At 67.2% G+C, this 56,548-nt stretch carries 51 protein-coding genes and 1 tRNA gene (1 of these 52 cut by a window edge); 27 read left to right on the top strand and 25 right to left on the bottom strand.

Annotated features, from left to right (window positions below):
* From rpoB to KF796_00200, 13 genes are all read left to right on the top strand, one after another.
* Positions 1-1,913 carry the 3' end of a DNA-directed RNA polymerase subunit beta gene (gene rpoB, locus KF796_00260; protein ID MBX3585048.1) on the top strand. The gene continues 2,200 nt to the left of window position 1, outside the view, so only the last 1,913 of its 4,113 coding nucleotides appear in the window; its start codon lies beyond the left edge, outside the window; its stop codon occupies positions 1,911-1,913.
* 19 nt (positions 1,914-1,932) lie between these two features.
* Positions 1,933-6,156 carry a DNA-directed RNA polymerase subunit beta' gene (gene rpoC, locus KF796_00255; protein MBX3585047.1) on the top strand — a complete coding sequence of 1,408 codons (4,224 nt, stop codon included), beginning with the start codon at positions 1,933-1,935 and terminating at the stop codon, positions 6,154-6,156.
* 113 nt (positions 6,157-6,269) lie between these two features.
* Positions 6,270-6,830, top strand: coding sequence for a LemA family protein (locus KF796_00250; protein MBX3585046.1), 561 nt, complete (start codon positions 6,270-6,272; stop codon positions 6,828-6,830).
* 5 nt (positions 6,831-6,835) lie between these two features.
* Positions 6,836-7,177, top strand: coding sequence for a cytochrome C (locus KF796_00245; protein MBX3585045.1), 342 nt, complete (start codon positions 6,836-6,838; stop codon positions 7,175-7,177).
* A gap of 10 nt (positions 7,178-7,187) precedes the next feature.
* Entirely contained in the window at positions 7,188-8,462 is a 1,275-nt protein-coding gene (locus KF796_00240) for an FAD-dependent oxidoreductase (protein ID MBX3585044.1), read from the top strand.
* Positions 8,462-9,811 carry a 16S rRNA (cytosine(967)-C(5))-methyltransferase RsmB gene (gene rsmB, locus KF796_00235; protein ID MBX3585043.1) on the top strand — a complete coding sequence of 450 codons (1,350 nt, stop codon included), beginning with the start codon at positions 8,462-8,464 and terminating at the stop codon, positions 9,809-9,811. The genes KF796_00240 and rsmB overlap by 1 nt, the downstream gene beginning before the upstream one ends.
* 85 nt (positions 9,812-9,896) lie before the next feature.
* Positions 9,897-10,400 carry a DUF4390 domain-containing protein gene (locus KF796_00230; GenBank protein MBX3585042.1) on the top strand — a complete coding sequence of 168 codons (504 nt, stop codon included), beginning with the start codon at positions 9,897-9,899 and terminating at the stop codon, positions 10,398-10,400.
* Between the two features lie 89 nt (positions 10,401-10,489).
* Positions 10,490-12,676, top strand: coding sequence for a HAMP domain-containing protein (locus tag KF796_00225; protein ID MBX3585041.1), 2,187 nt, complete (start codon positions 10,490-10,492; stop codon positions 12,674-12,676).
* 41 nt (positions 12,677-12,717) lie between these two features.
* Positions 12,718-13,401 (top strand): response regulator, encoded by a 684-nt coding sequence (locus KF796_00220; GenBank protein MBX3585040.1) that lies wholly within the window; start codon positions 12,718-12,720, stop codon positions 13,399-13,401.
* A gap of 18 nt (positions 13,402-13,419) precedes the next feature.
* Positions 13,420-13,495, top strand: a tRNA-Phe gene (locus KF796_00215).
* Positions 13,496-13,754: 259 nt separating this feature from the next.
* Positions 13,755-15,806 carry a hypothetical protein gene (locus KF796_00210; protein ID MBX3585039.1) on the top strand — a complete coding sequence of 684 codons (2,052 nt, stop codon included), beginning with the start codon at positions 13,755-13,757 and terminating at the stop codon, positions 15,804-15,806.
* A 105-nt stretch (positions 15,807-15,911) separates the two neighbouring features.
* Complete coding sequence (locus KF796_00205) at positions 15,912-16,160, top strand: hypothetical protein (protein MBX3585038.1); 249 nt, start codon at positions 15,912-15,914, stop codon at positions 16,158-16,160.
* Between the two features lie 3 nt (positions 16,161-16,163).
* Entirely contained in the window at positions 16,164-16,328 is a 165-nt protein-coding gene (locus KF796_00200; protein MBX3585037.1) for a hypothetical protein, read from the top strand.
* Between the two features lie 5 nt (positions 16,329-16,333).
* Here KF796_00200 and KF796_00195 read toward each other — a convergent pair whose 3' ends face one another.
* From KF796_00195 to gspG, 12 genes are read right to left on the bottom strand one after another with little or no spacing between them, the layout of a single operon-like run.
* Complete coding sequence (locus KF796_00195; protein ID MBX3585036.1) at positions 16,334-17,206, bottom strand: universal stress protein; 873 nt, start codon at positions 17,204-17,206, stop codon at positions 16,334-16,336.
* 13 nt (positions 17,207-17,219) lie between these two features.
* Positions 17,220-18,695, bottom strand: coding sequence for a SulP family inorganic anion transporter (locus KF796_00190; protein ID MBX3585035.1), 1,476 nt, complete (start codon positions 18,693-18,695; stop codon positions 17,220-17,222).
* Between the two features lie 60 nt (positions 18,696-18,755).
* Positions 18,756-20,144 carry a Flp pilus assembly complex ATPase component TadA gene (gene tadA, locus KF796_00185; protein MBX3585034.1) on the bottom strand — a complete coding sequence of 463 codons (1,389 nt, stop codon included), beginning with the start codon at positions 20,142-20,144 and terminating at the stop codon, positions 18,756-18,758.
* A 3-nt stretch (positions 20,145-20,147) separates the two neighbouring features.
* Positions 20,148-22,253: a type II secretion system secretin GspD gene (gspD, locus tag KF796_00180; protein MBX3585033.1), complete on the bottom strand. Its 2,106-nt coding sequence runs from the start codon at positions 22,251-22,253 to the stop codon at positions 20,148-20,150.
* 4 nt (positions 22,254-22,257) lie between these two features.
* Positions 22,258-23,196 (bottom strand): type II secretion system protein N, encoded by a 939-nt coding sequence (locus KF796_00175; GenBank protein ID MBX3585032.1) that lies wholly within the window; start codon positions 23,194-23,196, stop codon positions 22,258-22,260.
* Positions 23,082-23,564: a type II secretion system protein M gene (locus tag KF796_00170; protein ID MBX3585031.1), complete on the bottom strand. Its 483-nt coding sequence runs from the start codon at positions 23,562-23,564 to the stop codon at positions 23,082-23,084. Before KF796_00170 ends, KF796_00175 begins: the two co-directional genes overlap by 115 nt.
* The gene (locus KF796_00165) at positions 23,561-24,760 is read right to left on the bottom strand and encodes a general secretion pathway protein GspL (protein MBX3585030.1); all 1,200 of its coding nucleotides are present in this window, start codon (positions 24,758-24,760) and stop codon (positions 23,561-23,563) included. The genes KF796_00170 and KF796_00165 overlap by 4 nt, the downstream gene beginning before the upstream one ends.
* A gap of 45 nt (positions 24,761-24,805) precedes the next feature.
* Entirely contained in the window at positions 24,806-25,807 is a 1,002-nt protein-coding gene (gene gspK, locus KF796_00160; GenBank protein MBX3585029.1) for a type II secretion system minor pseudopilin GspK, read from the bottom strand.
* Complete coding sequence (locus tag KF796_00155) at positions 25,804-26,496, bottom strand: prepilin-type N-terminal cleavage/methylation domain-containing protein (GenBank protein ID MBX3585028.1); 693 nt, start codon at positions 26,494-26,496, stop codon at positions 25,804-25,806. The genes gspK and KF796_00155 overlap by 4 nt, the downstream gene beginning before the upstream one ends.
* Entirely contained in the window at positions 26,496-26,894 is a 399-nt protein-coding gene (gspI, locus tag KF796_00150; protein ID MBX3585027.1) for a type II secretion system minor pseudopilin GspI, read from the bottom strand. Before gspI ends, KF796_00155 begins: the two co-directional genes overlap by 1 nt.
* Entirely contained in the window at positions 26,891-27,382 is a 492-nt protein-coding gene (locus KF796_00145) for a prepilin-type N-terminal cleavage/methylation domain-containing protein (protein ID MBX3585026.1), read from the bottom strand. Before KF796_00145 ends, gspI begins: the two co-directional genes overlap by 4 nt.
* Positions 27,357-27,806, bottom strand: a complete 450-nt coding sequence (gene gspG, locus KF796_00140; protein ID MBX3585025.1) for a type II secretion system major pseudopilin GspG — start codon at positions 27,804-27,806, stop codon at positions 27,357-27,359. The genes KF796_00145 and gspG overlap by 26 nt, the downstream gene beginning before the upstream one ends.
* Before the next feature lie 45 nt (positions 27,807-27,851).
* Here gspG and KF796_00135 point away from each other — a divergent pair, with 45 nt between their 5' ends.
* A complete protein-coding gene (locus KF796_00135; protein ID MBX3585024.1) occupies positions 27,852-28,298 on the top strand; it encodes a general secretion pathway protein C in 447 nt (148 codons plus the stop codon).
* Here KF796_00135 and KF796_00130 read toward each other — a convergent pair.
* Genes KF796_00130 through ilvA form a run of 4 tightly spaced genes read right to left on the bottom strand, consistent with a single transcriptional unit; the run spans position 28,267 to position 32,228 of the window.
* Positions 28,267-28,848, bottom strand: coding sequence for a histidine phosphatase family protein (locus tag KF796_00130; GenBank protein MBX3585023.1), 582 nt, complete (start codon positions 28,846-28,848; stop codon positions 28,267-28,269). The genes KF796_00135 and KF796_00130 overlap by 32 nt on opposite strands.
* Positions 28,849-28,852: 4 nt before the next feature.
* Positions 28,853-29,650 carry an adenosylcobinamide-GDP ribazoletransferase gene (locus KF796_00125; GenBank protein ID MBX3585022.1) on the bottom strand — a complete coding sequence of 266 codons (798 nt, stop codon included), beginning with the start codon at positions 29,648-29,650 and terminating at the stop codon, positions 28,853-28,855.
* A 34-nt stretch (positions 29,651-29,684) separates the two neighbouring features.
* Entirely contained in the window at positions 29,685-30,635 is a 951-nt protein-coding gene (locus KF796_00120) for a DegV family protein (protein ID MBX3585021.1), read from the bottom strand.
* A gap of 48 nt (positions 30,636-30,683) precedes the next feature.
* The gene (ilvA, locus tag KF796_00115; protein MBX3585020.1) at positions 30,684-32,228 is read right to left on the bottom strand and encodes a threonine ammonia-lyase, biosynthetic; all 1,545 of its coding nucleotides are present in this window, start codon (positions 32,226-32,228) and stop codon (positions 30,684-30,686) included.
* A gap of 242 nt (positions 32,229-32,470) precedes the next feature.
* Here ilvA and KF796_00110 point away from each other — a divergent pair, with 242 nt between their 5' ends.
* On the top strand, positions 32,471-32,920 hold the full coding sequence (locus tag KF796_00110; protein MBX3585019.1) for an OsmC family protein: 450 nt from the start codon (positions 32,471-32,473) through the stop codon (positions 32,918-32,920).
* 44 nt (positions 32,921-32,964) lie between these two features.
* Here the strand turns inward: KF796_00110 and coq7 are convergent, their stop codons facing one another.
* Positions 32,965-33,582, bottom strand: a complete 618-nt coding sequence (coq7, locus tag KF796_00105) for a 2-polyprenyl-3-methyl-6-methoxy-1,4-benzoquinone monooxygenase (protein ID MBX3585018.1) — start codon at positions 33,580-33,582, stop codon at positions 32,965-32,967.
* A 319-nt stretch (positions 33,583-33,901) separates the two neighbouring features.
* Between coq7 and KF796_00100 the strand changes: the two genes are divergently transcribed.
* From KF796_00100 to KF796_00070, 7 genes are all read left to right on the top strand, one after another.
* The gene (locus KF796_00100; GenBank protein ID MBX3585017.1) at positions 33,902-34,966 is read left to right on the top strand and encodes a porin; all 1,065 of its coding nucleotides are present in this window, start codon (positions 33,902-33,904) and stop codon (positions 34,964-34,966) included.
* Positions 34,967-35,184: 218 nt separating this feature from the next.
* A complete protein-coding gene (locus KF796_00095; GenBank protein MBX3585016.1) occupies positions 35,185-36,165 on the top strand; it encodes an ABC transporter permease in 981 nt (326 codons plus the stop codon).
* A complete protein-coding gene (locus tag KF796_00090) occupies positions 36,165-37,391 on the top strand; it encodes an amidohydrolase (protein ID MBX3585015.1) in 1,227 nt (408 codons plus the stop codon). The genes KF796_00095 and KF796_00090 overlap by 1 nt, the downstream gene beginning before the upstream one ends.
* Positions 37,392-37,451: 60 nt before the next feature.
* Positions 37,452-39,035, top strand: a complete 1,584-nt coding sequence (locus KF796_00085; protein MBX3585014.1) for an ABC transporter substrate-binding protein — start codon at positions 37,452-37,454, stop codon at positions 39,033-39,035.
* 72 nt (positions 39,036-39,107) lie between these two features.
* Entirely contained in the window at positions 39,108-40,025 is a 918-nt protein-coding gene (locus KF796_00080; protein MBX3585013.1) for an ABC transporter permease, read from the top strand.
* 6 nt (positions 40,026-40,031) lie between these two features.
* Complete coding sequence (locus tag KF796_00075) at positions 40,032-41,003, top strand: ABC transporter ATP-binding protein (GenBank protein MBX3585012.1); 972 nt, start codon at positions 40,032-40,034, stop codon at positions 41,001-41,003.
* Complete coding sequence (locus tag KF796_00070; protein MBX3585011.1) at positions 41,000-42,013, top strand: dipeptide ABC transporter ATP-binding protein; 1,014 nt, start codon at positions 41,000-41,002, stop codon at positions 42,011-42,013. Before KF796_00075 ends, KF796_00070 begins: the two co-directional genes overlap by 4 nt.
* Before the next feature lie 55 nt (positions 42,014-42,068).
* On the opposite strand, the gene KF796_00065 is transcribed toward KF796_00070, so the two are convergent.
* Both KF796_00065 and zwf read right to left on the bottom strand, forming a co-directional pair.
* Positions 42,069-42,917 carry an SIS domain-containing protein gene (locus KF796_00065; protein MBX3585010.1) on the bottom strand — a complete coding sequence of 283 codons (849 nt, stop codon included), beginning with the start codon at positions 42,915-42,917 and terminating at the stop codon, positions 42,069-42,071.
* Positions 42,911-44,377, bottom strand: coding sequence for a glucose-6-phosphate dehydrogenase (zwf, locus tag KF796_00060; protein MBX3585009.1), 1,467 nt, complete (start codon positions 44,375-44,377; stop codon positions 42,911-42,913). The genes KF796_00065 and zwf overlap by 7 nt, the downstream gene beginning before the upstream one ends.
* Positions 44,378-44,505: 128 nt before the next feature.
* On the opposite strand from zwf, the gene tal reads away from it, so the two are divergent.
* The 3 genes from tal to KF796_00045 all read left to right on the top strand — a co-directional run bounded on the left by tal (position 44,506) and on the right by KF796_00045 (position 47,416).
* Complete coding sequence (gene tal, locus KF796_00055; protein ID MBX3585008.1) at positions 44,506-45,453, top strand: transaldolase; 948 nt, start codon at positions 44,506-44,508, stop codon at positions 45,451-45,453.
* A gap of 11 nt (positions 45,454-45,464) precedes the next feature.
* Positions 45,465-47,030, top strand: coding sequence for a glucose-6-phosphate isomerase (gene pgi, locus KF796_00050; GenBank protein MBX3585007.1), 1,566 nt, complete (start codon positions 45,465-45,467; stop codon positions 47,028-47,030).
* A gap of 74 nt (positions 47,031-47,104) precedes the next feature.
* Positions 47,105-47,416 carry a DUF805 domain-containing protein gene (locus tag KF796_00045; GenBank protein ID MBX3585006.1) on the top strand — a complete coding sequence of 104 codons (312 nt, stop codon included), beginning with the start codon at positions 47,105-47,107 and terminating at the stop codon, positions 47,414-47,416.
* A 74-nt stretch (positions 47,417-47,490) separates the two neighbouring features.
* Here KF796_00045 and groL read toward each other — a convergent pair whose 3' ends face one another.
* The 3 genes from groL to KF796_00030 form a co-directional block, all read right to left on the bottom strand.
* Positions 47,491-49,146 (bottom strand): chaperonin GroEL, encoded by a 1,656-nt coding sequence (gene groL / locus KF796_00040; GenBank protein MBX3585005.1) that lies wholly within the window; start codon positions 49,144-49,146, stop codon positions 47,491-47,493.
* A gap of 83 nt (positions 49,147-49,229) precedes the next feature.
* Positions 49,230-49,523 carry a co-chaperone GroES gene (locus KF796_00035; protein MBX3585004.1) on the bottom strand — a complete coding sequence of 98 codons (294 nt, stop codon included), beginning with the start codon at positions 49,521-49,523 and terminating at the stop codon, positions 49,230-49,232.
* A gap of 205 nt (positions 49,524-49,728) precedes the next feature.
* The gene (locus KF796_00030; protein ID MBX3585003.1) at positions 49,729-51,024 is read right to left on the bottom strand and encodes a hypothetical protein; all 1,296 of its coding nucleotides are present in this window, start codon (positions 51,022-51,024) and stop codon (positions 49,729-49,731) included.
* Positions 51,025-51,068: 44 nt separating this feature from the next.
* Here KF796_00030 and queC point away from each other — a divergent pair, with 44 nt between their 5' ends.
* Entirely contained in the window at positions 51,069-51,782 is a 714-nt protein-coding gene (queC, locus tag KF796_00025) for a 7-cyano-7-deazaguanine synthase QueC (protein MBX3585002.1), read from the top strand.
* Here the strand turns inward: queC and KF796_00020 are convergent.
* From KF796_00020 to gspF, 3 genes are all read right to left on the bottom strand, one after another.
* Complete coding sequence (locus KF796_00020; protein ID MBX3585001.1) at positions 51,760-53,547, bottom strand: ABC transporter ATP-binding protein/permease; 1,788 nt, start codon at positions 53,545-53,547, stop codon at positions 51,760-51,762. The two genes, queC and KF796_00020, sit on opposite strands and share 23 nt — an antisense overlap.
* A 66-nt stretch (positions 53,548-53,613) precedes the next feature.
* Positions 53,614-54,516 carry a 5'-nucleotidase gene (locus KF796_00015; GenBank protein MBX3585000.1) on the bottom strand — a complete coding sequence of 301 codons (903 nt, stop codon included), beginning with the start codon at positions 54,514-54,516 and terminating at the stop codon, positions 53,614-53,616.
* A complete protein-coding gene (gene gspF / locus KF796_00010) occupies positions 54,517-55,743 on the bottom strand; it encodes a type II secretion system inner membrane protein GspF (GenBank protein MBX3584999.1) in 1,227 nt (408 codons plus the stop codon).
* Positions 55,744-56,089: 346 nt separating this feature from the next.
* Between gspF and KF796_00005 the strand changes: the two genes are divergently transcribed.
* On the top strand, positions 56,090-56,548 hold a 459-nt coding region (locus KF796_00005; GenBank protein ID MBX3584998.1), incomplete at its 3' end, for a DUF11 domain-containing protein.

Here is a 56,548-nt window from a genome sequence, read left to right as displayed (position 1 = left end):
ACGTGGACGCCACCCGCATCGTGGTGCGCGTGAACGATGCCGAAGCGCAGGCCGGTGAAGTGGGTGTGGACATCTACAACCTGATCAAGTACCAGCGTTCCAACCAGAACACCAACATCCACCAGCGCCCGATCGTCAAGCGCGGCGACCAGATCGCCAGGGGCGATGTGATCGCTGACGGCGCCTCGACCGACATCGGCGAGCTGGCGCTGGGCCAGAACATGCTGGTGGCCTTCATGCCCTGGAACGGCTACAACTTCGAAGACTCGATCCTGATCTCCGAGCGCGTGGTGGCCGACGACCGCTACACCTCGATCCACATCGAGGAGCTGGTGGTCATGGCCCGCGACACCAAGCTGGGTGCCGAGGAAATCACGCGCGACATCCCCAATCTGTCGGAGCAGCAGCTCAACCGGCTGGACGAGTCGGGCATCATCTACGTGGGCGCCGAAGTGCAGCCCGGCGACACGCTGGTCGGCAAGGTCACGCCCAAGGGCGAGACCACGCTCACGCCTGAAGAGAAGCTGCTGCGCGCGATCTTCGGCGAGAAGGCCTCCGACGTGAAGGACACCTCGCTGCGCGTGGACCAGGGCTCACAAGGCACCGTGATCGACGTGCAGGTGTTCACCCGCGAAGGCATCACGCGCGACAAGCGCGCCCAGCAGATCATCGACGACGAGCTCAAACGCTTCCGCCTCGACCTGAACGACCAGCTGCGCATTGTCGAAGCCGACGCGTTCGACCGGATCGAGAAGCTGCTCAATGGCAAGGTCGCCAACGGTGGCCCGCAGAAGCTGGCCAAGGGCACCAAGATCGACAAGGCCTACCTGGCCTCGGTGGAGAAATTCCACTGGTTCGACATCCGCCCCGCCGATGACGACGTGGCCTCGCAGCTCGAGTCCATCAAGAACTCGATCGAACAGCAGCGTCACAGCTTCGACCTGGCCTTCGAGGAAAAGCGCAAGAAGCTCACGCAGGGCGACGAGCTGCCCGCTGGCGTGCTCAAGATGGTCAAGGTCTACCTGGCCGTCAAGCGCCGCCTGCAGCCCGGCGACAAGATGGCCGGCCGCCACGGCAACAAGGGCGTGGTGTCCAAGATCGTTCCGGTCGAGGACATGCCCTACATGGCCGATGGCACGCCGTGCGACATCGTGCTCAACCCGCTGGGCGTGCCTTCGCGCATGAACGTGGGCCAGGTGCTGGAAGTGCACCTGGGCTGGGCCGCCAAGGGCATTGGCCAGCGCATCGGTGACATGCTGCAGGCCGAAGCCAAGGTGGCCGAGCTGCGCAAGTTCATGGACGAGCTGTACAACAGCTCGGGCCGCAAGGAAGACCTGGCCAAGCTGTCCGACGCCGATGTGCTGGAGATGGCCGGCAACCTGTCCAAGGGTGTTCCGTTCGCCACGCCGGTGTTCGATGGCGCCTCGGAAGAGGAAATCCGCGCCATGCTGAAGCTGGCGTTCCCCGACGACATCGTCAAGGCCAAGGGCCTGACGGCCACGCGCACCCAGGCCCACCTGTACGACGGGCGCACCGGTGATGCCTTCGAGCGCCCGACCACGGTCGGCTACATGCACGTGCTCAAGCTGCACCACCTGGTGGACGACAAGATGCACGCCCGCTCGACCGGCCCGTACTCGCTGGTCACGCAGCAGCCGCTGGGCGGCAAGGCCCAGTTCGGCGGCCAGCGCTTCGGCGAGATGGAAGTCTGGGCGCTCGAGGCCTACGGCGCCGCCTACGTGCTGCAGGAAATGCTCACGGTGAAGTCCGACGACGTGCAGGGCCGCACCAAGGTGTACGAGTCCATCGTCAAGGGTGAGCACTCGATCGAGGCCGGCATGCCGGAATCGTTCAACGTGCTGGTCAAGGAAATTCGTTCGCTCGGTATCGACATCGAGCTCGAGCGCTCTTAATTTGAAGGGATAGAGTCACATGAAATCACTACTCGACCTGTTCAAGCAATTCACACCCGACGAGCATTTCGATGCGATCCGCATCGGCATGGCGTCGCCCGAAAAGATCCGCTCGTGGTCCTTCGGCGAGGTGAAGAAGCCCGAGACCATCAACTACCGCACCTTCAAGCCCGAGCGCGACGGCCTGTTCTGCGCCAAGATCTTCGGGCCCATCAAGGACTACGAATGCCTGTGCGGCAAGTACAAGCGCCTGAAGCACCGCGGCGTGATCTGCGAGAAGTGCGGCGTTGAAGTCACGCAGACCAAGGTGCGCCGCGAGCGCATGGGCCACATCGACCTGGCCGCGCCCTGCGCCCACATCTGGTTCCTGAAGTCCCTGCCGTCGCGCCTGGGCCTGGTGCTGGACATGACGCTGCGCGACATCGAGCGCGTGCTGTACTTTGAAGCCTACGTGGTGACCGACCCCGGCATGACCCCGCTGAAGAAATTCGGCATCATGTCCGAGGACGACTACGACGCCAAGCGCAAGGAATACGGCGACGAATTCATCGCCAAGATGGGCGCCGAAGGCATCAAGGACCTGCTCGAAGGCATCGACATCGACGACTCGATCGAGAAGCTGCGCGGCGACCTGACCGGCTCCGAAGTCAAGGTCAAGAAGAACGCCAAGCGCCTGAAGGTGCTTGAAGCTTTCAAGAAGTCCGGCATCAAGCCCCAGTGGATGGTGATGGACGTGCTGCCCGTGCTGCCGCCGGACCTGCGTCCGCTGGTGCCGCTGGACGGCGGCCGCTTCGCGACCTCGGACCTGAACGACCTGTACCGCCGCGTCATCAACCGCAACAGCCGCCTGCGCCGCCTGCTGGAGCTCAAGGCACCCGAGATCATTGCGCGCAACGAAAAGCGCATGCTCCAGGAAGCCGTGGACAGCCTGCTGGACAACGGCCGCCGTGGCAAGGCCATGACGGGCGCCAACAAGCGCGCCCTGAAGTCGCTGGCCGACATGATCAAGGGCAAGAGCGGCCGCTTCCGCCAGAACTTGCTGGGCAAGCGGGTGGACTACTCCGGCCGTTCGGTGATCACCGTGGGCCCGACGCTCAAGCTGCACCAGTGCGGCCTACCCAAGCTGATGGCCCTGGAGCTGTTCAAGCCCTTCATCTTCTCGCGCCTGGAAGCCATGGGCATCGCGACCACGATCAAGGCCGCGAAGAAGGAAGTCGAATCCGGCACCCCGGTGGTCTGGGACATCCTGGAAGAGGTCATCAAGGAACACCCGGTCATGCTGAACCGGGCGCCCACGCTGCACCGCCTGGGCATCCAGGCCTTCGAGCCCATCCTGATCGAAGGCAAGGCCATCCAGCTGCACCCGCTGGTCTGCGCCGCCTTCAACGCCGACTTCGACGGCGACCAGATGGCCGTGCACGTGCCGCTGTCGGTGGAAGCGCAGATGGAAGCCCGCACGCTGATGCTGGCTTCCAACAACATCCTGTTCCCCGCCTCCGGCGAGCCGTCGATCGTGCCGTCGCAGGACGTGGTGCTGGGTCTGTACTACGCGACGCGTGACCGCATCAACGGCAAGGGCGAAGGGCTGATCTTCTCGGACATCGGTGAAGTCCAGCGCGCCTTCGACGCCGGCGAGGTCGACCTGACGGCCCGCGTCACGGTGCGCCTGACCGAATGGTCCAAGGACAAGGAGACGGGCGAGTTCACGCCGTCGACCAAGCTGGTCGAGACCACGGCCGGCCGCGCGCTGCTGTCCGAGATCCTGCCCAAGGGCCTGCCCTTCAGCAACATCAACAAGGCGCTGAAGAAGAAGGAAATCTCCAAGCTCATCAACGTCTCGTTCCGCAAGTGCGGCCTCAAGGAGACCGTGGTCTTCGCTGACAAGCTGCTGCAGAACGGCTTCCGCCTGGCGACCAAGGCCGGCATCTCGATCTGCATCGACGACATGCTGGTGCCGCCGCAAAAGGCGGAGATCATTGGCCGCGCCGAAAAGGAGGTCAAGGAGATCCAGCAGCAGTACGTGTCGGGTCTGGTGACCTCGGGCGAGCGCTACAACAAGGTGGTGGACATCTGGGGCAAGGCCGGTGACGAAGTCTCCAAGGTCATGATGGCCCAGCTGGCCAAGGAAAAGACCATCGATCGCCACGGCAAGGAAGTGGACCAGGAGTCGTTCAACTCCATCTACATGATGGCCGACTCCGGCGCCCGCGGTTCGGCAGCGCAGATCCGCCAGCTGGCCGGCATGCGCGGCCTGATGGCCAAGCCCGACGGCTCCATCATCGAGACGCCCATCACGGCCAACTTCCGTGAAGGCCTGAACGTGCTGCAGTACTTCATCTCCACCCACGGCGCCCGAAAGGGCCTGGCGGACACGGCGCTGAAGACGGCCAACTCGGGCTACCTCACGCGCCGCCTGGTGGACGTGACGCAGGATCTGGTCGTGATCGAGCAGGATTGCAACACGCATGACGGCTCGATGATGCGCGCCATCGTTGAAGGCGGCGAGGTGATCGAATCGCTGCGCGACCGCATCCTGGGCCGCACCGCGGCTGACGATGTGCTGCACCCCGAGACCCGCGCCGTGCTGGTCAAGGCCGGTGACATGCTCGACGAGGACCTGATCGAGGAACTCGAGACGGTGGGCGTGGACGAAGTCAAGGTCCGCACCGCGCTGACCTGCGCCACGCGCTTCGGCATCTGCGCCAAGTGCTATGGCCGTGACCTGGGCCGCGGCGGCCTGATCAATATCGGCGAGGCGGTTGGTGTGATCGCCGCGCAGTCGATCGGCGAGCCCGGCACGCAGCTGACCATGCGGACCTTCCACATCGGTGGCGCCGCCTCGCGCGCCGCCATCGCCTCCAGCGTGGAAGCCAAGTCCAACGGCGTGATCGGCTTCAACGCCACGATGCGCTACGTGACCAACAGCAAGGGCGAACTGGTGGTGATCGCCCGTTCCGGCGAGATCGTCATCCATGACGAGCATGGCCGCGAGCGCGAGCGCCACAAGGTGCCTTATGGCGCGACGCTGACGGTCAAGGCCGACCAGCAGGTCAAGGCCGGCCATGTGCTGGCCAACTGGGACCCGCTGACGCGCCCCATCATCACCGAGTTCGCCGGCCAGACAAAGTTCGAGAACGTCGAAGAAGGCATGACCGTGGCCAAGCAGGTGGACGAGGTCACCGGCCTGTCCACGCTGGTGGTGATCGACCCCAAGCGCCGCGGCGCCGCCAAGGTCATCCGCCCGCAGGTCAAGCTGATCGATGCCACCGGCAACGAAGTGAAGATCCCCGGCACCGACCACTCGGTGACCATCGGCTTCCAGGTGGGCGCGCTGATCCAGGTGCGTGACGGCCAGGACGTGGGCCCCGGCGAAGTGCTGGCCCGCATCCCGATCGAAGGCCAGAAGACCCGCGACATCACCGGCGGTCTGCCGCGGGTGGCCGAGCTGTTCGAGGCGCGTTCGCCCAAGGACAAGGGCCTGCTCGCCGAGATGACCGGCACGGTGTCGTTCGGCAAGGAAACCAAGGGCAAGATCCGGCTGCAGATCACCGACCCCGAAGGCAAGGTCTGGGAAGACCTCGTGCCCAAGGAAAAGAACATCCTGGTGCACGAAGGCCAGGTGGTCAACAAGGGTGAGTCCGTGGTCGACGGTCCGGCCGATCCGCAGGACATCCTGCGCCTGCTGGGCTCCGAGGAACTGGCGCGCTACATCGTGGACGAAGTGCAGGACGTGTACCGCCTGCAGGGCGTGAAGATCAACGACAAGCACATCGAGGTGATCGTTCGCCAGATGCTGCGCCGTGTCGTGGTCGAGAACCCCGGCGAGTCCGGCTACATCGGCGGCGAGCAGGTCGAGCGGTCCGAAATGCTCGACACCAACGACGCCCTGCGCAAGGACGACAAGCTCCCGGCGACGTTCAGCAACCTGTTGCTGGGCATCACCAAGGCCTCGCTGTCCACCGACTCGTTCATCTCCGCGGCTTCCTTCCAGGAAACCACGCGCGTGCTGACCGAAGCCGCCATCATGGGCAAGCGCGACGAGCTGCGTGGCCTGAAGGAAAACGTCATCGTCGGCCGCCTGATCCCCGCGGGCACCGGCCTGGCCTACCACCAGGCGCGCAAGGTCAAGGACGCGATGGACGAGGCCGAGCGCCGCGCCATTGCCGAGGCTGAAGCCGCTGACCTGGCCACCGCCACCGAGGCCGCTCCGGCCGAAGGCGGCGAGGCACCGGCCGCCGACTGACCGCTGCTAGCAAACTGATAGCGCCTCATGCCCTTTCACCGGGGGCATGAGGCGCTTTTTCTTTATAGTCGGCCCATGACCCCTGTCTTTTGCCTGGCCCGTGGAGAGCACCGATGACGGTGTCCCTGGTGCTGTGGTGCGGCGCTGCGCTCCTGCTGTTCTGGTCGGTGGGTGCCTACAACCGGCTGGTGCGCCTGCGCGCCGAAGCCAATGCCGCCTTTGCCGTGCTGGACGAGCACTGGACCCGCCAGATCGAGCTGGTGCATGCCAGCCTGCCCGACACCATGCGGCCGTCGCAGCTCACCCAGCCCGGCGACCTGATGGACGACCTGACCCAGCTGTGGGCCGGCCTGCGCGGCGCCGCCAGCCAGTTTGCCGCGTCGCTCGCGGCCTTGCGGCCGCACCCGCTGGACGCGGGCGCGGGCGCGGCCCTGGCCGCCGCCCAGGACGTGCTCGTCATGGCCTGGCAACGGGTTGAGGCCGAGGCCCACGACCTGGCGGGCGCCCCCGTGCCCGAGACCGTGACCGCGCGCTGGCAGGCCCTGATGCATGAAACCGCCAAGGCCCAGGCCCGCTTCAATGACGCCGTGACGCGCTACAACTTCGCCATTGCCCAGTTCCCGGCCGTGCTGCTGGCCTGGCTGTTCAGCTTCAAACCGGCCAGCACGCTGTGAACCCGATGGAACCTGTTTCCCCAAACATCTGGCGCCTGCTGGCCGCGCACCTGCTGGTGCTGGCCGGTGGCTTCGCGGGCCCGGCTGCGGCGCAAACGGCCGCCGAGTTGCAGCTTCGCGGCCTGGCGGCCACCTGCGCCGCCTGCCATGGCACGCAGGGGAGGGTGGCCGAAGGCTCCCGCCTGCCCGGCCTCGCGGGGCTGCCGGCCGAGGTGATGGTCCAGCAGCTGCGGGCGTTCCGCGACGGCACCCGGCCGGCCACCGTGATGCACCAGCTCAGCAAGGGCTACAGCGATGCGCAGATCACGCAGATCGCCGGCTACTTTGCCCGCCAGCCCGCGCGCTGAGGAACGCCCCATGCAAAGACGCACCCTGTTGTCATCCGCCGCTGCCCTGGGTCTGCTCGGGCTGGGCGCCTGCGCCGCCCGCCCGCCCGCCGCGCGGGCCCGGGTGGTGGTCATTGGCGGCGGCTATGGCGGCGCCACGGCCGCCAAGTACGTGCGCCTGCTGTCCGACTACCGCATGGACGTGACCCTGGTCGAGCCCGACCCGGCCTTTGTCTCCTGCCCGATGTCCAACCTCGTGCTGGGTGGCAGCAAGGGCATGGCCGACATCACCACGCCCTACACCGGACTCAGCCGGCACCACGGCGTGAACGTGGTCCGCGACCGGGCGAGCGCGGTGGACACGGTGCGGCGCCGGGTCACGCTGGACGGCGGCGCGGTCCTTCCCTATGACAAGCTGGTGGTGTCGCCCGGCGTCGAACTGCAATACGCCAAGGTGGCCGGCCTGCCGCAGGCGCAGGCGGCGGGCCGCATCCTGCAGGCCTGGAGCGCGGGCCCCGAAACGGCTGCGCTGCGCCGCCAGCTCGAGGCCATGCCCGATGGTGGCGTGTTCGCCATCACCATCCCCGAGGCGCCTTACCGCTGCCCGCCCGGCCCCTACGAACGGGCCTGCCAGGTGGCGTGGTACTTCAAGCAGGCCAAGCCGCGCAGCAAGGTGCTGGTCCTGGACGCCAACCCCGACATCACCTCCAAGGGGGCCTTGTTCCGCCGGGCCTGGGCCGAGCTGTACCCGGGCATGGTCGAATACCGCCCCCAGCACAACGCCGTGGCCGTGGATGCCGCCACGGGCGTGATGGGTTTTGACGTGCAGGACGACGTGCGCGCCGACGTGATCAATGCGCTGCCGCCCATGCGCGCCGGCCTGATCGCGGTGCAGGCCGGGCTCAACAACATGGCCGACCAGCGCTGGTGCGGCGTGGACTACCAGACCTTCGAGTCCACCGCCGCGCCCGACGTGCATGTGCTGGGCGACGCCATCCAGGTGGCGCCAGCCATGCCCAAGAGCGGCCACATGGCCAACAGCCAGGGCAAGGTGGCCGCCGCCGCCATCGTGGCCCGGCTGTCGGGCTGGGAGGTGAACCCGGCCCCCATGCTCAGCAACACCTGCTACAGCTTTGTCGATGACCAGCGCGCGGTGCACGTGGCCAGCGTGCATGCCTACGACGCCGCGCAAAAGACCTTCCTGCCCGTGCACGATGCCGGGGGCCTGAGCGCGGCGCCCAGTGAACTCGAAGGCGTGTACGCCATGGACTGGGCGCGCAACATCTGGGCCGACACCCTGGGCTGATGCGCATGAACGCCGCGCCCATTCCGCTGTGGCGGCAACTCCAGGCCACGGCCGGCGTGCTGGCGGCCGTGCGCGCGGGCCAGTCGGGCACGGCCGCGCTGGCGGCGGTGGACGCGGGCCTGCGCCCCGGGGTGCAGGCCCTGGCCTTCCAGGTGCTGCGCCAGCTGGGCCGGGCCGACGCGCTGCGCCGCCAGCTGGCCCGGCGCGCGCCGCCGCCCGCGGCCGATGCGCTGCTGGGCACGGCGCTGGCACTGGCCTGGGACGCGGCGCAGGCCCCCTACGAGGTGTTCACCCTGGTCAACCAGACGGTGGAGGCCGCCAAGCAGGGCGTGGGCACCCGGGCCCAGGCGGGCTTCATCAATGCCTGCCTGCGGCGCTTCCTGCGCGAGCGTGACGCCCTGGTGGCCGCCACCGACCCGGACCCCGTGGCCCAGTGGAACCACCCGCGCTGGTGGATCGACCGTGTGCGCAAGGACCACCCCACGCAGTGGCAGGCCATTTTGCGGGCCAACAACACGCCCGCGCCCATGACACTGCGTGTTAATCAGCGAAAAGTGGCTGGAGTCCAATACCAGCGGTCACTGGCAGCTATGAATTTAGTAGCAGAGCGGGCCGGTGAGCAGGGCCTGGTGCTGGCGCGTGCGCGGCCGGTCCAGGAGTTGCCGGGTTTTGCGGACGGCTTTTTCTCGGTGCAGGATGCGGCGGCCCAGCAGGCTGCGCCCCTGCTGCTGGGCGGGCTGCAGGCCGGCGCGCGCCCGCGCATCCTCGACGCCTGCGCCGCGCCGGGCGGCAAGACCGCGCACCTGCTGGAGCTGGCCGATGCCGATGTGACCGCGCTGGACATCGACCCCGCGCGCTGCGAGCGCATCCATGACACCCTGCAGCGCCTGGGCCTGCAGGCCCGCGTGCTGGCGGCCGATGCCGCCCGGCCCGCGGACTGGTGGGACGGCGAGCTGTTTGACGCCATCCTGCTGGACGCGCCCTGCACTGCCTCGGGCATCGTGCGGCGCCATCCCGACGTGCGCTGGCTGCGCCGCGAGAGCGATGTGGCGCAGCTCGCCGCCATCCAGGCGCGGCTGCTCAAGACGCTGTGGCCGCTGCTCAAACCCGGGGGCCGCCTGCTGTACTGCACCTGCTCGGTGTTCCGCGAGGAGGGCGATGTGCAGATTCAAACGTTTGTTGCACACAACACCGAGGCCTTATTGCTGCCATCGCCCGGCCATTTAATGCCCCAAACCGGGGCAAACGCCAACTCCGTCCCGGACAATCTGCAGAGTGACCACGACGGCTTTTTTTACGCACTGCTGGAAAAACGCATGCCGCCTCGTCAGGCTCAGCCAGGGTCTTGAGCGGGCTGCGCGCCTGGCCCTGGCGGGGCTGTTGCTCGCGTCGGCCGGGCTGGCGCGGGCCGACGTGCCGACCGAAATCTCGCAGATGCGGCTGGAGCGCACCGAAGACGGCGTGTTTCTCTCGGCCAGCGTCAAGTTCGAGCTGCCCGCGGTGGTGCAGGACGCGCTGCTCAAGGGCATCTCGATGTACTTCGTGGCCGAGGCCGAGGTCTTCCGCGACCGCTGGTACTGGTACGACAAGAAGCTGTCCACCACCGTGCGGCACATGCGCCTGTCGTACCAGCCGCTCACCCGCCGCTGGCGGCTGCATGTGGCGCCCGGCGCCATCAGCAACTCGGGCCTGGGGGTCACGCTGGGCCAGAACTTCGACTCGCTCGAAGAGGCGCTGGCCGTGATCCAGCGGGTCTCGCGCTGGAAGATCGCCGACGCGGCCGACATCGAACCCGAGTCGCGCCACAACGTCGACTTCCGGTTCCGGCTGGATGTGTCGCAGCTGCCGCGGCCGTTCCAGATCGGCGCCGTGGGCCAGCCCGACTGGCGCATTGCCGCCAGCCGCAACCAGCGGCTCACGGTCGAGAGCGTGCCGTGAGCGAGCCCTCGGTCGACGAGGCCGCCAGCCGGTTCTCGCTGCACAACTCGCGCGCCGTGCGCTGGGCCGTGGGCATTGGCGTGGCCGCCATGGCGCTGATCGGCGTGATGCTGATCTTCCTGCTCACCCTGGCCACCAACAACCGCGAGCTCTACGAGCGCAACTACGGGCGGCTGCTGGTCATCAACGTGATCGTGGCGGCCGTGCTGCTGGTGGTCATCCTCTGGGTCGTGGCGCGCCTGCTGCTGCGGCTGCGCCGCGGCAAGTTCGGCAGCCGGCTGCTGGTCAAGCTCGCGGCCATCTTTGCGCTGGTGGGCTTTGCGCCGGGGGTGCTGATCTACGTGGTCTCTTACCAGTTCGTCTCGCGCTCGATCGAGAGCTGGTTTGACGTCAAGGTCGAAGGCGCGCTGGACGCCGGCCTGAGCCTGGGCCGCGCCACGCTCGACACCCTGGCCAACGAGCTGGCCAACAAGACCCGCGCCGCGACCAGCCAGCTCACCGATGTGCCCGACGCCGCGGCCGGCGTGGTGCTGGAGCGCCTGCGCGACCAGTTTGGCGCCACCGATGTGGTGCTGTGGACCCACACCGGCCAGCTGATCGCCAGCGCCGGCCAGTCGCGCTTCATCATCAACCCCGAACGCCCGCCACCCCAGCAGCTGCGCAACGCCCGCGCCCAGCGCGCCGTGGCGGTCATCGAAGGCCTGGACGACCCGGGCCTGAGCTCGGTCGCCAATGCCCGCATCAAGGCGCTGGCCGTGGTGGCGCCCACCAGCCTGGGCCTGCTCGAGGAGCCGCGCTTCCTGCAGGTCACGCAAAGCCTGCCGCCCACGCTGGTGGCCAATGCCATTGCCGTGCAGGAGGCCAACCGCGAGTACCAGGAGCGGGCGCTGGCCCGCGGCGGCTTGCGCCGCATGTACATCGGCACGCTCACGCTCAGCCTGTTCCTGGCCGTGTTTGGCGCCGTGCTGATCGCCGTGCTGCTGGGCAACCAGCTGGCGCGCCCGCTGCTGGTGCTGGCCGCCGGCGTGCGCGAGGTGGCCGCGGGCGACCTCAGCCCCAAGCTGGCGCTGCAGGGCAAGGACGAGCTGGGCGGGCTCACCCGCTCGTTTGCCGACATGACCCAGCAGCTGGCCGATGCCCGCGCCGCGGTGGACAAGAGCATGAACCAGGTCAGCGCCGCGCGTGCCAACCTGCAGACCATCCTGGACAACCTCACCGCCGGCGTCATCGTGCTCGATGCGCGAGGCGTGATCCAGACGGCCAACCCCGGCGCCACCCGCATCCTGCGGCTGCCGCTGGCGGCTTACGAAGGCGCGGCCCTGGCCAGCGTGCCGGGGCTGGAGGCCTTTGCCGCCAGCGTGCAAAAGCAGTTCGAGGAATACCTGCGCGAGCGCCAGGAACACGGGCTGGACCACTGGCAGCAGTCGTTTGAGCTGGGCGGCGAGCCCACGGGCGGCCAGCCCGCCAACGTCATCACCCTGGTGGCCCGCGGCGCCGAGATGCCGTCGTCGGCCACCGGCAAGTCGGCCTGGCTGCTGGTGTTTGACGACATTTCAGAAATCGTCTCGGCCCAGCGCGCCCAGGCCTGGGGCGAGGTGGCGCGCCGCCTGGCCCATGAGATCAAGAACCCGCTCACGCCCATCCAGCTGTCGGCCGAGCGGCTGGAAATGAAGCTCACCGGCAAGGTGGCCGAACCCGAGCAGGCCATGCTGACCAAATCGGTCAAGACCATCGTCGACCAGGTTGACGCCATGAAGCGGCTGGTCAATGAATTCCGCGACTACGCGCGCCTGCCCGCGGCCGAGCTCAAGCCGGTGGACCTCAACGCCCTGGTGGCCGACGTGCTCAACCTGTACCAGGACGAAAACGGCCAGGCCGGCACCGTGCCCGTGCTGCTGGAACTGGACCCTGCCTGCCCCAAGGTACTGGGCGATGCGCAGCAGCTGCGCCAGGTCATCCACAACCTGCTGCAGAACGCGCAGGACGCCACCGAGGGCTGCGCCGTGCGTGAGGTCACGCTCAAGACCCGCTGGAACGACACCACGCGCCGGGTGCGCCTGCTGGTGCAGGACAGTGGCACCGGCTTCCCCGAACACATCCTCAAACGCGCCTTCGAACCCTATGTGACCACCAAGGCCAAGGGCACCGGCCTGGGCCTGGCCGTGGTGAAAAAAATCGCCGACGAACATGGCGCGCGCATCGACCTGTCCAACCGGGTTTTGGACGGCGCGATACAGGGCGCGCAAGTATCGCTATCATTCGCAGTTGCGGCTTAACAACACCGCTCCCAAGAACCCTACAGGACAGCGCATCTACGATGGCAAACATACTGGTGGTGGACGACGAACTGGGCATCCGTGACCTGCTCTCGGAAATCCTGAACGACGAAGGCCACAACGTCGAACTCGCAGAAAACGCCGCGCAGGCCCGCGCCGCGCGCTCGCGGGCGCGGCCCGACCTGGTGCTGCTGGACATCTGGATGCCCGACACCGACGGCGTCACGCTGCTCAAGGAATGGTCCACCACCGGCCTGCTCAGCATGCCCGTGATCATGATGAGCGGCCACGCCACCATTGACACCGCGGTGGAGGCCACCAAGATCGGCGCCCAGTCGTTCCTGGAAAAACCCATCACGCTGCAAAAGCTGCTCAAGGCCGTGGAGGCCGGGCTGGCCCGCGTGGGCGGCCGCAAGCCCGCGCTGGCGCCGTCGTCGTCCATGGCGGCCACCGAACTCACCGTGGAAGCCGCCATGACCGGTGGCCAGAGCCTGCCGCCCGTGGTCGAGATGGGCCCGCAGGGCCGCCAGCTGTTCGAACTGGACAAACCGCTGCGCGACGCGCGCGACGAATTTGAAAAGTCGTACTTTGAATTCCACCTGGCCAAGGAAGGCGGCTCCATGACCCGCGTGGCTGAAAAGACCGGCCTGGAGCGCACCCACCTGTACCGCAAGCTCAAACAACTGGGCGTGGACCTCTCGCGCGGCAAACGCAGCGCGGCCTGATGTATAATCGCTGGCTCTGGCCCGGTAGCTCAGTTGGTAGAGCAGCGGATTGAAAATCCGCGTGTCGGTGGTTCGATTCCGCCCCAGGCCACCAGAATTGAAAGCCCCTGATCTGTAATGGACCAGGGGCTTTTTCACGGGCCGTCCCCGTTTCATGCCAGACATGGACTTTCAAGCCAAAAGGGCCTGTAGTCCAAACCAGTCGGCCACTCTCAGCTATGAAATAAATAGCAAACCGTCCCCTCCCGGCCGCCCGGTCTATCATTCCCCCCAAAGCAGGTTTGCACAACAACGAGGGGTCATCCATGACGGGGTCGAGGATCGGCGCGTGGCGGCTGCGGCCGAGCATTGTGATGTTGTTCATCGTCATGGTGGTGCCGGTGTTCGCGGCGTCGCTGTGGGTGGGTTATGTGTCCAACGACCGCATGGCGCGCGACACGGCGCAGCGCGCGGTGGAGCGGGCCCGGCTCGAGACCATCAGCCAGACCGAGGCGCTGCTCAACCCCATGGCCTCGCTGGTGCGCGTGGCGGCGCGCGTGGGCGCGGCGCAGCCGGGCTTTTACCGCGACGCGCAGGCCCTGCCGTCCATGCTCGAGATGGTGGCGCAGAGCCCCAACATCTCCAGCGTCTATGTGGGCTTTGCCGATGGCTCCTACCGCATGGCACTGCGCGTGCCCGGGCAGTTCAAGGTGTTCAACGAGGCGCCCCCGGCCGGCACGCGCCTGGCCACACGCTGGATTGACCGCCGCGCCAGCGGCACGCCGCAAGACCGCTACACCTTTCTCAATGACACCCGCTCGGTGCTGGGCGAGGCGGGCGCCGCCGCGGTGTACGACCCGCGCGCGCGGCCCTGGTTCCGCGACGCGGTGGAGCACAAGGGCCTGGTCATCTCCAACCCCTACATCTACGCCACCACGGGCCTGCCGGGCGTCACGGTGGCCATGCCGTTCTACACGGGCGACACGCTGGTGGGCGTGGTGGCGATCGACATCCTGCTCGACAGCCTCTCGCAGTACCTCAAGACGCGGCCTGCGAGCCCCCATTCCATCTCCCTGGTGGTGGACAACGAGGGCCTGGTGGTGGCCCACCCCGACACGCAGCAGGCGCTCAAGCGCGACGGCGCCACGCTCACGCGCGTGCGGCTGAACGAGCTGGCCGACCCGCGGCCCGCGCTGGCCGTGGCCATGCGCATCAGCAAGCAGCGCGACCAGTTCACCTTCTCGCAGGGCGGCGAGGAATATGTGGCCATGTTCTCGCCGTTTCCGCGAGAGTTTGGCAAGGCCTGGCAGGTGGTGATCGTGGCGCCGCTCGATGACTTCGTGGGCGAGTGGAAGGCCAACAACCGCAAGCTGCTGCTGTATGGCCTGATCGCCATCGCGCTGCAGGTGCTGGCCATCTACCTGCTGTCGCGGCGCATCGCGCGGCCGCTGGAGCTGCTGGCCGACCAGGTGGTGGAGGTGCAGAACTTCCAGCCGCCGCACACCCAGCCGGTGCGCTCGCCCATCAAGGAGATCAGCTCGCTGGCCGATGCGGTCAACACGCTGCAGGGCGCCATTGCGGCGTTCTCGGCCTTTGTGCCGCGCGGGCTGGTGCGCCAGCTGATCGACTCGGGCCACCGGATCGAGCTGGGCGGGCGCAGCCGCTTTCTCACCATCATGTTCACCGACCTGGAGTCGTTCTCGACCTGGGCCGAGGCCACACCCGCGCAGCAGCTGCTGGAGCGCGTGTCGGCCTACTTTGAGGCGGTCACGCGCGCGGTCAACACCGAGCAAGGCACCATCGACAAGTTCATCGGTGACGGTGTCATGGCCTTCTGGGGCGCGCCCGCGCTGCTGGAGGACCATGCCTACCTCGCCTGCGTGGCCGCGCTGCGCGCCCAGCGCCGCATGGCCGAGCTCAACACCCAGTGGGAGGCGCAGGGCCTGAACCCGCTGCATGTGCGCATCGGCATCCACAGCGACGCGGTGCTGGTGGGCAACATGGGCTCGAGCGAGCGCATGAGCTACACGGTGATGGGCGACGGCGTCAACCTCGCAGCGCGGCTCGAGGGCGTCAACAAGGAGTTCGGCACCGGCATCTGCGTCAGCCACGCGGTGTTCCGCGAGGCAGGCGAGCGGCTGTGGCTGCGCCGCATTGGCGTGGTCACGGTCAAGGGGCGGCGCCAGGACATGCAGGTCTATGAGTTGCTGGGCATCCGCGGCGGCGACCCCGAGCTGGAGGCGCCGGCCGGCGTGCAGCGCCTGTGCCTGCTGACCGACCAGGCCTACGACGCGTTTGAACGTGGCGAATGGCGCGCCGCCGAGGACCAGTTCCGCGCCATCGTCGAGGCCTACCCCGAGGACCGGCTGGCCCGCGTGATGGTGCTGCGCTGCCACCAGGCGGCCAACCCCGGCGCGCCCGACTAGGAATCATCCCGCGGCTTGTCAGTACAGACTGACGCCCATGCGGGGCCTTGGCCGAACGCCATGGCGCCTGCATCGGCGCAGCATGGGGCATGAAGGAGTTCCATCATGCCCATTGACACCTCACCCCACGGCAAGGAAATCTTGCACAAGCCCTCTGAAAAACCGTTCCCCCGGCCTGGCGACGATGGTGACCACGCTCATCCCAAGGCGCCGGACCCGGCGGAAACACGGGCACGCCCCCCGCTGCCCACCGAAGCGCAGGTCATGGCCGCCGACCTCGAGGACGAAGACGCCGATCCGGTGGTGGATTCGGGCCCGGGCATCGCCGATGGCCCCAACACCCGCAAGCCCTGACGCATGGCGACCGACCCCAACCTGCCACCACCGCAGCCGGTGCCGCCGCTGACAACGCCGCCGCAGCCCAACGACCCGCAACCCACACCGCCGCCGGTGGAGAAGGAACGCGGGCCCGTGGTCCCGGTGAAGCTGCCGGGTCAACCCGGCGCACCTGAACGGGTCTGAGCGCGTCAGCGCAGCAGCAGTGTGCTCACGCAGGCCGCGCGCAGCAGCGCCCGCGTGGGGTCGCGCTGCAGCAGGCGCCGCCAGGGCGGGCGCGCGTGGGCGCCCAGCACCAGCAGGTCGGCGTGGTGGGTCTTCAGCGCCTGGGCCACGGTGGCGGCCGCATCGCCGGGCACCAGCGCGGCGGACAGTTCCAGCCCGGCTGCCACCAGGCTGGCCTGGGCCGAGGCCAGTTCGCGCGGCGCGTCGGGCCGGGCGGGCCCCGTCATCAGCAGATGGATCTGAAGGCCCTTGAACAGGGGGCTTGCCGCCACCTGCGCCACCAGCTTGGGGGCCATCTGCCCGTCGTCCAGCGCCAGCAGCACGCGCGTCGGCGCTCGGAAGTCGTCAGTGGCCCAGAGCACAGGGGCTTTCAGCGCCTTCAGCGCAAAGTCGCCGTGGTGTCCCGGCGGCTGCCCGGGTGCACCGCCCGGCGTGCCGTGCTGGCCCACGCGGCCCAGCACGATCAGCTGCGCCGCGCCTTCCAGCTCGAGCAAGGTGGCGCCGAGCGTGCCGTGGCGTTGCCGCACGTCGGGCGCCTCCACTCCGGCGGCCTGGGCCCTTTCGCGCAGGCGGTTCAGGAACAGGCGGCCCTGCTCGCGGGCCGTGCGTGACTGTTGCGCATCCTTGTCGCTGAGCTGGGCCAGCAGCGCCTGTTGCGCATCAACGCCGATGGCGCCGCTGTGATCGTCGCCGGTGGCCACTTCGGGGTGGCGCTCCAGCACGTGCAGCAGTTCCAGCGGCGCGGCCAGGCGGGTGGCGACCCAGGCGGCCGCATCCGTCACGCAGTCCGCCAGCGGGCCGGGGGCCACGCAGGCCAGCACTTTCTTGTCGGTGGTCATGGTTGGTGCTCCCTCAGTGGCCCATCAGCTGTTCGACGGCCTCGGGTTTGTCGTGCACGGCAAAGCGGTCCACCATGGTGGCGCTGGCCTGGTTCAGGCCGATCACCTCCACATCGGTGCCCTCGCGGCGGAACTTGACGACCACCTTGTCCAGCGCGCTCACGGCCGTGATGTCCCAGAAATGCGCGCGGCTCACGTCAATGCGCACCTTCTCGATCACTTCCTTGAAATCGAACGAGGCCACAAAGCGCTCGGCCGAGGCAAAGAACACCTGTCCGATGACCAGGTAGGAGCGCACCCGCCCCTCGTCTTCGGAGCGCGCGCCCACGTGCAGCACCATGCCCACCTTGTGTGCAAAGAAAAAGCCCGAGAGCAGCACGCCCACCAGCACGCCGCGCGCCAGGTCATGCGTGGCCACCACCACGGCCACCGTGGCCAGCATCACCACGCTGGAGCTCCTGGGGTGGTCGCGCAGGTTGCGGATCGAGGCCCAGTTGAAGGTGCCGATGGACACCATGATCATCACCGCCACCAGCGCCGCCATGGGGATGCGGGCCACCCAGTTGCCGGCAAACACCACCATCAGCAGCAGCAACACGCCCGCGGCCAGGGTGGACAGCCGCCCACGCCCGCCCGACTTCACGTTGATGACCGACTGGCCGATCATGGCGCAGCCGGCCATGCCGCCCAGCAGGCCCGAGGCGATGTTGGCCACGCCCTGGCCCACGGCCTCGCGGTTCTTGTTGCTGGGCGTGTCGGTCAGCTCGTCCACGATGGAGGCCGTCATCATCGACTCCAGCAGGCCCACCACGGCCAGCGTGGCCGAGAACGGAAAGATGATGCCCAGGGTGTGCAGGTTCCATGGCACCTCGGGCAGCAGGAACACGGGCAGGCTGTCGGGCAGCTGGCCCATGTCGCCCACGGTGCGCACGTCCAGCCCCAGCGCCAGTGACACGGCGGTCAGCACCACGATGGTGACCAGCGGCGAGGGCACGGCGCGCGTGATGTACGGAAACAGGTAAATGATGGCCAGGCCCGCCGCCACCATGGCATAGACCTGCCAGCCCACATTCGTCAGCTCGGGCAGCTGCGCCATGAAGATCAGGATGGCCAGCGCGTTGACAAAGCCGGTGATCACCGAGCGCGACACAAAGCGCATGAGCGCGCCCAGGCGCAGCGCACCGGCCACGATCTGCAACACCCCCGTGAGCAGCGTGGCGGCCAGCAGGTACTGCAGGCCATGGTCCTTGACCAGGGTCACCATCACCAGCGCCATGGCGCCGGTGGCGGCCGAGATCATGCCGGGCCGCCCGCCGGTGAAGGCGATCACGGTGGCGATGCAGAACGAGGCATAGAGCCCGATCTTGGGGTCCACGCCCGCGATGATGGAAAACGCAATGGCCTCGGGGATCAGGGCCAGCGCCACCACCAGGCCGGCGAGCAGGTCATTGCGGACGTTGGAAAACCATTCCTGGCGCAGCGTATTCATGGGGACTTTCGGTGAGGCCTGCCGGGCTGCGGCAGGGTGCGCCCGCGGGCGCGGCGGGGGCTACTCGCGCGTCACGCGCAGCAGTTCTTCCCGCGAGGTAATGCCTTCGCGCACCAGACGTTCGCCGTCTTCGCGCATCAGCGTCATGCCGGTCTGCAGCGCCGCGGCGCGGATGTCGGCTTCGGAGGCCTGGCTGTGGATCTGGGCGCGGATCGCGTCGTTGGTCAGCAGCATTTCAAAGACGCCGGTGCGGCCCTGGTAGCCGGTCTGGCCGCAGACATCGCAGCCCGCGCCCTGGCAATGCACGCACAGCTTGCGCACCAGCCGCTGCGCCAGCACGCCCAGCAGTGACGAACTCAGCAGGAACGGCTCCACGCCCATGTCGGTCAGCCGGGTCACGGCGCTGGCCGCATCGTTGGTGTGCAGCGTGGCCAGCACCAGGTGGCCGGTGAGCGAGGCCTGGATGGCGATCTGCGCGGTTTCATAGTCGCGGATTTCGCCGATCATGATCACGTCCGGGTCCTGCCGCAGGATGGCGCGCAGCGCCTTGGCAAAGGTCAGGTCGATCTTGGCGTGCACCTGGGTCTGGCCGATGCCGTGCAGCTCGTACTCGATCGGGTCCTCGACCGTCATGATGTTGCTCTGCGTGGCGTCCAGCCGCTGCAGCGCCGCGTACAGCGTGGTGGTCTTGCCCGAGCCCGTGGGCCCGGTCACGAGGATGATGCCGTGCGGCTGGTTGATCAGGTTGAGGAAGCGCGCCAGCACATCGCCCTGCATGCCGATGGACTCCAGGCTCAGCTTGCTCTCGCTCTTGTCCAGCAGGCGCAGCACGGCGCGCTCGCCATGGGCGCTGGGCAGGGTGCTCACGCGCACGTCCACCGCCCGGGTGCCGATGCGCAGGCTGATGCGGCCGTCCTGCGGCAGGCGCTTTTCGGAAATGTCCAGCTCGGCCATGATCTTCAGGCGCGAGATCAGCGCGGCGTGCAGTGCGCGGTTGGGCTGCACCACCTCGCGCAGCGTGCCATCCACGCGGAAGCGCACGCTCGAGGTGCGCTCGTAGGGCTCGATGTGGATGTCGCTGGCGCCGTCGCGCGCGGCCTGCGTGAGCAGGGCGTTGAGCATGCGGATGATGGGCGCGTCGTCGCTGGTCTCCAGCAGGTCTTCCACCGCGGGCAGCTCCTGCATCATGCGCGACAGGTCGGCGTCGTTCTGCACCTCGCTGACCACGGTGGCCGCGCTCGATTCGCCCTTGGCATAGGCGGCGCTGATGCGCTGGGCCAGCGCGCCGGCCTCCAGCTGCTGCACGGCGCGCACCGGGTACTTGCGCATGACCTCGCTCCAGGCGCTGCGCGGCGGCTCGCCGGCGTGCCACAGCGTGAGGTCCTGGCCGTCGTCCTCCAGCAGCAGCTGGCTGGTGCGTGCAAAGGCGTAGGGCAGCGGGTAGCGCATGGTTCAGGGGGCGACCGGTCGTGCGGGCGTGCCCACCAGGGGGTTGACTACCACGGGCGGTGTCTTCACCGGCAGCGGCGGCAGCACGGGGGCCTCGTTGACGGGCACCACCTTGCTCGGCACGGGTTGGGCGGCTTCCTGCTTGAGGCGCATCAGGTCGTAGCGGTCCAGCGACAGCGTTTCGCTTTGCTGCGAGTCGCGCACCACCACGGGCCGCAGGAACACCATGAGGTTGGTCTTCTTGCGGCTGCGCGCCTCGCTCTTGAACAGGTTGCCGAACAGCGGCACGTCGCCCAGGCCTGGCACCTTCTCCTGGTTGCCCGAGTACTCGTCTTGCAAGAGCCCGCCCAGCACCACGATGGAGCCGTCCTCGACCAGCACGTTGGACTCGATCGAGCGCTTGTTGGTGATCAGGCCGGTGGCCGAGTTGATGCTGGAGGCCTGCACGCTGGAGACTTCCTGGAAGATCTGCAGCTTGACGGTGCCGTTCTCGCTGATCTGGGGCTTCACGCGCAGCGTGATGCCCACGTCCTTGCGCTCCACCGTCTGGAACGGGTTGACCGAGCCGCTGCTGGAGTTGTTGTTGGTGTACTGGCCGGTGACGAAGGGCACGTTCTGGCCGATCACGATCTTGGCCTCCTCGTTGTCCAGCGTCAGCAGGTTGGGCGTGGACAGGATGTTGCCGTCGCCGTTGGCTTCCAGAAAGCGCGCCAGGAAGCCCAGCACGTAGACACCGTTGGTGTTGCGCGCGATGCCGAAGTTGCCGCCGGTGGACGGCAGCACCGTGCCGCTGGCCGCCTGGGTGGCCAGCGAGATGATGTTCTGCCCGCCAATGCTGAAGTTGGTGCCCAGCAGGCCGATGTTCTTGTCGCCGTTCTTGCCCAGCGCGCCCTGCCACTGGATGCCGAACTCGGCCGCCTTGTCGGCATTGACCTCGGCGATCAGGCTTTCCACATAGACCTGCGCGCGGCGCTGGTCGAGCCGGTCGATCACGGCGCGCAATTGCCGGTACTGCGGCTCGGGCGCGGTGATGATCAGCGAGTTGGTGGCCGGGTCGGCCTGGATCTGCCCGCCGGTGGACGGCTGGGCCGAGGCCTGGATCGGCGAGGTGGCGGCGTTGGCCGTTGAATTGGCCGTGGCCACCTGGGTGATGGGCGATGAGCTCCCCGTGACCGCCCCCGCGCCCGCGCTGCTGCCGGCATTGGCCGACAGCGCGGCGCGCAGCGTCACCGCGAGCTTGGCCGCATCGGCGTTCTTGAGGTAGACCACGTAGATGTTGCCCGCGGCGCTTTGCGAGGTGGGCTGGTCCAGCCGCTCGACCAGCGAGCGCACCAGGTTCAGCCGGGCCGGGTTGGCGGCGCGCACCACCAGCGTGTTGCTGCGCGGCTCGGCCACCACGGTGGTCTTGTACGAGGTGTCGGCCTGGCCCGCGGCCGGCGTGCCGGTGGTGCCGCCGGCCTCGATCAGCCGTGCCACCAGCGGCGCCAGGTCGGACGCCAGCGCGTGCTTGAGCGGCAGGATTTCCACATCCGTGGCGTTGGAGACGTCCAGCGCCGCAATGATGCGGCCCAGGCGCTGCAGGTTGTCGGCGTAGTCGGTGATCACCAGCGAGTTGTTGCCGGGGTTCACGTTGATGGTGTTGTTGGGGCTGATCAGGGGCCGCAGGATGGGCACCAGGTTGTTCGCCGTCTCGTAGTTCAGCCGGAAGATCTGCGTGACGATCTGGCTGCCGCCACTGGTCACGGTGCCGGTCTGCACCGCGCCGCCCTGCAGCTTGGCGTCGGCCTCGGGCACCACCTTGTACAGGCCGCCGGACTCCACCACCGTGTAGCCGGACAGGCGCAGGGTGGCCAGGAACTGGTTGTAGGCGGCCGATGCCGACACCGGCTTTTCGGTGTTCAGGTTCATCGTGCCCTTGACCCGCGGGTCCACCACGATGCTGCGCCCGGTGATGGCCGCCATGGTGCGGGCCACGGCTTCAATCTCGGCGTTGGCAAAGTTCAGGGTGATCGGCTCGCCCGGCTTTTGGGCGTGCAACAGGCCTGGAGTGCCCGCCAGGCCGACACAAACCGCTATGGAAAGAGTAGCAAAACGGGATTTCAGCTTCATGGGGCTAGCCAATGGTGATGAGGGAGCGCGGGCCGCTGCGCCGCCCGATGATGTTCAGCAGGTTGGACAACGCGGCTTCGCGGTCGGGTGCCGCGCTCGCCGTGCCCTTGAAACGCAGCCGGGAGCCGACCCACTGGCCGCTGCCGCTGAGCTCGAGGGCGCCTTCCAGCGTGTCCAGTTGAAGCGTTGACACAGACCCTCCGTTGAGCGTGATGCGGTAGCTGCCCATGGGCCGCAGCGTGGACAGCCGAGAGGAGATGCGCGCGGCGTCGAGTTCGGCCCGTCCGGCCAGCGCCAGTCGCCCTTCGGCCCATTCTACTGAAAGGCCCCGCGTGCTCAGGCCCAGCTCGCCCTCCAGCTGCAGTGTGTTCCAGGGGGTTCCCAGGCCGGTCAGCAGGGCCGCCGGCCACTGCGAGCGGCCATCTTCCATGCGCAACGTGGCGCCGCGCAGGTGCAGGGCCACGCCCAGCGCCAGCGGGGCGGGAGTGCAGCAGTCGGCCGCGAGCCGGGCTGACAGGCCACCGAGCGCGGGCCGCAGCCGCCAGTTGACGCGGCCGGGCAGGGCCGAGGCATCGTTGCTGCCTTCGCCGCCGGTCAGGATCAGCCGGGCCGAACCGTCCCACACGGTGCCGCGCGGTTCGGCCAGGACCAGCCGGCCCTCGCTGGCGCGGTGCACCGCGCCCGCCAGCCAGCTGGCCGGGGCAAACAGCAGCAGTGCCAGCGCCAGCCCCAGCAGCGCGCCGCCCAGCGCCCAGCCCCAGGGGGGGGAAGGGCTGGCGGCAGCGGTGTGCAGGGAAGGGCGGCGGGCCACGGCGTGCGGGGTCCAGCTCAGCGCGCGGGCAGCGACAGCACCAGGGAGCCGTCCCACAGCCCCGCGGCATTGCGGGTGAGCCGGGCTTCGGTGGGCAGCGCCCGGGCGTTGACGCGGGCCTGGGTCAGCCATTGGGCCAGCGCTTCGGGCGGGGCAGCGGTGAGCGTGACGGTGACGCGGTCGCCGGCGATGGTGTAGCGCGCGGTGCTGCCCAGCCGCTGGCGGATGGTGAGTTCGAGCGCGCGCAGGGCTTCGTCGTGGCCCTGCTGCGGCTGGGACTGCAGTGCCTGGGCCTGGGCCTGCAGGGCGCGCATTTGCTGCAACTGGCGGTCCAGGTCGCGGTGCTGTGCGGGCGCGGCGCGCAGGGTGGCCAGCGCGGGCGCCACGCCGACCCACCAGAACAGTGCCAGGCCGACCACGGCGGCGGCCAGCAGCAGCATGGTCTTCTCGCGCTCGGCCAGCGTGGCCCAGCGGGCGCGCAGCTGTTGCATGGGGCTCATCGCGCGATCTCCTGGGTCAGCAGCAGGCCGTCGCCCTCGCCGCGCACGGTGTAGCCGCGCGCGGCCAGGCTGGGCTCGAGATTGCGCAGGGCTTCGGCGTTCAGGTTCAGCCCCTTGAGGCGGACCTGGTTGGCCGTGAATTCAATGGCCGTCGGGGCCGCATTGGCCGGTGCCGCGGCCGAAAAGGCCGCCAGCGTGGCCTCCAGGTCACGGCCCGAGGCCGCGCCGGTGGCCTGGCGCAGCAGCGCCACCTCGCGCTCCATCTGGATCGGGGCGTCCACCACCACCCGCACCTGGGGGAAGGTGCTGGTCAAGGTGGTGCGCACGGCGTCGCGCTTGGCGGCCAGTGCCTGGCGCTCTTTCCAGGCCCAGGCATTGAGCCCGCCCAGGTGCGCCAGCACCAGCAGCACCGCGCCCCAGCGCGCGGCGCGCCACTGGGGCGCGCGCAGCCATTCGGCCCAGCCGCTGGACAGGCGTTTCATGGCCCGGCTGCGGCCGGAGCTGGCCAGGTCGAACTGCGCCATGTCCCAGGGCGATTGCGCGGCCCGCACATGGCGCTGGGCGGCCTGCTCCAGCGTCACTTGCCGCTGCAGCACCTGTTCGGCCAGCGCGGCCACACCGGGCTCGGCCAGTACCTGCTCAGTCTCGGGCAGCGCGGGCAGGCCGGTGGCCGAAAGCGGCCAGACAGCCACGCCGTTGCCGTCGGCGATCACCAGCTCGGCCTGCTCGGGGTCGCCCAGCGCGTGCAGGGTGGCTGGCTCGCCGGGCGCCAGCTCGGGCACGATGCGCGACACCGGGCGTTGCGCGGCCTCCAGCGCCTGCACCGTGTCACGCAGCCAGGCGCGGTTGCAGGTGGCGACCCACACGGGCGCGCCGGGTTTGGCCTGGGGCTGCAAGGCAAAGTGCAGGGTGTCGGGCTCGTCAAGCAGCCGGTCTTCGAGCATGCCTTCGAGCACCGAGCGCAAGCGCGGCGAGCTGGCCGTGGTGCCGCGCGGCAATTCGATCTGGTGCCACGACAGCGCCCGCAGCGGGACCACCGCCACCACTTCGGCGCCGGCGCCACCGGGGCGCGGCAACAGGGCGGCGGGGGCGCTGGCGTGCGTGCCCACGGTTTGCCCATCGGGCGACAGCACGTAGACGTACTCGGTGGCCGGGCCAACCGGCTGCAGGGGGAGGGAGACGATCAGCGTGCTCATGGACAAGGCGATTGTAGGGAGGTCACCAGGCGGCGGGGCGCGTCTTCAGCGCTGGGGCGCGGTGCTGGCCGCGAGCGCGGCGGGGTCCAGCACACCGCGCTCGCGCCACAGCACCTTCACATCCAGGCCGTCGCGCTGCAGCACCGAGCGCTCTTCGACCACGGTCTGGTCCAGCCGCAGCCGGCCCCGCACTTCAAAAAAGCGCGAGGCCACGCTGTGGTGGCCTTCGCCCAGGCTGTTGTCCTGCAGGCCCAGCAGCTTGGCGGCGTCGGCCGTGCTGCGAAAGTGCGAACGGTCGCGCTCCACCACCAGGCGCTGGGCATCGGCCAGGCTCAGGCCCGGGGTGCTGGCGCTGATGACTTCCGGGCTGGCGGTGTTGAGGTTGACCGGCGTGGTGGCGGGCAGCAGCGTCACATAGGGCAGCAGCACCGACGCCGTGTGCGGCGACAGCCCCAGCCAGGTGAGCTGCTCCACGCGCTGCGGCAGCAGGGGCGCCAGCCCGCCCGAGCGGTTGTCGCTGCTGGTGTCGGCGGCAAAACGCAGGTTTTCGGCGAGCCGGTCGAGTTCGGCCGGCGGCAGGCCCAGCAGCTCGAACAGCTTGGCAAAGCTGCGCAGCCCGGATTCCGAGACCTTGCCCGACTCCACCAGGTTCATCACGTTGAGCTGCGACTGCAGGTCGATGATCTGGCCCGAGAGGAAGGCGTCCTGGGTGTCGGTGCTGCTGTCCTCCACGGTGGCGGCGCCGTCCTGTGCGGCCAGAAAGGTCGACAGCCGCGCCTCCTGAAGCGGCACGGCCCAGGGCTCGGCCAGGTGGTCGGCGCCGCCGGAACGGGCGTCCTCGCGCAGGATCAGCCGGGCCCAGTCCATGGCGCCGGTCAGCACCCAGGCCGATTGCACGCGCGAGCGCTCGGCGATCTCCACCTCCACCGAGCGCCACTGCTGCCACAGCGCCGCGGCCGCAAAGGTCGCCACCAGTGTCACGGTCAGCATGGCCGCGAGCAGCGCGGCGCCGCGGCTGCGTGCGGCGGGGCCGTGCACGGGCGTCATGACTTGCCTCCGCTCACCGTGGGGCGGACCCAGTCGCGCGTGAGCTTGCCGGTCAGTGCCTGGCCCGGCGGCAGCGTCAGCACCAGGCGCACGCCATCCGGGATGTTGGCGGCGCCGTTGGCCGCGGCGGCGGGGTTGGCGGCCATGCCGGGGGCGATGCCGGCGCTGGCCGTGGCGTCACTGGACAGCGGGTTGGTCCAGGCGTCGGCGCGGTAGTAAAAGATCTGCCATTCGTCCAGCGGCGTGATCGCCACTTCGCGCTGCTTGGCCTCGTCACCCGGGTTCTGGGCCCACAGCGCGGCCTGTTTCCAGGCCTCGAGCAGGGCGCCGCGTGAGGTCAGGGGCGGCGACTGCCAGCGCAGCCACTGGCCCCGCCCGTCGATCAGGCGCCGCGCCCAGGCCACTACCAGCACGCCGTCGCTGGCGGCGGTGCTGCTGCGCCGGGTCAGCCGCAGCACCCGGCCGTTCCAGTCGAGCGCGCTGAGCTGCGGCGTCTGCACGATGCCGTCGAGGTCGGCCGCCCACTGCGCCAGGCCCACCTGCAGCGCCAGCACCTCGTCGGCCCGCGCCTCGGTCTGCGTGCGTGCGCGCACCATGCCGTCCAGCCCGCGCCAGCTCATGATGGCCAGCAGCGCCATGATGGCGATCGCCACCAGCAGCTCGATCAGGGTGAAGCCGCGCGGACGCATCAGTAGCGTCCCACCACGGTGGACAGGCGCTGCACCGGGTAGCTTTCGTCAAACACCTGGGCGTCGACGCGGCGGAAACTCGGGTTGGGCGTGGGCCGCACCGTGAGCTTCACGGTGAACGCGCGGCCGGCCTGCTCGCAGGCCAGCATGTTGTCACCGACCCCGGGCATCTGGCGCGACAGCCGGACCTTGACCAGTTCGTTCTCGGCGCAGATCTGGGCCAGTAGCACGTCGGACTGGCGCAATGCGTTGTTGGTGAGTGCTGTGGTGGCCTGCAGGCCCGCGATCAGCGCGATGGCAACGATGCCCAGCGCGACCAGCACCTCGATCAGCGTGAAGCCCCGGGGCTGCCCGCGGACAACGAGGCGCGGCGTGGCTGTGGCACGGGCCCGGGTCATGGCGTCGTGGACTGGACAGTGAAGGGCCGAAGGCCGTCGGTGGCCAGGCGCAGCGAACGCGCGGGGTTGCTGATCGAGGCCAGCTCCACGCTCTGGCGCCCGATGATGGGCTCGGGGCCCAGCACCACCAGCGCTGTGCCGCGCACCTGGGTGTCGGCGCTCAGCCATTGATCCGGCAGGGCCTGGGGCGGCACGCCTTCAAAGCGGAAGCCGCCGTCAGACGTGGTGTGCCAGCGCACCGCGATGCCGCTGGCGCGCGACTGGGCTCGCGCCGACTCGAACAGCGCGGCCAGCCGCTGGCCTTCGCGCTCCAGCTGGGTGTCGGACGAATCACGGATGGCCAACGTGACGCCTGCGGTGGCCAGCGCCATGATGCTGAGCACCACCAGCAGTTCGAGCAGCGTGAAGCCGCGCAGCCTGTGGGGCCTGTTGGCAGGCCTGTTGATGGGCCTGTTGATGGGCCTATTGCCAGCTGCCGATGTCCGCATTTTTGCCCTCGCCGCCGGCCTGGCCGTCGGCGCCGAACGACATCACGTCGATCTCGCCTTTGACGCCGGGGTTGAGGTACTGGTAGGGCCGGCCCCAGGGGTCGTTGGGCAGCTTTTCGAGGTACGGCTTCCAGTTGGGCGGGATCGCGCCGGCCGTGGGCTTGGTGACCAGCGCCTGCAGGCCCTGCTCGCCCGAGGGATAGCGCTGGTTGTCCAGCTTGTAGAGCTTGAGCGCCTGCATCAGGTTGTTGACGTCGGTGCGCGCGGCCGTGGCGCGCGCGTCCTCGGCGCGGTCCAGCACGTTGGGCACGATCAGCGCGGCCAGCACGCCGATGATGACCAGCACCACCATGAGCTCGATGAGGGTGAAGCCGGCCTGCAGGCGCCGGGCGCCGCGGCGCAGGAATGCGGGGAAGGATTTCATGTCAGGGGATGCCTTGGGTCGATTCGCTTCAATGATAATCGCCTCATGTTGACCAACCCCTCCAGCCGCTGGTGGCCGCGCACGGGCGCGTTTGCGCTGTGGGCGCTGGCCGCGGCGAGCGCCGCGTTCTGGGGCCTGAAGTTCTCGTCGGCGCCCTCCGGCCCGGCCAGTGTGCAGGTGGCGCAGCCCCTGCCCCCGGCCGCCGATCCGGCGGCCGTGGCCCGCCTGCTGGGCGCGGGGCCGGCGGCCGCGCCGGTGGCGGCGCCCAGCGTGGCCAGCCGTTTCACGCTGGTGGGCGTGGTGGCCGGCCGCGCGCATGGCGGGGCCGCCCTGATCGCGGTCGATGGCAAGCCCGCCAAACCTTTCCGGGTCGGCGCGGTGGTCGAGGACGGGCTGGTGCTGCAATCCGTGGCGCCGCGCCGCGCCGTGCTCGGGCCTGACCTCAAGGGCCCGGCGGCGTTTACCCTGGAAATTCCGCTGCCCAAACCCTAGTGGCGGGCAGGGTCACGAGGCGCCATTGGCCAAAGGCCGGCGCCTCGCGGGGCCAGTCGGTGGCCTCGGTGACCTGGCGCTGGCCGGCGCACAGCAGGCGCACCGCGCGGATCACGCCCGCATGTGTGACCCACACCGTGTCGTGGCCAGCGCGTCGGGTGGTGTCAAACGCCCGGGCCACGCGCCCCATGAATTCATGGACCGATTCGCCGCCGCCGGGACGGTGGTGGGCGAAGTCGTCGGTCCAGGCCTGCAGGGCGGCGGCGCCGATCTGGTCCCAGCGCTGGCCCTCCCAGCGGCCAAAGTCCATTTCGGCCAGGTCCGGGTCGGGTTGACAGGTCAAATCGAGCCGCAGTCCAAGCAGGGCGGCCACCAGCTGCTCACATCTTTGTAGCAAGGAGTGGTGCAGCCGCATGCCGGGCGGCAGCACGGCCGCCAGCGCCTGCGCTGCCTGCCGGGTGGCGGCGGGGTCAGCCGGCAGGTCCAGCGCGCCGTAGCAGGTGCCGGCATCGACCTGTGGCGCGGCGTGGCGGACCAGCCAGAGCTTCATGCGTTCACAGCGACAGCGCGGCGCCCAAATAAAACGCGATCTCGCAGACCTGCTGCGTGGCGCCCAGGCAATCGCCGGTGAAGCCCTGCAGGCGGCGCGCGAACAGCCGCAGCATCCACAGCAGCGCGGCCACGCTGGCGAGCACGCCTGCTATCAAAAATGGAGCGTCCTGTGCCCAGCTGACAAGGACCAGCGGCACAAAACACCATGAAACCGCGACCACCAGGGCGCGCGGGCTGATGCGGTCGGCCAGGGGTTTGCTTTTGGAGCCCGCGGCGTCGCCCACATGCGGCAGGGCGCTGACCAGCACCAGCGGCAGGAAGCGCGACAGCACCTGCGCGCCCAGCAGCGCGGCCAGCGCCGCGTCCAGCCCGAGCGAGCCCAACAGGGCCAGCAGCGCGACCTTGACCAGCAGCGCCAGCACCAGCGCGATGGCGCCAAACGCGCCGATGCGCGAGTCCTTCATGATCTCCAGTGCCCGCTCGCGCTGGGCGCTGCCGCCCAGGCCGTCGGCCACGTCGGCGAGGCCGTCTTCATGGAAGGCGCCGGTCAGCAGCACGGTGGCCAGGGTGCAGCCCGCCGCAGCCACCAGCGGCGTGTAGCCACTGTCCGGCAGCGCCAGGAACAGCGCGGCATAGACGGCGCAGGCCAAGGCCGCCGCGATCCAGCCGACGCCGGGAAAGTGGGCGGCGCTGGCGCGCAGCATGGCCGGGCTGAAGCCCACCCAGCCGGCCAGCCGGCCAGTGACCGGGATGCGCGTGAAGAACTGGACCGCGAGCAGGAAGTGGCGAACGAAATTCACCCGCGGATCGTACAGGCCCGCGATGGCGCGACGCTCAGAGATCGGCGCTGTGGGGGCGGGCGATGAAGCCGACCGACAGCGCATTGGCGCCGGTGTTGACCGAGTTGGTGGGCGACATTTCCTGCAGCGTGACCTGCACGCCCTTGGCCTGCGCCTGCTGCACCAGCGAGCGGTACTCTGGCAGGGCCTGCACGTCGGCCGTGTCGCCCGAATAGCTGATGGCAATGAACGGCGCGAGCAGGCCACGGTCGAGTTCGCGCCGGGCGAGGTTGAGCACATGCTGGCGTGCCGCGGGCACGCCGCGCACCTTGGCCGCGGCCTCGGTCTTGCCCTGGTGGCCGCGCAGCACCGGCAGGATGCCCAGCATCTTGGCGGCGGCCTGGCCCAGCATGCCCACGCTGGTGTCGCCGCGCGCGCGCGCCCGCGTCAGCAGGAAGTCTAGGTTGCTGGGCGCCAGGTAGCCATAGGCTGACTTGCTGAGCTCCTGCATCTGGACGCGGATATTGGCCACCAGCGGTTCGGCCTCGAAATTGCGCAGCGCCTCCAGCACCTGCACGCCATAGCCCGAGAACAGGTTCTGGCTGTCGTAGCACTCCACCAACAGCGGGCCCTTGATGCCCGCGCGCATGCGCACGGGCATGGAGTCGGTGATGACGCGCGAGGCGGCCTCGAAGGCATTCTTGAAGATCGGCGAGCGCACCGAGGTGACGAACAGGCCGAACACGTGGTCGAAGTCGGTGGACAGCTGGTCGACCATGAACTTGCGGATCTCGGGCTCGTCGGGCGGCACGGAGCGCGAGACCTCGGCGGTCTTGAGGTCCAGCATGCGCGCGTTGAAGTCGCGCGTGGCCTCGGGGTTGCGCTCGTCGATGTAGCGCTTGTCGTCAATGCGGATCTTGACGGGGAGCATCCGCACATGCGGATTGGCCAGGACGGTGGGCGGCACTTCGGCCGCGGAGTCGATCACGATTCCGAGTCTCAACATCGCCTGTCTCCTTGGCGCCGTCTGGTGCGCGGCGCTGTTTTCGACATGCTACGTCTGCAGAAACAATTGGTAAACAGGATTGTCTGTTTCTTCCACATAGGGATAACCCAATGTGTCCAGGAAGTGCGTGAATGCTTTGTTATCGGTCGCAGGCACCTGCAGGCCGACCAGGATGCGGCCGTAGTCGGCGCCCTGGTTGCGGTAGTGGAACAGGCTGATGTTCCAGCCCGGGCGCATCAGGCTCAGGAATTTCAGCAGCGCGCCCGGCCGCTCGGGGAACACAAAGCGCAGCAGCCGCTCGTCGCGCGCCAGCGCCGAATGGCCGCCCACCATGTGGCGCACATGTTCCTTGGCGAGGTCGTCGTGCGTGAGGTCGAGCGCGGCGAAGCCGTGCTTGCCGAAGCTGGCCGCGATCTTGCCGCTCTCGCCCTTGCCGTGCGTGGTCAGGCCGACAAACACATGGGCCCTGGCCGAGTCGCTGATGCGGTAATTGAACTCGGTCACGTTGCGCGCGCCGCCGGGCAGGTCGCCGATCAGCTCGCAGAAGCGGCGGAAGCTGCCGCGCTCCTCGGGGATGGTCACCGCGAACAGCGCCTCGCGTTCCTCGCCCACCTCGGCGCGCTCGGCCACGAAGCGCAGCCGGTCGAAGTTCATGTTGGCGCCGCACAGGATGGCGGCGTAGGTCTCACCCCGGGTCTTGCGGGCGGCGACGTACTGCTTGATGGCGGCCACGGCCATCGCGCCCGAGGGCTCGACGATGCTGCGGGTGTCCACAAAAATGTCCTTGATCGCGGCGCACACGGCGTCGGTGTCCACGATCACGTAGTCGTCCACCAGGCCGCGCGCCACGCGGAAGGTTTCCTCGCCCACCAGCTTGACCGCGGTGCCGTCGGCGAACAGTCCCACGTCGGGCAGTGTCACGCGCTTCTTCGCGGCCACGGACCGCGCCATTGCGTCGGAATCGGTCATCTGCACGCCGATCACCCTGACCTCGGGGCGCACCGCCTTGATGTAGTTGGCCACGCCGCTGATCAGGCCGCCGCCGCCAATGGCCACGAACACCGCGTCCAGCGGGCCCTGGTGCTGGCGCAGGATTTCCATCGCGATGGTGCCCTGGCCGGCGATCACGTCGGGGTCGTCAAACGGGTGGACGAAGGTCAGGCCCTGCTTTTTCTCGAGCGCCACGGCGTGGGTGTAGGCGTCGGAATAGCTGTCGCCGTGCAGCACCACCTCGCCACCCAGGCCGCGCACCGCGTCGACCTTGAGTTGCGGGGTGGTGACAGGCATCACGATCACCGCGCGAACGCCCATCTTGTGCGCCGACAGCGCCACGCCCTGCGCATGGTTGCCGGCAGAGGCGCAGATGACCCCCTTCTTGAGCTGCTGCGGGCTCAGGTGCGCCATCTTGTTGTACGCCCCGCGCAGCTTGAAGCTGAACACGGCCTGCTGGTCCTCGCGCTTGAGCAGCACCTTGTTGTGCAGGCGCCGGCTCAGGTTCCTGGCGGGCTCCAGTGCCGACTCCACGGCCACGTCATAGACGCGGGCCGTGAGGATTTTTTTCAGGTAATCGGCGGGCTTGAGGTGTTTTTTCATGGGCTGAGCATGATAAGGCCCGAAGAAAAAAGCCCCCGGGTCTTGCGACCCGGGGGCTAAATCCACCAAAGAGGAGGTGGAGGAGACAAACGGTGCACAGAGGGAATCTCTTATGCTTGAGGCCAGTATAGCCATGGTTTGTTGCATCGCAGCAAACCTGTTGCTTTCATGTTGCGGCAAAGTGGACAGTATTAGCTGAATTTATTCAGCGAAAGCCGGTTTGATAAAGGTAGGATGAAATGATGGAATGCACAGTGAGCTGGACGGGCGCGACCGGCGCCCGCTCCGGCATGGGGTTTCTCGCGGAAACCGGTAGCGGCCACACGCTGATGATGGACGGCGCGCCCGACGCCGCCAAGCCGGCCAATGGCGGCCGGAACCTCGCGCCCCGGCCCATGGAGACCGTGCTGGCCGGGACCGGCGGCTGCACGGCTTACGACGTGGTGCTGATCCTCAAGCGCGGCCGCCACGATGTCCGGGGCTGCAGCGTGAAGCTCACCACCGAGCGCGCGGACGTGGACCCCAAGGTGTTCACGAAAATCCACATGCATTTCACGGTCGCCGGCAAGGGGATTGCGGCCAGCGCGGTCGAACGCGCGATCGCGATGAGCCACGAAAAATACTGCTCGGCCAGCATCATGCTGGGCAAGACCGCCGAGATCACCACCAGTTTCGAATTGGTCGAAATCTGACAAAAAGCGTCAGTGAGACGCCGGGTGGATTCGCCCAGATGTAGTCAGATGTAGTGCGCGGTGCGGGTCATCACGCGGGCCGCGGCCGCCATCAGGGCCTTCACTGGCGCGGGCAATTCGGCCGCGCCGGCCTGCACCGCCTGACTCGCATGCTCGGCCTCGTCGCTTTGCATCTGGGCCACGATGGCCCGTGAAGCGTGATCCTGAGCAGGCAGGCGATCCAGGTGACCCTGCAGGTGGGACTCGACCTGCCTTTCGGTCTCAGCAACAAAGCCCAGGCTCACGCGGTCGCCCAGGCGACCTGCGAGCAGCCCCAGGCCGAATGCACCGGCATACCACAGGGGGTTGAGCAGGGAGGGGCGGGTACCCAATTCGTCCAGCCGGCCCCGTGTCCAGGCCAGGTGATCGGTCTCCTGGCGCGCTGCTTGCTTGAAGTGTTCCCGCAAGGCGGAATTGGTGGTCGCCGCTGCCTGGGCTGTGTAAAGCGCCTGGGCACAGACCTCGCCCACGTGGTTGACGCGCATCAGCGCGCCAGAGAGTCGTTTTTGCGACGGTTCCAGCCGGGTTTCGTCGGCCGGGACCGTGGGGCAGGCGCGTGTCGCCGAGGGCCTGGCGAACAGGGTGCGCAGCGTGGTGTCGGCGGCGATGAGCAGTTGATCCATGCGCACAAGCTTACAGGAGAGCGATGAAAGGTTGAGCAAAGGTGCTGGGCGGGGCAAAAGCCCCCAATTTTTTTGCAATGCGATATGTGGAGGCGTGGCTGTTGCGTGCACTCCACGCGGGCTTTTGAGTTGTTGCAAGGCTGCAACGAAAAGGACGCCCGCGCCCTAAATACTTTGCGAAAGGTAGCCCGCTCTGGTGCAATAACGTCAACTTCCCAAAAGGAGGTTGGCCCGGGGATCCGGTGGGAGCACAAAAGTGCCTGCATCCAAGTGACCCCTTCGCACCGGAGCCCTATGTTTAACCTTGGAGAAACTTGCAATGAAAAAGTCCCTGATTGCTCTGGCTGTGCTGGCGACCGCCGGCGTGGCTTCTGCCCAATCTTCCGTCACCCTGTTCGGTATCGCTGACGCAACCCTCGCCTTCGGCAAGGGCTCTGGTGTTGGTTCTTCCAACAAGACCCAGCTGACGAACTCCGGCTACAACTCCAGCCGTCTGGGTTTCCGTGGCACGGAAGACCTCGGTGGTGGCATGTCCGCCAGCTTCTGGCTTGAAGCCAGCGCCCTGACCGACAACGGCGCCGGCGGCACGACCAGCACCAACAACCAAGCTACTGGCGCCACCGGCGGCGGCGGCCTGACCTTCAACCGTCGTTCGACCGTCAGCCTGGCTGGCAACTTCGGTGAAATCCGCCTCGGCCGTGACTACACGCCCCAGTTCTGGAACCTGACCGTGTTCGATCCGTTCGGCACGAACGGCGTGGGCACCACCCAGACCCTGAACTCCAGCCTCGGCGGCCCGACCATCGTTCGCGCTTCCAACGCCATGGGTTACTTCCTGCCCAAGAACCTGGGCGGCTTCTACGGCCAAGTCCAGTACTACCTGGGTGAGAACAACAAGACTGGCGCTGCCACCGAAAAAGACGGCACGGGTACCGCCCTGCGTCTCGGCTACGCTGCCGGCCCGGTCAACGCTGCTCTGGCTTTCTCCAGCACCAAGTACGCTACCGGCAACATCAAGAGCGCCAACATCGGTGGTCAGTATGACCTCGGCGTTGCCAAGCTGATGGCTCACTACGCTCGTGACCGCGTGGACTCCACCCCGTCGGTGACCGGCAAGGGCTACCTGCTGGGCGGCCTGATCCCCATGGGCGCTGGCGAAATCCGCGTTGCCTACTCTGTCTACAAGACGGACGCTGGCACCTCGCCCAAGTCCAAGAAGCTCGCTCTGGGCTACGTGCACAACCTGTCCAAGCGTACGGCTCTGTACACCACGTTTGCTCGCGTGAGCAACAGCGGTGGCGCAGCTTCCGCCCTGAACGGTGCCGTGACCGCCGCGAACAACAATTCGACCGGCTACGACTTCGGCATCCGTCACAGCTTCTGATTGATGGCTGGCTCGATGCCAGCTTTCATTTGCGAAGTTTCCAAAAGCCGCCTTCGGGCGGCTTTTTTCATGGTGTGTCGCGAAAGCCCGGGCGCCGACGCCCACGCGTGATGCGCGTGGCCGAGCGCAGGAAAAATTTCCTTTAAACCTAAAGGAAATCCCTGTGCCGGCACGTTGCTTGCTCTGCTAGCATCGGCCTCCCGGCTTCTCCAATTCGAATGCTCGCTTTTATTCTGCGCCGCCTGATCCAGGCCGTGATCGTGATGGTCGCGGTCGCTTTCATCGCATTCCTGCTTTTCCAGTACGTGGGGGACCCGGTGGTCTTCCTGCTGGGGCAGGATGCCTCGCCCCAGCAGATCCGCGAGCTGCGCGCCGATCTGGGGCTGGACAAGCCATTTTTCATCCAGTTCTGGCATTTCCTGGTCAATGCGGCCCAGGGCGAGTTCGGCCTCAGCCTGCGCCAGGGCGCCAAGGTCTCGCGGCTCATCTCGGAGCGCTTCCCTGCCACCTTTGAGCTGTCGCTGGTGGCGGCCATCATGGCGCTGGTGATCGGCATCCCGATGGGCGTTTATTCTGCGCTGCGCCGTGGCACTTTCCTGAGCCAGGTGTTCATGACCATCTCGCTGCTCGGCGTGTCGCTGCCCACGTTCTTCATCGGCATCCTGCTCATTCTGGTGTTTGCCGTTCAACTGGGCTGGTTCCCCAGTTTCGGGCGTGGCGAAACGCTGCAGATCGGCTGGTGGACCACCGGGCTGCTCAAGGCCAAGGGCTGGCACCACATCTTCCTGCCGGCCGTGACCCTGGCCATCTTCCAGCTGACCCTGATCATGCGGCTGGTGCGCGCCGAGATGCTGGAGGTGCTGCGCACCGACTACATCAAGTTCGCGCGCGCACGGGGCCTGTCCAACCGTGCCATCCACTTCGGCCATGCCCTGAAGAACACGCTGGTGCCGGTCATGACCATCACGGGCCTGCAGCTCGGGGGCCTGATCGCGTTCGCCATCATCACCGAAACGGTGTTCCAGTGGCCCGGCATGGGCCTGCTGTTCATCCAGGCGGTCACCTTTGCCGACATCCCGGTCATGGCGGCCTATCTCTGCCTGATTGCGCTGATCTTCGTCATCATCAACCTCGTGGTTGACCTGCTGTACTTTGCCGTGGACCCGCGTCTGCGCCTGGGCAAGGCGGGGGGGCACTGATGCTGTTGCCGCCCACACCCGGTCGACTCAAGGCCAGCGGCCGCGCGTTCTCGCACATTGCGGCTTATCACCCCGAGCTCACGGCATTGCGGCGCGACCTGCATGCGCATCCCGAACTGGGCTTCGAGGAGGTCTACACCTCGGGCCGCGTCAAGCAGGCGCTCAAGCTGTGCGGCGTGGACGAGGTTCATGAAGGCATTGGCAAGACCGGCGTGGTGGCCCTGATCAAGGGCCGGACCAACACCAGCGGGCGAATGATCGGCCTGCGTGCCGACATGGACGCACTGACCATGACCGAACACAACGACTTCCCCTGGAAGTCCACCCACCCCGGCATGATGCACGGCTGTGGGCACGATGGCCACGTCACCATGCTGGTGGGCGCAGCGCGCTATCTGGCCGAGACGCGGCAGTTCGACGGCACGGCCGTGCTAATCTTCCAGCCCGGCGAAGAAGGGTTTGCCGGCGCCAAGGCCATGATTGAAGACGGCCTGTTCGAGCGCTTCCCGGCCGAGGCTGTCTATGCCATGCACAACTGGCCGGCCATGCAGCCGGGCACCGTGGGCATCAACCCCGGGCCGATGATGGCGGCCGCCGACCGCATCACGATTGAAATCACAGGGCGCGGCGGCCATGGCGCGCATGCCTATCTCACGATCGACCCGGTGCTGGTGGCGGGCCACATCATTACTGCGGTGCAGAGCATTGTGTCGCGCAATGTTCGCCCGATCGATGGCGCCGTGATCAGCCTGTGCGCCATGCAGGCGGGTGACCTGGGCGCCATGAGCGTGATCCCGGGCAAGGCCACACTGGTGGGCACCGTGCGCACCTTCAAGCCCGAAGTGCAGGCCCTGGTCGAGCGCCGGCTCAATGAACTGTGCACCGCCGTGGCGCTGGGCTTCGGGGCCACGGCCACGGTGAAGTACGAACGCATCTACCCGGCCACGCTCAACACGCCGCGCGAAGCCATGTTCGCGGCCGACGTGGCCGAATCCATCCTCGGGGCCGAGCACGTGGTGCGCGACATGGAGCCCAGCATGGGCGCCGAGGATTTTTCGTTCATGCTGCAGGTCAAGCCCGGCGCCTACCTGCGCATTGGCCAGGGTGGCGAGGGCAGCTGCTTCCTGCACAACAGCCGCTTTGATTTCAATGACGACATCCTTCCCCTGGGCTCGGCGCTGCATGCCGGCCTGATTGAACAGTCCCTGCCGCTGGCGGGGCAGTAGTTCCCCTCTACCCCGCGTTTCCAACCCTGACAACATCATCCCTTCCACAAGGAGCCATCGATGAAATTCAAAACCAACCTCTTGACTGCCGCCGTCTTCTGCGCGGTGGCCGCCACCAGCGTGGCCGTGTCTGCGCAGACCGTGCGCATTGCCAACCAGGGTGACTCGCTGTCCATGGACCCGCATTCGCTCAACGAGTCGCTGCAGTTGAGCGTGACCGGCAACATCTATGAACCGCTGGTGGACCGCAACAAGGACCTGAGCCTTGCGCCTGCGCTGGCCACTTCGTGGAAGCAGACCTCGCCCACGGTCTGGCGCTTCGAGCTGCGCAAGGGCGTCAAATTCCATGACGGAACCCCGTTCACGGCCGACGATGTGCTGTTCTCGTTTGCCCGCACCCAGGTCGATGGCTCGGACATGAAGAGCTACACCAACGACTTCAAGGAAGTGCGCAAGATCGATGACTTCACGGTCGAGATCGAGACCAAGACCCCGTTCCCCATCCTGCCCGACGTGATCTCGCTGGTCTACATCATGAGCAAGAAGTGGTGCGAGACCAACCAGGCGACCAAGCCGGTGGACCGCCGCAAGGGCATCGAGAACGCAGCCTCGTTCCGCGCCAACGGCACGGGCGCCTACCGCCTGCGCGAGCGCCAGCCCAATGTGCGCTCCACTTTTGTGCGCAACGGCAACTACTGGGGCAAGATTGACGGCAATGTGCAGGAGGTGATCTTCACCCCCATCGGCAATGACGCCACGCGCGTTGCTGCCCTGCTGTCGGGCGAGGTCGACGTGATGGAGCCGGTGCCGGTGCAGGACATCGACCGCATCAACGCCGCGCCCAACGCGCGCGTGCTGGCCGGCCCCGAGTTGCGCACCATCTTCCTGGGCATGGACCAGAAGCGTGACGAGCTGCTCTACTCGAACGTGAAGGGCAAGAACCCGTTCAAGGACAAGCGCGTGCGCCAGGCCTTCTACCAGGCCATCGACATCGAGGGCATCAAGAAGACCGTGATGCGCGGCGCCTCCAACCCCACCGCGCTGATGGTCGGCCCCGGCATCAACGGTTTCACGGCCGAGCAGAACAAGCGCCTGCCCTACGACCCCGAGGCCTCGAAGAAGCTGCTGGCCGAAGCCGGCTACCCGAACGGCTTTGAAGTGACCATGAACTGCCCGAACGACCGCTACGTCAACGACGCGCGGATCTGCCAGGCCGTGGCCGCCAACCTGTCGCGCATCAACGTCAAGATCAACCTCGCGGCTGAAACCAAGGGCACCTACTTCCCCAAGGTGCTGCGCCGTGACACCAGCTTCTACATGCTGGGCTGGACGCCGGGCACCTACGATGCCCACAACGCGCTGAATGCCCTCATGGCCTGCCCGGACGACAAGGGCACGGGCCAGTTCAACCTGGGCAGCTACTGCAATGCGCGCGTGACCGAGCTCACCAAGCTGATCCAGTCCGAGACCGACAAGACCAAGCGCAACGCGATGATCAAGGAAGCCTTTGACCTGCATTCGGCCGACATTGGCCACCTGCCGCTGCACCAGCAGGCTCTGGCCTGGGGCCTGAGCAAGAAGGTGGAGCTGGTTCAGGCGGCGGACAACCGCATGCCGTTCAAGTGGATCAGCATCAAGAAGTAAGCTGACTCCTGCCGGGGCGCCCGCGCGCGGCCACAAGCCGCAGGGCGCCCCTGATCATTTGCAGTTCCCCCCATGAAACAAACTCTTGCCCGCTGGTTCGACAGTGACGTGGGCCACAGCTTCCGGACATCGCCGGTGGCCATCGTGGCGGCGCTGATTGCCTTTGTCTGCGTGTTCTGCTCGGTGTTCGCCGGCTGGGTCGCGCCGCACAACCCGTTCGACCTGACCACGCTGGAGCTCAGCGACGCGCGCCTGCCGCCGGCCTGGTCCGAACTGGGCAGCCGCAAATACCTGCTGGGCACCGATGACCAGGGCCGCGACATCCTCTCGGCCCTGATGTATGGCGCCCGCGTGTCCCTGATCGTGGGCGTGGCCTCCGTGGTGCTGTCCACGCTCGTGGGCGTGTCGCTGGGGTTGCTGGCGGGCTTTCGCGGCGGCTGGATTGACGCCACGCTGATGCGCATCTGCGACGTGATGGCGTCTTTCCCGGCCATTCTGGTGGCGCTGCTGATCGCCGGCGTGGGGCGCGCCATGTTTCCCCATGCGGGCAACGCCGTGGCCCTGACCGTGCTGATCCTGTCGATCTCCATGGGGGCGCAGGGCTGGGTCCAGTACGCGCGCACGGTGCGTGGCGCCACGCTGGTGGAGCGCAACAAGGAATACGTACAGGCGGCGCGCATCACGGGCGTGAGCGCGCTGGGCATCATGCGCCGGCATGTGCTGCCCAATGTGATGGGGCCGGTGCTGGTGCTGGCCACCATCCAGGTGGCCACGGCCATCATCACCGAGGCCACGCTGTCGTTCCTGGGCGTGGGCGTGCCGCCCACCTCGCCGTCGCTCGGCACGCTGATCCGCGTGGGCAACGACTACATGTTCTCGGGCGAGTGGTGGATCACGATCTTCCCCGGCCTGATGCTGATTGCCATTGCCCTGTCGGTCAACCTGCTGGGCGACTGGCTGCGCGATGCGCTCAACCCGAGACTGCGCTAGGCCCCCATGAGTCTTCTTCAAGTCAACAACCTCGTTGTCGAATTCCCCAACCGCCGCGGCACGCTGCGCGCGCTGGACGACATTTCCTTTGCCATCGCCCCCGGAGAAATCCTCGGCGTGGTCGGTGAGTCGGGCGCGGGCAAGTCGCTGACCGGCGCCGCCATCATCGGCCTGCTGGAGCCGCCGGGGCGCGTCGCCAGCGGCCAGATCCTGCTGGAAGGCCAGCGCATCGACAACCTGCCCTACGAGCAGATGCGCCACATCCGCGGCCGGCGCATTGGCGCGATCTTCCAGGACCCGCTGACCTCGCTGAATCCGCTGTATACCATTGGCCGCCAGCTCACCGAGACCATCCAGACCCATTTGCCCGTGACCGCCGCCGAAGCGCGCAAGCGCGCGATTGGTTTGCTGGAGGACACCGGCATCCCGGCCGCGGCCCAGCGCATCGACCAGTACCCGCACCAGTTCTCGGGCGGCATGCGCCAGCGCGTGGTGATCGCGCTGGCCCTGGCGGCCGAGCCCAAGCTGATCGTGGCCGACGAGCCCACCACGGCGCTTGATGTGTCCATCCAGGCCCAGATCATCCAGCTGCTCAAGCGCATCTGCCACGAGCGCGGCGCCGCGGTCATGCTGATCACCCACGACATGGGCGTGATTGCCGAAACCTGCGACCGCGTGGCCGTGATGTACGCCGGGCGCATTGCCGAGATCGGCCCCGTGCACGAGGTCATCAACCACCCGGCCCACCCCTACACCGCCGGCCTGATGGCCGCCATTCCCGACATGAGCGTGGACCGCGAGCGCCTCAACCAGATCGACGGCGCCATGCCCCGCCTGAACGCCATTCCCGCGGGCTGTGCCTACAACCCGCGCTGCCCCCAGGTGTTTGATCGCTGCACGCGGGAGCGGCCGGACCTGCTGGACGCCGGTGTGACCCGCGCGGCCTGCTGGCTGCAGGACGCGGGAGGTGCGCCATGAGCACGCTGACACAGGCGACCCCGCCACTGGTCCAGGCCCAGGACCTGGCCAAGACCTTTGACGTCTCCGCGCCCTGGCTCAACCGGGTGATCGAGCGCAAGCCGCGCCAGCTGCTGCATGCCGTGGACGGCGTGAGCTTCGAGATCGAGCGTGGCAAGACGCTGGCGCTGGTGGGCGAGTCGGGCTGCGGCAAGAGCACCGTCGCGCGCCTGCTGGTGGGCCTGTACGAGCCCACGCGCGGCGGCCTCACGTTCGACGGGCAGGACGCCCATGCGGCGTTCAAGTCGCCCGGCGGGCTGGCGCTGCGCCGGCGCGTGCAGATGATCTTCCAGGACCCGTATGCCAGCCTCAACCCGCGCTGGCTGGTCGAGGACATCATTGGCGAGCCGCTGCGCGAGCACCGCATCATCACCGACGCGGCCGAGCTCAAGGCCCGCGTGGGGCAGCTGCTGGAATCGGTGGGCCTGAGCGCGCAGGACATGGTCAAGTACCCGCACCAGTTCAGCGGCGGCCAGCGCCAGCGCATCTCGATCGCGCGCGCGCTGGCCACCGAGCCCGAGTTCCTGGTCTGCGACGAACCCACCAGCGCGCTGGACGTGAGCGTGCAGGCGCAGGTGCTCAACATCATGAAGGACCTGCAGCGCGAGCGCGGCCTGACCTACCTGTTCATCTCGCACAACCTGGCGGTGGTGCGCCATGTGAGCGACGAGGTCGGGGTGATGTACCTGGGCCGGCTGGTCGAGGTGGCGCCCAAGCACGAATTGTTTGACAACCCGCGCCACCCCTACACGCGCATGCTGCTCGATGCCATCCCCAAGATGCACGACACCGGCCGCGCGCGCACCCCGGTCAGCGGCGAGGTGCCCAACCCGCTGAACCCGCCGCCGGGCTGCACCTTCCACCCGCGCTGCCCGCATGCCAACGACCGCTGCCGGACCGAGCGCCCGGCCCTGCTGAGCCTGGCCGGCGTCAAGATCGCCTGCCACGCGGTCGAGGAAAACCGGATCTGACTGCTATTGGTTTGGTAGCACAAAGTGGCCGCCCGCTCTGGACTCCAGCCACTTTTCATGCATAACGCTTGTTGCGCAGGTTGTTTTTCATCTCGCGCAGCAGCGGCTGCAGGCGGGCCCCGCCAATGCGCAGGGCCACGGTGGTGGCCAGCACGTCGATGATCATCAGGTGCAGCAGGCGCGACACCATGGGGCTGTAGCGGTCGTAGCCCTCGGGGTGGTCGGCGGCCAGGTGGATGTGTCCGGCCGAGGCCAGTGGCGAGCCCGTGGCGGTGATGACGATGGTGGTCGCGCCGTTCTTGCGCGCGATGTCGCAGGCGTCCATCAGGTCGCGCGTGCGGCCTGAATTGGAGATCACCACCACGCAGTCGCCCGGGCTCAGCATGGAGGCGCTCATCACCTGCATGTGGCCGTCGCTGTAGGCGATGGTGTTCACGCCCAGCCGGAAGAACTTGTGCTGCGCGTCCTGCGCCACGATGCCCGAATTGCCCGCGCCATAGAACTCGATGCGCCGCCCGGTCTTGTAGGTGGCGGCCAGCGCCTCGACGGCCTTCTCGATGGCGAAGGTGGAGGCGTCATTGCGGTACTTGAGGAAGGCCGCCACCGCGTTGTCGATCACCTTGACCAGCACGTCGCCGGTCTTGTCGTCCACGTCCACGCTGCGGTGGATGAAGGGCACGCCCTCGCTCACGCTTCCCGCCAGCTTGAGCTTGAAGTCGCTGAGCCCGTCGTAGCCCACGCTGCGGCAAAAGCGGATGACCGTGGGCTTGCTCACGTGGGCCCGCTCGGCCAGCTCACCCACGGGCAGGTTGGCAAAGGCGCGCGGGTCGGCCAGCACCAACCGCCCCACGCGCTGCTCCGCCGGGGCCAGCGAGGGCAGGGAGGCCTTGATGCGGTCTAGCATTCCTCGCTCCAGCAAAAGCCGTCGCGCGCGATCATGGCGCTGGACGCGCTCGGGCCCCAGGTGCCCGCGGCGTAGCTGCGCGGCCCCGCCGCGTCGGTGCGCCAGTGTTCCATCACCGGCTCCACCCAGCGCCAGGCCTCTTCCTGCTCGTCGCTGCGCACAAACAGGTTGAGCCGCCCGTCGATCACATCGAGCAGCAGGCGCTCGTAGGCGCCCACCCGCTCGGAGCCAAAGCGCTTGTCAAAGTCCAGGTCCAGGTGCACCGGCGCCAGCGACAGCGGCGCCGCGCGATCGGCCTGCCGGTTGTCCTGGCCCTGGGCCAGCAGGTGCAGCTCGAGTCCGTCGCGCGGCTGCAGGTTGATCACCAGGCTGTTGGCGGCGCCTGCCGGCGAGCGGAAGATCGCATGCGGCGCGGGCCTGAAGTTCACCACGATGCGGGCATCGCGCGCGGCCAGCCGCTTGCCGGTGCGAATGTAGAAGGGCACGCCGGCCCAGCGCCAGTTGGCAATCTCGGCGCGCAGCGCCACAAAGGTCTCGGTGCGGCTTTGCGGGTCCACGCCCGGTTCATCACGGTAGGCCGGCACCGGCGTGCCATTGGGGTTGCCGGCGCCGTACTGGCCGCGGATGGTGTGCTGCGCCAGTGTCTCGGGCGTCCAGGCCTTGAGCGAGCGCAGCACCTTGAGCTTTTCGTCGCGGATGGCGTCGGCATGGGCATTGATGGGCGGCTCCATGCCGATGGCGCAGACCAGCTGCAGCGCATGGTTCTGCACCATGTCGCGCAGCGCGCCGGTGCTGTCGTAGAAGGCGCCGCGCTTTTCCACGCCCAGGTCCTCGGCAATGGTGATCTGGATGTTGGCGATGGTCTCGCGGCGCCACAGCGGCTCGAACAGCGCGTTGCCAAAGCGCAGCGCAAACAGGTTCTGCACCGAGGGCTTGCCCAGGTAATGGTCGATGCGGAAGACCTGCCGCTCGCTGAAGGCCTGGCGCACGCTCTCGTTGATGGCGCGGTTGGAGGCCAGGTCGTGGCCCAGCGGCTTTTCCAGCACGATGCGGGTCTGCGCCGTGTTCAGGCCCGCCACCGCGAGCTGCTCGCACACGGCCGTGAACAGTGACGGGGCGGTGGCGAGGTACATCACCACGGTGGCGGCCTCGCGTTCGCGCAGCGTGGCGGCCAGGCGGGCGTAGTCCTGCGGTTGCGACAGGTCCATGCGCACAAAGTGCAAGAGCGCGGCAAAGCGCTCGAACTCCTCGGCCGTGGGTCGCTTGGCGCCTTCCACATGGTCAAAGCGGGCCTGGATCAGCTCGCGGTACTGGGCGTCGCTCAGGTCATCCCGCGCCACGCCGATGATGCGGCCGCCCGCAGGCAGCGAGCCGTGGCGGAAGGCCTGGAACAGCGCGGGCATCAGCTTGCGCCAGGCCAGGTCGCCCGTGCCGCCAAACAGGACAAGGTCAAAACTCATGGTGATCAAACGAAAGTGAACCGGTAATGTAACTTAGTTTCATGGTTTTACTAAAATTGACCGGCCTGGTTACCGGCGCCGGTAACACCGACGTACCTGCGCGCGGAGCCAAACCCGATAATCAATCCATGAACCAACTCGACGCGCTCAAGCAATTCACCACCGTGGTGGCCGACACCGGGGACTTCCACCAGCTGACCCGCTTCCAGCCTCAGGACGCCACCACCAACCCGTCGCTGATCCTCAAGGCGGTGCAAAAGCCGGAGTACCAGCCCCTGCTCAAGGACACCGTGGCGCGCTTCAAGGGGCGGGCGCTGGATGAAGTGATGGACCGGCTGCTGGTGCGGTTTGGCCGCGAAATCCTGTCGATCATTCCCGGCAGGGTCTCGACCGAGGTGGATGCGCGGCTGAGCTTTGACGCCAATGCCACTTTCACCCGCGGCGAACGCATCATCGAGCTGTACCAGGCCGAGGGCGTGCCGGTGGACAGGGTGCTGATCAAGGTGGCGGCCACCTGGGAGGGCATCCAGGCCGCGGCGCGGCTGGAGCAGCGCGGCATCCACACCAACCTCACGCTGCTGTTCTCGTTCTGCCAGGCCATTGCCTGCGGGCAGGCCAAGGTGCAGCTCATCTCGCCCTTTGTGGGCCGCATCTATGACTGGTACAAGAAGTCGGCCGGCGCGGCCTGGGACGAGGCGGCAAGCGCCGGCGCCAACGACCCGGGGGTCAAGTCGGTGCACCAGATCTACAACCACTACAAGCACTTCGGCATCCAGACCGAGGTGATGGGCGCGAGCTTTCGCAATGCCGGGCAGATTGTGGCGCTGGCGGGCTGCGACCTGCTGACCATCAGTCCGGAGCTGCTGGCCACGCTGGCCGCGAGCGATGCGCCGCTGCCGCGCGCGCTGGACGCGCAGGCCACCAAGGCCATGGACCTGGCGCCGGTGAATTTTGACGAAGCGGGCTTTCGCTACGCGCTCAACGAGGACGCCATGGCCACCGAGAAGCTCGCGGAGGGTATCCGCGCTTTCGCCGCCGACGCGGTCAAGCTCGAACAACTCATGCTGGCCGCATGAACCAGGCTCTCATGGAACGCCCGCGCTGCGACCACACAGCCGCCTGGGCCGCCTTGCAGACCCATTTCTACGGGCGCGGCCGCGACTTTGACCTGCGCGACGCCTTTGCCGCGGACCCGGGCCGGTTTGCCGGCTTCAGCCTGCAGGCGCCGCACGTGTTTGCCGATCTTTCCAAGAACCTGATCGATGGCGAAGCCCGGGCCTTGCTGATGGCCATGGCGCGGGAATGCGGTGTGGAACAGCACCGCGACGCCATGTTCGCGGGCGAGGCCATCAACACCACCGAAAACCGCGCCGTGATGCACTTTTTGTTGCGAAATCCGGCTGTAGTCCAGGCGGGGCGGGCACAGGGCGCTAGCAAAACCGTAGCAGACGCCTGGCCCGAGGTGCTGGCCACGCGCCAGGCCATGCTGGCCTATGCCGAGTCGGTGCGCGCCGACGCCGCCATCACCGACGTGGTGAACATCGGCATCGGTGGCTCGGACCTGGGGCCGCAGATGGCGGTGCGCGCGCTGGCGGAGTTTGTGCTGCCAGGCAAGCGTTTTCATTTTGTCTCGAACGTGGACGGCCACGAGCTGGCCGCGGTGCTGGCGCAGGTCCAGCCCCACAGCACGCTGTTCCTGATCGCGTCCAAGACCTTCACCACCATTGAAACCATGACCAATGCGCACTCGGCCCGGCGCTGGTTCGAGGCGCAGGGCGGGCGCGACACGGCGCGGCATTTCGCCGCGCTGACCACCAACGTGGCGGCCGCGGCCGAGTTCGGCATCCAGACCACCTTCGGGTTCTGGGACTGGGTGGGGGGGCGCTATTCGCTGTGGTCGTCCATTGGCCTGCCGCTGGCGATCGCCATTGGCGCGCAGCGCTTCGAGGAACTGCTGGCCGGCGCCCATGCCATGGACCAGCATTTTGCGACCACGCCGCTCGCGCAGAACCTGCCCATGCAACTGGGCCTGCTGGATGTCTGGTACCGCAACTTCCACGGCTTCAGCAGCCGCTGCATCGCGCCGTATCACAGCGCGCTGCAGCGCCTGCCGGCCTACCTGCAGCAACTGGAGATGGAGAGCAACGGCAAGCGCGTGGGCCTGAACGGCGATGCGCTGGAGGCCCAGACCTCGCCCGTGCTGTGGGGGGAGCCGGGCACCAACGGCCAGCATGCCTACTTCCAGATGCTGCACCAGGGCACGGACGTCGTGCCGGTGGAGTTCGTGGCGGTGCGCCAGGCCGCGCATGCGCTGCAAGGGCACCATGGCCTGCTGCTGGCCAATGCGCTGGCCCAGGCCCAGGCGCTGATGCAGGGCCAGGCCGATGCCGGCGGCCACCGGGACTTTCCCGGCAACCGGCCCAGCACCTTCCTGTTGCTCGAGGCCTTGACGCCCGCGAGCCTGGGGGCCCTGCTGGCCCTGCAGGAACATCGTGTCTTTGTGAGCGGCTCGCTGTGGGGTCTCAATAGCTTTGACCAGTGGGGCGTGGAACTGGGCAAGGTCCTGGCCAGGGACATTGCGGCGCGGCTGGCCTCGGGCGACGTGGCGGGGCTGGACAGTTCCACCGCCGGCCTTTTGCAGCGCCTGCGGTAGCCCGCGGGCGCCCGCCCGCCTATGATGGCCGCGGGAATCACCCCGGCACGTCACCCCTGTGAGGAGGAGAACGCATGAACTTCGGCCAGTCCATATCCGTCTGCCTGTCCAAATACGCCACTTTTTCGGGGCGCGCTTCGCGGCCCGAGTACTGGTGGTTCTTCCTGTTCCAGATCCTGGTCTCGGTCGCCGCGGGCGTGGTCAGCGACAAGCTCAGCGGGCTGGTGTCGCTGGCGCTGTTGCTGCCGGCACTCGCGGTGGGCGCACGGCGGCTGCACGACATCGGCCGCAGCGGCTGGTGGCAGCTGCTGCTGATCACCGGCATCGGCTTTTTCGTGCTGGTCTATTTCTGGGCGCAGCCCGCCAAGGGCGAGTGGACGGACTGACCACCCAGCCATCGCCATGAAAAAGGGCCGCATCAAGCGGCCCTTTTGTTTTGAGCGAGAAGCTCAGGCGGACATTACATGTCCATGCCGCCCATGCCACCCATGCCGCCCATGCCACCAGGCATGCCGCCAGCGCCGCCGGCTGCTTCTTCCTTGGGGGCTTCGGCCACCATGGCTTCGGTCGTCAGCATCAGCGAGGCCACGGAGGCGGCGTTCTGCAGGGCCGTGCGGGTCACCTTGGTCGGGTCCAGGATGCCCATCTCGATCATGTCGCCGTAGGTGTCGTTGGCGGCGTTGAAGCCGTAGTTGCCCTTGCCACCCAGCACCGCGTTGACCACCACCGAGGCTTCGCCGCCGGCGTTGTAAACGATCTCGCGCAGGGGCGCTTCAATGGCGCGCAGCACCAGCTTGATGCCGGCGTCCTGGTCGGCGTTGTCGCCGGCGATCTTGCCAGCCGCCTGCTTGGCGCGCAGCAGCGCCACGCCACCACCGGCCACGATGCCTTCTTCCACTGCAGCGCGGGTGGCGTGCAGGGCGTCTTCCACGCGGGCCTTCTTTTCCTTCATTTCGACTTCGGTGGCAGCGCCAACCTTGATCACGGCCACGCCGCCGGCCAGCTTGGCCACGCGTTCCTGCAGCTTTTCGCGGTCGTAGTCGGACGTGGCTTCCTCGATCTGCACGCGCACCTGCTTGACGCGGGCTTCGATGTCCTTGGCTTCGCCGGCGCCGTCGATGATGGTGGTGTTTTCCTTGCCCACTTCGATGCGCTTGGCCTGGCCCAGGTCAGCCAGCGTGACCTTCTCGAGCGTCAGGCCCACTTCTTCGGCGATGACCTTGCCGCCCGTCAGGATGGCGATGTCTTCCAGCATGGCCTTGCGGCGGTCGCCGAAGCCAGGCGCCTTGACGGCCACAACCTTCAGGATGCCGCGCAGCGTGTTCACCACCAGGGTCGCCAGGGCTTCGCCCTCGACTTCTTCGGCAATGATCAGCAGGGGACGGCCGGCCTTGGCAACCTGCTCCAGCACGGGCAGCAGGTCACGGATGTTGCTGATCTTCTTGTCGAACAGCAGCACGAAGGGGTTGTCCAGCAGGGCGGACTGCTTTTCGGGGTTGTTGATGAAATAGGGCGACAGGTAGCCGCGGTCGAACTGCATGCCTTCAACCACGTCCAGCTCGGATTCCAGCGACTTGCCGTCTTCCACGGTGATCACGCCTTCCTTGCCGACCTTGTCCATGGCATCGGCAATGATCTTGCCGATGGTCTCGTCGCTGTTGGCCGAGATGGAGCCGACTTGCGCGATTTCCTTGGAGGTGGTGGTGGCCTTGGAGGCCTTCTTGAGCTCGGCGACCAGGGCCGTGACAGCCTTGTCGATGCCGCGCTTCAGGTCCATCGGGTTCATGCCGGCGGCCACGTACTTCATGCCTTCGCGCACGATGGCCTGGGCCAGCACGGTGGCGGTGGTGGTGCCGTCGCCAGCGATGTCAGACGTCTTGGAAGCCACTTCCTTGACCATCTGCGCGCCCATGTTCTGCAGCTTGTCCTTGAGTTCGATTTCCTTGGCCACGGACACACCGTCCTTGGTCACGGTGGGGGCGCCGAAAGAGCGCTCGAGCACCACGTTGCGGCCCTTGGGGCCCAGGGTCACTTTGACGGCGTTGGCCAGGATGTTCACACCCTCGACCATGCGCGCACGGGCTTCACCGCCGAAGACTACGTCTTTTGCTGCCATGTTGATTTACTCCAGAAAATGATTTGATCAATGAGTCGGGGCCATCAGGCGCTTTGCGCGGTGACGGGCCCGCCCCGGGAAAATTACTTGGACTCGACGACCGCGAACAGGTCTTCTTCCTTCATGACGAGCAGCTCGTCGCCGTCGACCTTGACGGTCTGGCCGCTGTACTTGCCGAACAGCACACGGTCGCCGACCTTCACGCCCACGGCGGAGATCTCGCCCTTGTCGTTCTTCTTGCCCGGGCCCACGGCCAGCACTTCGCCCTGGTCGGGCTTTTCGGCGGCGGCGTCGGGAATGACGATGCCAGAGGCGGTCTTGGTTTCGCTGTCAATGCGCTTGACGATCACGCGATCGTGCAAAGGACGAAGTTTCATTGCATCTCCTGTTTTTGAAACTGAGGTTGGAAATCCGAAGCGCCAACAGAAGTTGGCGCCTGCTAACTTTAGATCGAGCGGTGTTAGCACTCGTCTCAATCGAGTGCTAATGATAAAGGCTTTTGTGTCGATTTCAAGTCAGCGCGGCGTGGGGAACGGGTTCCGCGCCGTCGCCTGAGCCGACCGGCGGGTGGCGAAGAGGCTGCTACCGGACGCCGAAGAGCCTGCGGTAGAGATTCGGGTACATCATTTTGGCGTTGAACTTGTGCATCTCCAGCAGGGCGGTTGGCGCGTGCACGCTCTCGAACAGCCGCTGGTACAGCGACGGGTAGCGCGCGGCGAACACGGCGCGATGGTGCGCGTTCACAAACACGCGGTCTTCCCGCAGGAGCGAGGTGGTGGCGAAGTCGGCAAAGGTGCCGTCGCCGCGGCCCACGGCGCGCGGGCCCTTCTGGGTGAAGCTGGTGTACGAGACCGCCTGCATGGCCTGGTACTGGCTGGCCTGGCCGATCATCTCGTCATAGCGCTGCAGGATGGCGATGTCGGTGAGCCGCAGCGGCTTGTCGAGCACCGTGCCCCAGCGGGCCAGGTATTTTTCCGCGAGATCGCGGGTGACCAGACCCGGCCCGTACAGGCAATTCACGCCGGAGTCGCCGCCATCGGTCCTGGCGTTCCCGACCAGCGTGGCGTGCCGGCCCGGCATGGTGGTCACAAAGAACCGGGTGCCGGGCGCCAGTGACGGCAGGATGGGGGTGAAGCCGCGTGAGCGCTCGTCCGCGGCCAGCACGGCGACGTATTCATTCACGTTGGCCTGCAGGCGGATGCGTTCCAGATCGAACTGGCCGGCGCCGGGAACGGGATCACAGGCGAAGATGTTCACCGGCATCTGCGACCAGCCTTCGGTCTCGGCCAGCGCGTTGGCGAACATGTGGCAGGTGACGCCGCCCCGGCTCCAGCCGATCACGTTGATGCAGGTAATGGGCTTGTTCTTGCGCAGGATCTGCCGCTTTTTCTCCTGCAGCGCCTGGGGGGAGATCCGCACGTGCAACGGGTCGTTGACCTTGCGCGTGCCCCAGAGCCTGCCGGGCGCTTCATGGACCCCGACGCCCATGGAGCGTAGCCGGCTCACTTCCTTGCGGGTGTGTTCCTGGCGGTCCACCTGCTTGCTGCCGATCACGACCGCCACGGCATGCTTGACGTTTTCTTCCCAGCCCTTGCCCTGCAAGGTACCGCGGATGGCCGAGTAGTTGCCGGGTGGCACCCATTTCTCGGCTTCCTGCAGGTTGCCGCTGCCCGGGCCGTCAACGATGATCCAGTCGACAAACTCGTGGCCAAGGTGGTGCCTGGCCAAAGTTGAAATCAGCTCGCCCTGGACGTAGTTGGTGTGCGCGAAGTCGAAGCTGTTCGATCCCGTGCCGCAGAAGAAGATGGTGAAGGCCGAGATGCGACTCTCCTGTGCGAATGGGCCGATTCTGCCACCAGCCTTTGCCGGCGAGGACACCGCTGAAGCGCTGGATGGCCAGCGAGACGGGGCAAAATCGGCCCATGCACACCACCGCACTTGTCCTGTTTTCAGGCGGGCAGGACTCCACGACCTGTCTGGCCCAGGCGCTGTCCAGGTACCAGCGCGTCGAAACCATCGCCTTCGACTACCGGCAACGCCACAGCGTGGAGCTGCAGGCCCGCCTGAAAGTGCTGGCCGTTTTGCGTGCGCAGTTTCCGGCCTGGAGCGCCCGCCTGGGGCAGGACCACTTGCTGGACCTGGGCGTGCTGGGCCAGGTGAGCGAGACCTCGCTGACGCGCGACATGGCCTTCACCATGGAGCAGACCGGGTTGCCCAATACCTTTGTGCCGGGCCGCAACCTGATGTTCCTCACATTGGCGGGCGCGCTGGCTTACCGGCGCGGGCTGGAGGTGATCGTGACCGGCGTGTGCGAGACCGACTATTCGGGCTACCCGGACTGCCGCGACGACACCATGAAGGCCATGCAACTGGCGCTGTCACTGGGCATGGACAAACGGCTGGTGATCGAGACGCCACTGATGTGGATCGACAAGGCGGCCACCTGGCAAATGGCGCAGGACCTGGGCGGTGAGCGCCTGGTCAAGCTGATCGTCGAGCACACCCACACCTGCTATCTGGGAGACCGCGAGCATCGCCATGACTGGGGCTATGGCTGCGGCGCCTGCCCCGCCTGCGGGTTGCGCGAACGGGGGTGGCGGCAATACCGGGAGGCTAGCCCGGCTGCTCAGTCCTGAGGCGCAAGCCCGCGCCGGCAGCGCCGGCTTGCGGCTCCAGCGTCCAGCGGGTCTGGTGGAAGCTGGCCACCGCGGGCCGGTGCGCGATGGACACCAGCGCGCCGTTGCGCGACAGGGCCTGCTCCCGCAGCTTCCCGTACACATCGTGCTCGGTGGCCTCGTCCAAAGCGCTGGTGGCCTCGTCGGCAAAGATCCAGCGCGGCTGCCGCAGCAGCACGCGCGCGATGGCCAGCCGCTGCTGCTCACCGCCGGACAGCTTTTGCCCCCAGGCGTCCTCGTCGTCCAGCCGTTGCGCCAGCTGGGGGAGCCTGGCCTGGACCAGGGCCTGGCGCAGCGCCTCGTCGGTGTAGCGGCTGGCCGCAGCCGGGTAGGCCAGCGCATCGCGCAACCGGCCCTGGGGGAAATACGGGCGCTGGGGGATAAACATCGCCTCGGTCTCAAAGTCGGCGGGGCGGCTGATCCGGCCCCGCGCGAAAGGCCAGATGCCTGCCAGCGCGCGAAACAGCGTGGACTTGCCGCTGCCCGAGGGCCCTTGCAACAACACGGTGTCGCCGGGTGAGGCCCGCAGCGCCACGTCGGCGAGCAGCGCTTCGCCGCCCGGCAGGTCCAGCGCGAGTTGCGCGGTGTGCAGTTGATCCTCGCTTGCTACGCTTTCAATAGCAGAATGTGCCCGTGGATCCTGGACTACACCCACAATTCCCGCTTCAAAGCTGGTCAGGCGGTCGGTGGTGGCGCGCCAGCTGGCCAGCGAGCTGTAGTTGTCCACGAACCAGGCCAGCGAGTCCTGCACCCGGCCAAATGCCGAGGCAATCTGCATCAATTGCCCGAGCTGGATGGCACCGCTGAAAAAGCGCGGCGCCGCCACCACAAAGGGAAAGACGATGGCGGCCTGCCCGAAGAAATTGGTGAACCAGATCAGGTTCTTCTGCGCCTTGAGCAGGCGCAGGTAGTTGGCCAGCACGCTGGTGAAGCGGGTGTCCAGTTGCTGGCGTTCCACGCCCTCGCCCCGGTCCAGCGCAATGGCCTCGCTGTATTCGCGCACCCGCACCAGGTGGTGGCGGAAGTCGGCTTCATAGCGTTGCTGCTGGAAGTTGAGCTTGATCTGCGGCCGGCCGATGTAGTGCGTGATGACGCTGCCCACCACGCAGTACAGCACGGCCATCCACACCATGAAGCCGGCGATCTCGTAGGTGCCGCCATTGAAGCTGAACGAGAAGCCGCCGCTGAGGGACCAGAGGATGCCGACAAAGCTCACCAGCGTGACCACGGCATTGAGCAGGCCCATGCTCAGCGCGATGGTGTCGGTGGTGAACAGGTTCAGGTCTTCCTGGATGCGCTGGTCCGGGTTGTCGGGGGTGGCCTGCCCGGTCGCGAAGCGTGCCAGTTCCATGCGGTAGAACGCGTGGTTGGCCAGCCAGCGCTGCAGGTAGTGGCGTGTCATCCAGGCGCGCCAGCGCATCTCCAGCAGCTGTGTGAGGTAGAACTTGTAGACCGCTATCACGATGAAGGCGAAGGCCAGGTAGGTGAAGCGCCCCAGCTGTTGCCAGAAGACGGTCTGGTCCTTGTTCTGCAGGGCGTCGTAGAACAGGCGGTTCCAGTCGTTGAGTTGGACCAGCATGTACACGGCGGCCAGGTTCAACGCGATGATGGCTGCGAGCAGGCCGCGTGCGCGCCATTTCTCGTCAGACCGGAAGTAGGGCGATGACAGCGCGAGGACCTTGCGCGCCAGGGCGTTGATGGCGGCAATTTTGGACAGCAATTTCATTTCAGACCCTTGATGAGCGGGGCCATCGTAGCGGAGCGGGCTTAGCCGCCGCTGAAGCCGTCGGGTTCAGTCGCCCGGGTTGGAGACGCCGCTGGCCACATGGCCCGAGGGGACGTGCCGTGCCGCGGCGTTCACATGACCGGTCTGGTCGTCGAAGAAGAAATCGGGCTCGAATTCGCGCAGGAATTCTCCCTTGGGCAAACCGCCAAGGAACATGGCTTCATCAACGTCCACATTCCAGTTCATCAGGGTGCGGATGGCGCGCTCATGCGCGGGCGCGCTGCGCGCGGTGACCAGCGCGGTGCGGATGCGCATGAGGGGGGTGCTGGCCTGCTGCAGCCGGTGCAATGCCGTGAGCAGCGGCTTGAAAGGGCCTTCGGGCAGGGGCAGCGCGGCCTTGTCTTTTTCGTGGCGCTGGAACGCCACCAGCCCGTCGCTCTGGAACACGCGCTCCGCCTCGTCCGAGAAGAGCACGGCGTCGCCGTCAAAGGCGATGCGCACCTCATGCGGGTGGGCGTCGGATGCCTGGGCCGAGTGGGGGTAAACCTGTGCGGCCGGCACGCCCGCGCCAAGCGCGGCCCGCACGTCGCTCAGGTGGGTCGAGAGAAACAGGTTGGCGTTCAGCGGTCGCAGGTAGCGCCAGGGCGGCTGGCCGCGGGTGAAGCTGCCGCGTTCGATGGGAAGGCCATAGTGTTGGGCCGAGCGGAATACCCGCATGCCCGAGACCGGATCGTTGCGCGAGAGGATGACCACCTCGACGCGCTGGTTCTCCGCTTCGTTGAAGGCGAGCAGCTTGCGCACCAGCGAAAAGGCCACGCCGGGTTTGGCCGGCAGGTCAAGCCTTTCAAGCTGCAGCCGCATGTAGGCGCGGTCATCGCCCTGCTCGAAGATCTGGTTTTCTTCCTCGAAATCGAAAAGCGCCCGCGATGAGATCGCCACGACCAGCTTGCCCTCCAGCGAGGCGGCCATTCAGCGAACCCACTGGTTGAGCTGGATGATCGGTAGCAGCACCGCAAGCACGATCAGCATCACCACCAGGCCCATGACCACGATCAGCAGGGGCTCCAGAATGGTGGCCAGTTGCATGGCGCGGCGCTGGACTTCGGTGCCCAGCTGATTGGCGGCGCGTTGCAGCATCAGCGGGAGCTGCCCGGTCTGCTCGCCCAGCCGCGCAAACATGCTGACCAGGCCGGGGAAGCGTTTCTTTTGCGCCAGCGCGGAGGCCAGGGGCGCGCCCTCGCGCACCAGCACCAGGGCATCCATGGCGTCTGCGCGCATGGCGCGGTTGTTCAGGGTCTCGGCGGCTGCCTGCAGGGCCTTGAGAATGGGCACGCCGGCAGCGGCCAGCATGGCCAGGGTGCTTGCGAAGCGTGTCGCGTTGTATCCGCGCGACAATTTGCCGATTAAGGGAATACCCAGCCATGCCGCATCAAAACGCTCACGGAGTGCTTCGTTCCTGAGGCTGATCCGCAGCACGGTACCCGCCAATACCAGGGCGACGATCATCAGCCAGCCATACCCGCGAACCAGATCGCTGATGGCCAGCATGGCCACCGTCAGGAACGGCAGGGCGCGCTTGGTGCCCGCGAAAACGTTGGCCACTTGCGGGACCACATAGCCGACCAGGAACAGCACAATCACGATGGCGACCATCGTCACAATGGCCGGATACAAGGCCGCGCCGATCAGTTTGGCCTTGAGGGCCTGGCGTTCTTCCAGGTCATCCGCCAGCCGTTCGAGAACCAGTCCGAGATTGCCCGTTTGTTCGCCGGCACCAATGACGGCCGTGTAGATTCCTGAAAAGTCCCGGGGGTGCTGAGCCAGGGCTTTGGCAAATGGTGAGCCAGCATTTACTTCCGCCCGAAGGCTTGCCACAAGGTTGCGCATGGGCTCGTTCTCGGCTTCGTCCGCCAATGCGGTGAGAGCGCGTTCCAGGGGCAATCCCGAGGAAACGAGGCCTGCCAGTTGCCGGGTCCAGATGGCGAGCCCGGTGGCATTGAAGACGCGCTGCCTCGACCAGAGCGAGCTGACGCTGGCCGTCGAGGGGGAGCCGTTGACGCTGACGGGCTCGACCATCAGAGGGACCAGAGTTTGCGATCTAAGCAAACTCCGTGCCGATTTCATGGTGTCCGCCTCCATCACGCCCCGGCGGATGTCTCCTTGGGCGTCCAGGGCTTCGAATGAATACGCGGGCATGGCGCCATTATCGGCTGGCGCTTGATCGTTGGTGGTTCGGGTGCCGGCAAATGGGCGCTCGTCCGTGTCCGCACGGTGGGGCTGCGCTGCGCCGTTCAGTGGGGCCGGTCAGGGTGCCATGGTGAGGAATGCCCGCTGGGTTTTTTGTTTTAAGCCGGCATTTCTGCATCTAAAATCGTAAGCCTTTGCGTACTGCATGTCGGCATGTGAATTTGTACGCAATTAATGCACTTATTGCCGCCAATAAAAGAAAGGTTTTGTTACAAACAATCGTCATGAACTAGACTCGGCGCATGCCATGTAACGGTGTGTAAGAGGTTTTGTAACAACGTCGGAGTGACGGCTCTTGAATGGTTCTGGGGCTTCTGAAGAGAAGCAATTTTCGCGGCTGAATTTGCTGTCTGCGCGAGCCATGCTCGTGGCGATGGCTTGGCTGTGCCTGAGCCTGTTTTTCGTTTTCCCCGGGTTGGCCAACGCCCAGACGTCGGTCACCAACGTGGCGACCATCACGCCGCCGGCCACGGTGGCCAACAGCAATCCTTCCGCGTCCTGTACGTCGGGCATCTGTTCCGCTGCCGATACGGACAGCGTCGTCACCAGCGCGGATCTCGGAGTCACCAAGACGGCCAGCGTCAGCACGGGTACCGTTGGCACGACCTTCACGTACGTCATCACCTTTGGCAATACGGGGCCCAGCACGGCCCAGAATCTCACGCTCACTGACTCTTTGACAGCGGCAGGATTGACCTTGATCCGCGCCACCACGAGCGTGGGCACCCTGAGCACCAGCAGCGCGGCGGTCACG

Source organism: Ramlibacter sp., from assembly GCA_019635435.1.
Lineage (GTDB): Bacteria > Pseudomonadota > Gammaproteobacteria > Burkholderiales > Burkholderiaceae_C > JAHBZM01.
Note: the sequence above shows the minus strand (reverse complement) of the source record. Positions and strands in the feature narration are given on the sequence as shown.

What these genes read in the sequence shown, in the direction of transcription:
- gspG (MBX3585025.1), bottom strand. Translation starts at nt 27,806, where the DNA reads ATGAAATCCTTCCCCGCATTCCTGCGCCGCGGCGCCCGGCGCCTGCAG.
- coq7 (MBX3585018.1), bottom strand. Translation starts at nt 33,582, where the DNA reads ATGGATCAACTGCTCATCGCCGCCGACACCACGCTGCGCACCCTGTTC.
- tadA (MBX3585034.1), bottom strand. Translation starts at nt 20,144, where the DNA reads ATGCGCTACCCGCTGCCCTACGCCTTTGCACGCACCAGCCAGCTGCTG.
- KF796_00085 (MBX3585014.1), top strand. Translation starts at nt 37,452, where the DNA reads ATGAAATTCAAAACCAACCTCTTGACTGCCGCCGTCTTCTGCGCGGTG.
- KF796_00065 (MBX3585010.1), bottom strand. Translation starts at nt 42,917, where the DNA reads ATGCTAGACCGCATCAAGGCCTCCCTGCCCTCGCTGGCCCCGGCGGAG.
- KF796_00110 (MBX3585019.1), top strand. Translation starts at nt 32,471, where the DNA reads ATGGAATGCACAGTGAGCTGGACGGGCGCGACCGGCGCCCGCTCCGGC.
- KF796_00250 (MBX3585046.1), top strand. Translation starts at nt 6,270, where the DNA reads ATGACGGTGTCCCTGGTGCTGTGGTGCGGCGCTGCGCTCCTGCTGTTC.
- KF796_00205 (MBX3585038.1), top strand. Translation starts at nt 15,912, where the DNA reads ATGCCCATTGACACCTCACCCCACGGCAAGGAAATCTTGCACAAGCCC.
- KF796_00155 (MBX3585028.1), bottom strand. Translation starts at nt 26,496, where the DNA reads ATGCGTCCGCGCGGCTTCACCCTGATCGAGCTGCTGGTGGCGATCGCC.
- KF796_00200 (MBX3585037.1), top strand. Translation starts at nt 16,164, where the DNA reads ATGGCGACCGACCCCAACCTGCCACCACCGCAGCCGGTGCCGCCGCTG.
- ilvA (MBX3585020.1), bottom strand. Translation starts at nt 32,228, where the DNA reads ATGAAAAAACACCTCAAGCCCGCCGATTACCTGAAAAAAATCCTCACG.
- KF796_00045 (MBX3585006.1), top strand. Translation starts at nt 47,105, where the DNA reads ATGAACTTCGGCCAGTCCATATCCGTCTGCCTGTCCAAATACGCCACT.
- zwf (MBX3585009.1), bottom strand. Translation starts at nt 44,377, where the DNA reads ATGAGTTTTGACCTTGTCCTGTTTGGCGGCACGGGCGACCTGGCCTGG.
- KF796_00230 (MBX3585042.1), top strand. Translation starts at nt 9,897, where the DNA reads ATGCGGCTGGAGCGCACCGAAGACGGCGTGTTTCTCTCGGCCAGCGTC.
- gspK (MBX3585029.1), bottom strand. Translation starts at nt 25,807, where the DNA reads ATGACGCCCGTGCACGGCCCCGCCGCACGCAGCCGCGGCGCCGCGCTG.
- KF796_00190 (MBX3585035.1), bottom strand. Translation starts at nt 18,695, where the DNA reads ATGAATACGCTGCGCCAGGAATGGTTTTCCAACGTCCGCAATGACCTG.
- gspF (MBX3584999.1), bottom strand. Translation starts at nt 55,743, where the DNA reads ATGCCCGCGTATTCATTCGAAGCCCTGGACGCCCAAGGAGACATCCGC.
- KF796_00120 (MBX3585021.1), bottom strand. Translation starts at nt 30,635, where the DNA reads ATGTTGAGACTCGGAATCGTGATCGACTCCGCGGCCGAAGTGCCGCCC.
- KF796_00225 (MBX3585041.1), top strand. Translation starts at nt 10,490, where the DNA reads ATGGCGCTGATCGGCGTGATGCTGATCTTCCTGCTCACCCTGGCCACC.
- gspI (MBX3585027.1), bottom strand. Translation starts at nt 26,894, where the DNA reads ATGACCCGGGCCCGTGCCACAGCCACGCCGCGCCTCGTTGTCCGCGGG.
- KF796_00245 (MBX3585045.1), top strand. Translation starts at nt 6,836, where the DNA reads ATGGAACCTGTTTCCCCAAACATCTGGCGCCTGCTGGCCGCGCACCTG.
- KF796_00145 (MBX3585026.1), bottom strand. Translation starts at nt 27,382, where the DNA reads ATGCGGACATCGGCAGCTGGCAATAGGCCCATCAACAGGCCCATCAAC.
- tal (MBX3585008.1), top strand. Translation starts at nt 44,506, where the DNA reads ATGAACCAACTCGACGCGCTCAAGCAATTCACCACCGTGGTGGCCGAC.
- gspD (MBX3585033.1), bottom strand. Translation starts at nt 22,253, where the DNA reads ATGAAGCTGAAATCCCGTTTTGCTACTCTTTCCATAGCGGTTTGTGTC.
- KF796_00195 (MBX3585036.1), bottom strand. Translation starts at nt 17,206, where the DNA reads ATGACCACCGACAAGAAAGTGCTGGCCTGCGTGGCCCCCGGCCCGCTG.
- queC (MBX3585002.1), top strand. Translation starts at nt 51,069, where the DNA reads ATGCACACCACCGCACTTGTCCTGTTTTCAGGCGGGCAGGACTCCACG.
- KF796_00210 (MBX3585039.1), top strand. Translation starts at nt 13,755, where the DNA reads ATGTTGTTCATCGTCATGGTGGTGCCGGTGTTCGCGGCGTCGCTGTGG.
- KF796_00165 (MBX3585030.1), bottom strand. Translation starts at nt 24,760, where the DNA reads ATGAGCACGCTGATCGTCTCCCTCCCCCTGCAGCCGGTTGGCCCGGCC.
- rpoC (MBX3585047.1), top strand. Translation starts at nt 1,933, where the DNA reads ATGAAATCACTACTCGACCTGTTCAAGCAATTCACACCCGACGAGCAT.
- groL (MBX3585005.1), bottom strand. Translation starts at nt 49,146, where the DNA reads ATGGCAGCAAAAGACGTAGTCTTCGGCGGTGAAGCCCGTGCGCGCATG.
- KF796_00075 (MBX3585012.1), top strand. Translation starts at nt 40,032, where the DNA reads ATGAGTCTTCTTCAAGTCAACAACCTCGTTGTCGAATTCCCCAACCGC.
- KF796_00100 (MBX3585017.1), top strand. Translation starts at nt 33,902, where the DNA reads ATGAAAAAGTCCCTGATTGCTCTGGCTGTGCTGGCGACCGCCGGCGTG.
- KF796_00240 (MBX3585044.1), top strand. Translation starts at nt 7,188, where the DNA reads ATGCAAAGACGCACCCTGTTGTCATCCGCCGCTGCCCTGGGTCTGCTC.
- KF796_00070 (MBX3585011.1), top strand. Translation starts at nt 41,000, where the DNA reads ATGAGCACGCTGACACAGGCGACCCCGCCACTGGTCCAGGCCCAGGAC.
- KF796_00135 (MBX3585024.1), top strand. Translation starts at nt 27,852, where the DNA reads ATGTTGACCAACCCCTCCAGCCGCTGGTGGCCGCGCACGGGCGCGTTT.
- KF796_00015 (MBX3585000.1), bottom strand. Translation starts at nt 54,516, where the DNA reads ATGGCCGCCTCGCTGGAGGGCAAGCTGGTCGTGGCGATCTCATCGCGG.
- KF796_00035 (MBX3585004.1), bottom strand. Translation starts at nt 49,523, where the DNA reads ATGAAACTTCGTCCTTTGCACGATCGCGTGATCGTCAAGCGCATTGAC.
- KF796_00130 (MBX3585023.1), bottom strand. Translation starts at nt 28,848, where the DNA reads ATGAAGCTCTGGCTGGTCCGCCACGCCGCGCCACAGGTCGATGCCGGC.
- KF796_00080 (MBX3585013.1), top strand. Translation starts at nt 39,108, where the DNA reads ATGAAACAAACTCTTGCCCGCTGGTTCGACAGTGACGTGGGCCACAGC.
- pgi (MBX3585007.1), top strand. Translation starts at nt 45,465, where the DNA reads ATGGAACGCCCGCGCTGCGACCACACAGCCGCCTGGGCCGCCTTGCAG.
- rsmB (MBX3585043.1), top strand. Translation starts at nt 8,462, where the DNA reads ATGCGCATGAACGCCGCGCCCATTCCGCTGTGGCGGCAACTCCAGGCC.
- KF796_00020 (MBX3585001.1), bottom strand. Translation starts at nt 53,547, where the DNA reads ATGAAATTGCTGTCCAAAATTGCCGCCATCAACGCCCTGGCGCGCAAG.
- KF796_00090 (MBX3585015.1), top strand. Translation starts at nt 36,165, where the DNA reads ATGCTGTTGCCGCCCACACCCGGTCGACTCAAGGCCAGCGGCCGCGCG.
- KF796_00220 (MBX3585040.1), top strand. Translation starts at nt 12,718, where the DNA reads ATGGCAAACATACTGGTGGTGGACGACGAACTGGGCATCCGTGACCTG.
- KF796_00175 (MBX3585032.1), bottom strand. Translation starts at nt 23,196, where the DNA reads ATGGCTGACCCAGGCCCGCGTCAACGCCCGGGCGCTGCCCACCGAAGC.
- KF796_00095 (MBX3585016.1), top strand. Translation starts at nt 35,185, where the DNA reads ATGCTCGCTTTTATTCTGCGCCGCCTGATCCAGGCCGTGATCGTGATG.
- KF796_00170 (MBX3585031.1), bottom strand. Translation starts at nt 23,564, where the DNA reads ATGAGCCCCATGCAACAGCTGCGCGCCCGCTGGGCCACGCTGGCCGAG.